This is a genomic window from Intestinimonas butyriciproducens (assembly GCF_004154955.1).
Lineage (GTDB): Bacteria > Bacillota > Clostridia > Oscillospirales > Oscillospiraceae > Intestinimonas > Intestinimonas butyriciproducens.
This window is the reverse complement of sequence record NZ_CP011524.1, coordinates 1-56,721: the sequence shown is the minus strand read 5'-3', so window position 1 is coordinate 56,721 and position 56,721 is coordinate 1. Positions and strand designations below refer to the sequence as shown.

The following is a 56,721-nucleotide window of genomic DNA, read 5'->3' as shown; positions in this document are numbered from 1 at the left end:
GCGACTTCGCCGAGAAGGAGTACCTCAGGGGGATCGAAAAGCTGATCGGCCAGAAAATCCCCGTGGTGGAGGAACACCCCTGGCCCATGGAGGTCTTTGAGGCCCCCAGGGACGCCAAGGGGCGGGCCGTGAACGCCGACGATGCGGAGGCCCGCGCCGCCGCCAAGGAGCGCCGCCGGGCCCGTGACACGGCCGCAAAGGCCGCCGCGGAGGAGGAGCAGCGCCGGGGGGCGGAGCCAGCCAAGTCGCCCGCGGCAAAGCCCCAAAAGGTCCAGGCGGTCCCCGTGTCCGCGCCAAAGGGGGAGGGCGGCAGGAAGCGCCGCGCTCCCCGCTGGCAGAAGGCGGAGGGGGAGCTCTCCCACAAGTTGGACGCCGTGCTTCCCGAACGGACCGCCGGCACGTCGGAGGCCGGATATGAGGATTTCCGCCGCCCCGATCCCCTCGGCTCCGACCGCATTATGGACGCCACCGCCCGGCTGCTGTCCCCCCGGTCCGTGCCCGCACAGAAGGGCCGTGTCCAGGCGCCTCAGGAGCGCGTCGGGAAGAAACACAGGCGGAAAAAGTCCTCCTCCGCCCAGTCCGTCTCTCCGGCACCCCGTCCCCGGGAGGAAAAAGCGTCCGCCCCAGCGCCCGCACCCAAGAAGCGCCAGGACCATGGCCGCGGTCATCGGGGCGGCCCAGCCCCCCTGCCCATGAAGAGCGGGGCGGTGAAGGACTCCACCGAGCAGCCCAGTCTGATGAAGCCCTATTATATTGAGCACGATTAAACCGCCTCAGAAATATTTGCCTTCTTGCGGGCCGGAACTGAATTCCGCCCCGGCGGATCGCCGGGGTTCTATCCCGGCTTGGAAACGGGGGAACTGTCATGGACTATCTGGCCGGCACATTTGATATCGCCGTCATCGGCGCGGGACACGCCGGGATAGAAGCCGCCCTGGCCGCCGCGCGGATGGGGCTGCGGACCGTGTGCTTCACGGTCAACCTGGACGCAGTGGGCAATATGCCCTGCAATCCCGCCATCGGCGGCACCGGCAAGGGACATCTGGTCCGGGAGCTGGACGCCCTGGGCGGCGAGATGGCCCGCTGTGCGGACCGCGCCTGCATCCAGTATCGGGTGCTCAACAAGGGAAAAGGCCCCGCCGTCTGGTCCCTCCGGGCCCAGGCGGACCGCAGGGAATATCAGAAACAGATGAAGCACACCCTGGAGCTCCAGAAAAATCTGTGGGTCAAGCAGGCGGAGGTCACCGACGTGCTGACCGAGGCGGGCCAAGTCTCCGCCGTTCGGACCTCCACAGGGGCGGTCTATGGGGTGCGGGCGGCAGTGGTCTGCACCGGCACCTACCTGGGGGGCCGCACCATTGTGGGAGACGTAACCCGGCAGTCCGGCCCGGACGGTCTGGCCGCCGCCCTCCCCCTGACGGAGAGCCTGCGGGCCCTAGGCGTCGGACTCCGCCGCTTCAAAACCGGCACGCCCCCCCGGGTGAACCGCCGCAGCGTGGACTTTTCCCGGATGGAGCTCCAGCCGGGGGACGAGACTGTGGTCCCTTTTTCTTTCGAGACAAAAACCCCTCCGGAAAACCGGGCAGTGTGCTATCTCACCTACACCAATGAGAACACCCATGCCGTCATCCGTGCCAATCTGGACCGCTCCCCCCTCTACTCCGGCGTCATCGAGGGGGTTGGCCCGCGGTACTGCCCCTCCATCGAGGACAAGGTGGTCCGGTTCGCCGACAAGCCCCGGCACCAGCTCTTTATCGAGCCCATGGGCCTGGACACCGAGGAGCTCTATATCCAGGGCTTTTCCTCCTCCCTCCCGGAGGACGTGCAGGTGGAGATGCTCCACACCATACCCGGCCTGGAGCACGCCGAGATGACCCGGTGCGCCTACGCCATCGAGTACGACTGCTGCGACCCCACCGAGCTCTATCCCACCCTGGAGCACATTCGTATCCCCGGCCTTTACGGCGCGGGACAGTTCAACGGCTCCTCCGGCTATGAGGAGGCCGCCGTCCAGGGTTTCGTGGCCGGGGTCAACGCCGCGCTGAAGCTGCTGGGCCGGCCGCCCATGATCCTCTCCCGGGACCAGGGGTATATCGGTGTGCTCATTGACGACCTGGTGACCAAGGGCACCAACGAGCCCTACCGCATCATGACCTCCCGGACGGAGTACCGGCTGCTGTGCCGGCAGGACAACGCGGACCGCCGGCTGTGTCCGGTGGGCCGCGCCGTGGGGTTGGTGTCCGAGGAGCGGTACCGGCGGGTGCTGGACAAATACGCCGCCGTGGACCGGGAGATCAAACGCCTGGAGGGGACGGGAGCCGCCCCCTCTCCGGCTCTCAACGCCATGCTGGCGGAAAGAGGAGAGACCCCGCCTCGGGACGGCGCCCGCCTGGGAGACCTGCTGCGCCGGCCCCGGGTGGGCTATGCCGATCTGGCCCCCTTTGACCCGGACCGGCCGACGCTGTGCGCCGAGGTGACGGAGCAGGTGGAGATCGCCCTCAAGTACGAGGGGTACATCGCGCGGCAGCAGCGCCAGGTGGAGGAGATGCGGAAGCTGGAGACCCGGCCGCTGCCTCCCGGTCTGGACTATATGGACATACCGGTGCTGCGCATAGAGGCCCGGCAGAAGCTGGATAAAATACGTCCCCTGAACCTGGGTCAGGCCTCCCGCATCTCCGGCGTCAGCCCGTCGGATATCGCGGCACTGATGATCTGGCTGGAAAAGGGCTGACACCTTGGAGGTAATCTATGAAGCCTAAGCTGATTTTGGGACTTTCCGGCGGAGTGGACTCCGCCGTCTCCGCCGCGCTGCTGCGGGAGAGCTATGATGTACACTGCGTCTTTTTGGACATCGGCCTGGGGGGAGGCGGGGACGCCGAGACGCTGGCGGACCGCCTGGGCCTGCCCTTCCACTCTGTGGATATCCGCGCCGAGCTGGAACATTTCGTCTGCGCCGATTTTGCCCGGGAGTATTTGGCAGGGCGCACGCCCCTGCCCTGCGCCCGCTGCAACCCTCTGGTAAAATTTCCGGCTCTGGGCAGAGTAGGGGAGCAGGTGGGTGCCGAGTTTATCGCCACCGGCCATTACGCCCGGGTGACCGCCGGGCCGGACGGCCGCATGCTCCTGCGCAAGGGCCAGCCCGCCAACGACCAGTCCTACATGCTCTCCCGCCTGACCCAGGCCCTGCTGCGGCATATTGTCTTCCCCCTGGGCGGCTATGAAAAGGTCCAGGTCCGGGCCCTTGCAGAGGAGATGGGGCTCTTTGTGGCCCACAAGCCCGACTCCATGGAGATCTGTTTTATCCCAGACGGGGATTACGCCGCCTGGCTGGACCGCAGAGGCCCTACGCCGCCGCCCGGCAACTTTATCGACGGGGAGGGCCGCGTCCTGGGACGCCACCTGGGCATCCACCACTACACCATCGGCCAGGGCCGGGGATTGGGCGTCTCCGGGCCCCACCGGTATTTCGTCTCCTCGCTGGACCCGGAACACAATACCGTCACCCTCTCCGACGGCTCGGACCTGATGGCGGACCGCGTTCTGTGCTCCCGCCCCAACTGGATCGCCATGGATGCGCTGGACGGCCCCATGGAGGTCACGGTCCGCCTGCGCCACTCCCGCACGGAGGCCCCCGGCGTCATCCGTCCCCTGGAGCGGGGCGGCGTGGACGTTCTGCTGGATACGCCCGCCCGGGCCCCTACCCCCGGGCAGCTTGCGGTCTTTTATCAGGGCGACGTGGTCATCGGCAGCGCCTGGATCGAACGAAGCCTTTCCCTGTAACCCCATTCACCCTTTCATCGCCCGGAAAGTCACAGATTTTCCGGGCGATATTTATTTTTCTAATAATTACACATATTTGTTATAACTAGTGATAAATATAAAAAATGTGACCGTAATGTAACCGCCGGGGTGTTTAATGAAGACAATGATCGAGCTCTCTTCCACAAAGGGGGATGGATGATATGGAAAAGAGACCCCATACGGCTTTGGCGCTGTTCTTCCCGCTGCTTCTGGCGCTGCTCCTGCTCCCGGGCGCCCTGGCGGCGGCGCCCGCTTCCGCCGAGCCCATCCCGGAGTCCGGAGCGGTCCTGATCCTGGAGGATACGGCAGTGCCAATGGGGGACCTGCCCGAGACCGGCACCGCCACCGCGGAGAACATGGACCCCGTGCAGCTTTTGGGAATGGCCGCGGTCTGCTTTTCTTTGGCTGCCGTCGGGCTGGCCCTGACCATCCACCACAAAAACCACCAAAAGTGACCTTTCTTTAAAAAATCCTGCAGCCGGATCAGCGGCCGCAGGATTTTTTCATCACTTATTCTGCCGGGCAGTCTCAAATGCCCCTCGCCACCTCATAGGCATCCCAGATGGCATAGTGGATATTCGCCACCTTGTTGGCGTCCCCGATCTGGAAGAGCTGGGCGTCCAGCCCCTGCAGCTCCTGGAAGAGTCTGTTTTCCGAGCGATATCCCACTGCGACGGCGATGGTATCGGCCTCCAGTTTCTGCTCACTGCCGTCACACAGGTGAAGGACCACGCCGTCCGGCTCCGTGCGCACCACCCGGGCGCCCAGCTCCTCATTTACGCCGTGGAAGGGGAGCAGCGCCTTGAGCATATCCGTGTTGGCGTCGCAGACCGGCGTCCCCACCATCAGCACATCGGGCAGCGCCTCCACCAGGGTGACCTCCCGGGTGCTGTCCTGCTTGCGCAGCCAAAGGGCCAGCTCACAGCCCACCAGGCCGCCGCCCACGACTACGACCCGCTTTCCGGGGTCCTCCCCGCCCATCAGCACATCCGCCGCCGTGCGCACCCGGTCGGGGGCGCCCAGGTCGGGCACCACGGGCCTGGATCCGGTGGCCAGGATCACGGTGTCGCTGCCGCTGGCACGGACGATCTCCGCCGTAGCCGGGGTATTCAGCTCCACCCGCACCCCCAGCTCCTGCAGCTCATGGGAATACCAGCGCACCAGAGCATGGTCGTCCTCCTTAAAGTCGGGCATCCCGCCGGGGATGAGGTTTCCCCCCAGTTGCCCGGCGGCCTCCAGGAGGGTGACATCGTGCCCCCGAAGGGCGCAGACCCGGGCGGCCTCACAGCCGGCCACGCCGCCGCCCACCACCAGCACCTTTTTCCGCTCCTGCGCCCTGCCGACGGCATAGGCCACCTCCCGGCCCACCGCAGGATTGACGGCGCAGCAGACGCTGCTGAACTTCTGGAGCCGCCCCATACATGCCTCCTGGCAGGACAGGCACGGTCGGATGCGTTCCAGTTGGTTCCGGCGCAGCTTCTCCACATAGTCGGGATCGGCCAGAAGGGGACGGGCAAGACCCACAAAGTCGATCTTGCCGCCGGCAAGAGCGGCGGAGGAGATGTCCGGATTGTCCATGCGCCCGGCGCACATCACCGGGATCTCCACCACCTTTTTGAGCTGAGAGACATAGGGCAGATACATGCCCTTCTGATGGTACATGGGCGGATGGCTCCAGTGCCATGACTCATAGGAGCCCACGTCCGCGTCTAGGAAATCATAGCCCGCATCCTGGAGCATTTTGGCCACCGTCAGTCCCTCGTCCATATCCCGGCCCAGCTCCTCAAACTCCTGCCCGGGCAGACCCCCGGCCTTTTCGTTCATATCACGGACAAAGCTCTTGGGGCTGTACCGCACGCCCACGGGGAAGTCCGCCCCGCAGACCCGCTTGATCTCCTGGACGATCTCCACCGCAAAGCGCAGCCGGTTCTCCAGACTGCCGCCGTATGCGTCGGTGCGCTTATTGAAGAGCGCCAGGGTAAACTGATCCAACAGATACCCTTCGTGTATGGCGTGGATCTCCACGCCGTCAAAGCCCGCCTTTTTGGCGTGAGCCGCCGCCTCGCCAAACTTGCGCACAAAGGTATGGATCTCCTCCACCGTCATCTCCCTGCACATCAGGCCCTTGATCCAGCGGTGTTCCACCGGGGAAGGGGCGATCACGTCCCCGCTGACGTTGCTGGCGTGGCCGACCCGGCCGAAGCCGGCGGAGAGCTGGATGAAAATCTTTGTTCCGTAAGCGTGTACCCGCTCGGTCAGGCGTTTGGCGGAGCGGATAAAGCAGGTGGGGCGCAGGGTAGGGACCACGTGGGAGGGCATGACGCACGGCTGGATCTCATTTTCCACAAAGCAGTCCCCGGTGATGATCAGTCCGACGCCACCGCGGGCCCGGACGGCATAGTACTCCACCGCCGTCTCGGTAAACGCGCCTTCCGCGTCGCACATACCGGACGGACCGATGGGGGCCATGTAAAAGCGGTTTTTAAGGGGCACCCCCGCAATCCGGCCCGGCTCAAACAATACGCGATATTTTTCCTGCATCGTTCTTCTTCCTTTCCTGTTCCATCTGCTGTGGAAGCAGCGGCGGCGCCGCAAATTTTATCTCCGTTTTAACCATACCAAACTTTTTCTTTCTGTCTATTATAAAATTTCTAATATATCCTTACCTTTCAACCTAATAAAGGAATGCACCCTGCGGCGGCTGTTTGAAAGCGGCCTCCACAGGGCGCGGCGGCTGTGGCCGCAGCAAAAAGAGCGGCGCTGTGGTACAGCGCCGCTCCCATTTATAGGTCGTTCTTATTTGTTGCCCTTCAGGGCCTTCATCCGGTCTGCGTGGCTGAGGATGCGCTTGCGCAGGCGGAGATTTTCAGGCGTGACCTCCAGCAGCTCGTCGTCGGCCAGGAATTCCAGACATTGCTCCAGCGACATCTGGCGGGGGGTGGTGAGCCGCAGGGCGTCGTCCGAACCTGCGGCCCGCATGTTGGTGAGCTGCTTTTTCTTGCAGATATTTACCGTGATGTCCTCGCTCTTGGGCGTCTCGCCCACTACCATACCGGCATATACCGGCACGCCGGCCCCGATAAAGAGGACGCCCCGCTCCTGTGCGTTGAAGAGGCCGTAGGTTACGCTCTCCCCGGTCTCAAAGGAGACCAGACTGCCGCTGCTGCGGCGGGAGACCTCTCCCTTATAGGGAGCGTAGCACTCAAAGACAGAGGCCATGATGCCCTCGCCCTTGGTGTCGGTGAGGAACTCATTGCGATAGCCGAAGAGGCCCCGGGCGGGGACCAGGAACTCCAGCTTCATGCGGCTGCCCACCGGGTTCATCTCCAGCATCTCGCCCTTGCGGGAGCCGATCTTCTCAATGACGGAGCCCACGCAGTCGGAGGGCACGTCCACCACCAGGCGCTCGATAGGCTCGCATTTCTGGCCGTCGATCTCCTGATACAGCACACGCGGGGGAGAGACCTGGAACTCATAGCCCTCCCGGCGCATGGTCTCAATGAGAATGGACAGGGACATCTCACCCCGGCCAGCCACATTGAAGGAATCGGTGGAGTCGGTCTCGGTGACCCTCAGGGACACGTCCTTCAGTGTCTCCCGGAACAGGCGCTCCCGCAGCTGACGGGAGGTGACGAACTTGCCCTCCCGCCCCGCGAAGGGGGAGTCATTCACCGAGAAGGTCATCTCAATGGTGGGGGCGGATATCTTGACAAATTCGATGGGCTCCACGGCGGAGGGATCGCAGATAGTGTCGCCAATGGTAATGTCTCCGATGCCGCTCATGGCAATGATGTTGCCGGCCGTGGCCTCGGTGACGGCCGCTTTTCCCAGCCCGTCAAACTGATAGAGAGAGACCGCCTTGGCCTTCTTGGGCACGGCGTCCGGGTCATGGAAATTGCACACTGCGATCTCCTGATTCTGCTTAACGACGCCCCGCTCGATGCGTCCGATGGCAATGCGCCCCACAAACTCGTTGTAATCAATGGAGGAGACCAGCATCTGGAAGGGGGCCTCGGTGTCCGCCTCCGGGGCGGGGATATAGTCGAGGATGGTCTCGAACAGAGGCTTGAGATCGGTGCCCTCCACCTCGGGGGAGTAGGATGCAGTGCCCTGCCGCCCGGAGCAAAACAGCATGGGGGAGTCCAGTTGTTCACTGGTAGCGTCCAGATCCAGCAGCAACTCCAGCACCTCGTCCACGACCTCGTGGATCCGCTGGTCGGGACGGTCAATCTTGTTGACCACCACAATGACCCGGTGTCCCAGCTCCAGCGCCTTGCTCAGAACAAACCGGGTCTGGGGCATAGGCCCCTCTGCGGCGTCTACCAGTAAGATGACGCCGTTGACCATCTTCAAGATGCGCTCCACCTCACCGCCGAAATCGGCATGGCCCGGGGTATCCACAATATTGATCTTCACATCGCCATACTGTACGGCGGTGTTCTTGGCCAGAATGGTGATGCCGCGCTCCCGCTCCAGGTCGTTGGAGTCCATCACGCGCTCGGCTACGGCCTGATTCTCCCGGAATGCGCCGCCCTGCTTGAGCATCTCGTCCACCAGCGTGGTCTTTCCGTGGTCGACGTGGGCGATAATGGCTACGTTTCTCAAATGGTTGTTCTGCAAGGGGGATGCACCTCAAATCTTTCTTTTTACAGATACGGTGAAAACTCAACCACGTATTATAACGTACCTGTCCTAAAAAAGCAACCTTTTTCTGGGATACCACCGTCCTTTCCCGCAAAATCCGCCGCATGGGCCCGATTTGGCGCGCCCTCTGCGCCCCGTTGACAGCGGGCGGGTTTTGGGTTACAATAAGACTCGCTTGTTTTATGCGCCCGTAGCTCAGTTGGATAGAGCGACCGCCTCCTAAGCGGTAGGCCGGAGGTTCGACTCCTCTCGGGCGTGCCATGTCGGAGCAAAGCCCGCTTTGCTCCGACATCTTTTTATTCTCTGAGCAAAAAGATGTTATTAACCCACGCCCTTGCTCCGGCTTGGCGGCTGCTCTGCGGGCGGCCTTTTCTATTTCCGGAAATCTGGGCCTTAACCGCCTCTCCCGGTTCCGAGCACCCTCTTGCGGCACGAATCCTCGCCTGGTGGCGAGGGTTTGTCGCCAAACGGGGTTATTTTTTCTTCTACCTCACCCCGGCTTTCCTCCCGCCGGGATTCCCGGGCACGATCCGCCGGGCATCCCTTTTTATCTTGTGTTGCACGTGCTCTCGTTGTAAAATGGATTTTGTAGGCGCGGCGTGGTCCGCGTTCCTCTTACTCCTATACATAGAAAGCAGGTGGAGCAGATGGATCCCAAATCCGACGACCGCGGGGAGCAGAAGGAGTTTTCCAATCCCCAGGACGTCGTCTTTGTCAATACGCAGCTCATTCTCAAAGCCATGCAGAATGTGCAGAAGGCCCAGCAGGACTTTCAGGCCATGCTGGAGCAGGCAGAGCTGGGAGATACCTCCGTACAGTACGACCTGGGCGTGCGGTACGCTGAGGGGGACGGGGTGGACAGCGACATGGTTCAGGCCGCCCACTGGTTCTCCCTGGCGGCGGAGTCCGGCGACCTCCGGGCCATAGAGGCCCTGGGCCGCTGCTATCAGATGGGCACAGGCGTGGAGGAGGACCAGGGCAGGGCTGTGGAGCTCTATACCCAGGCCGCCGACCAGGGCTATGCGGGGGCGCAATGCAGCCTGGGATTGTGCTGGGAAAACGGCTCCGGTGTGGATCAGGACCCGGTCAAGGCGGCGGAATACTATCTTCTGGCCGCCGAGCAGGGCCACGCGCCCGCCCAGTGTAATCTGGGCGTATGCTGTCTCAATGGCATCGGCGTGGACCGCGACCCGGAGGAGGCCGTCCACTGGCTGACAAAGGCGGCGGAGCAGAATTTCCCCCGGGCCCAGAGCATCCTGGGTGTGTGCTGGGAGAACGGCACCGGCGTGGACCAGGACCCGGCCCGGGCGGTGGAGCTCTATCGAAAGGCCGCCGAGCAGGGCTACGCCCCCGCCCAGTGCAACTTGGCCGTGTGCTGCCTCAATGGCATCGGCATGGAGGCGGACGCCCCCCAGGGCGTGGAGTGGCTGGAGCGGGCTGCCGCCCAGGACTTCGCCCGGGCCCAATGCATCCTGGCCGACTGCTGCAAGACCGGCTCCGGCCTGGCCCAGGACCAGCCCCGGGCCATGGCGCTCTATGAGGCGTCCGCCGGGCAGGGGTATCCCCCCGCCCAGTGCAATCTGGGCCTCTGCTGTGAAAATGGCGACGGCGTGGAGCAAGACCTGGTCCGGGCGGCGGAGCTCTATCAAAAGGCCGCCGCGCAGGACTACGCCCCGGCCCAATGCAATCTGGCCGTGTGTTTTCTCAATGGCATCGGCGTGGAAAAGGACGAAGCCCGGGCGGTGGCGTGGCTGCAAAAGGCCGTCGGGCAGGACTTCGCCCGGGCGCGGTATATCCTGGGCTGCTGTCTCCGGGACGGCGACGGTGTGGAGGCCGATCAGGCCGGAGCGGCGGCGCTTTTTCGCCAGGCGGCGGAGGACAACTATCCCCCCGCCGTGTGCGAGCTGGGTCTCTGTTATGAGATGGGGGCCGGTCTGGAGGAGGACAAGGCCCAGGCCGTGCGCTGGTACACTAGGGCAGCAGAGCTGGGCTATGCCCCCGGGCAGTGCAATCTGGGCTATTGCTACCTCACCGGCATCGGGGTGGAGGAAGACGACGTCCAGGCTGTCCGGTGGCTCACACAGGCCGCGGAGCAGGACTTTCCCCGGGCCCAGCGGCTGCTGGGCTGCTGTTGCCGGGACGGGGACGGCACGCCGGCGGATGCGCAAAAAGCGGTGGAGTGGTTCCGGAAGGCGGCCGCACAGGACTATCCCCCCGCCCTGTGTGATCTGGGGCTCTGCTACGAGATGGGCACCGGGGTAGAGGTTGACCTCAAGCGTGCCACCGACCTTTACCGCCGCTCAGGAGAGCGGGACTATGCGCCGGGCCAATGCAATCTGGCTGTGTGCTATTTAAATGGGGATGGGGTGGAGAAGGACGCCGCCCAAGCGGCGGCGTGGCTCCGGCGGGCCGCCGCGCTGGACTTTCCCCGGGCCCAGAGCATCCTGGCCGACTGCTACCGGGATGGCGACGGCGTCCCCCGGGATGACGCCGAGGCGGCACGGCTTTATCAACTGGCCGCCGATCAGGGGTATCCCCCCGCGCTGTGCGGGCTGGGTCTCTGCTATGAGCTGGGCGAGGGCGTGCCGGAGGACAAGGCCAGGGCCGTGGCCCTCTATACCCAGGCTGCCCAACGGGGGAACCTCTCTGCCCAGTGCAACCTGGGGTACTGCTGTCTCACGGGCATCGGCATGGACCCGGCCCCCGAGCAGGCCATTCCCTGGCTGGAGCGGGCTGCGGAGCAGGGTTCCGCCCGGGCCATGAGCCTGCTGGGAAGCTGCTACCGGGACGGTGACGGCGTGGAGGCGGACGCCGAAAAGGCCGTGCAGTGGTATCAGAAGGCGGCGGACCTGGAGTATCCCCCCGCCCTGTGCAGTCTGGGGCTGTGCTATGAGCGGGGCGAAGGCGTACCGGAGGACAAGGCCAGGGCCGTAGCCCTCTATACACAGGCCGCCCAGCGAGGAGATCTGGCCGCGCAGTGTAATCTGGGTTATTGCTACCTCACCGGCATTGGGACAGAGGTGGACTGCGGCCGGGCCGTGGAGTGGCTGGACCGGGCCGCCCGGAGGGGATTCCCCCGGGCACTGGATCTGCTGGGAGACTGCTATCAAAACGGCGACGGCGTGGAGGCCGATGACGCCAAGGCTGTGGAGCTCTATCGCCGGGCCGCAGAGCAGGACTACGCTCCCTCCATTGCCAGTCTGGGCCTGTGCTGTGAGCTGGGACAGGGCCTCCCCGAGGATAAGCCCAAAGCCGCCGCGCTCTACCGCAAGGCCGCGGAGATGGGCTACACCTATGCCCAGTGCAACCTGGGCTTCTGCTACCTGCGGGGCATCGGCGTAGACAGGGACCCCGCCCAGGCGGTCATATGGCTGCAAAAGGCCGCGGAAAAGGGGCAGTCTCGCGCCATGAGTCTGCTCAGCCGGTGCTGTTTTGATGGAAGCGGCATGCAGAAGGACGAGAAAAGAGGCCTGGAGCTGCTCCGCCGGGCGGCGGAGCAGGGCTATGCCCCCGCCCAGTGCAATTTGGGCCTGTGCTATGAAAACGGCTTCCACGGTCTTGCGCAGGACCTTTCAAAAGCGGCGGAGCTCTACCGCCGCTCTGCGGAGCAGGGGGATGCCGCCGCCCAGAGCAATCTGGGCAGCCTCTACTATACCGGCTCCGGTGTGGAACGGGACGATGCTCTGGCTTTTCAGTGGTTTTCCCGCTCCGCAGAGCAGGATTTTCCCGCCGGCGTCTATCATCTGGCCGACTGTTATGCGTCCGGACGTGGGACCGCCACGGACATAGCCCGGGCGGCTGAGCTCTACCAGAAGGCCGCCCGGCTGGGGGATGAGGACGCCATGTTCATCCTTGGCAAGTGGTATCGGGACGGGAAGGGCCTCCGCGCCGACCCGGAGCAAGCGCGATTCTGGCTGCGGAAGGCCGCCGACGCAGGTGTGAAAGAGGCCGCCGCCTGTCTACGGGCGCTGTCCGGCAAGGCCCCGGGAAAGGGCGGAGAAAAACGCGGGGGCTTTTTCCAAAAGCTCTTCGGCAAAGGCGACTGATCTCCGTCAAGCCATAGAAAAGAGGAATTTCCATGTCGGAAGAAAAAACCAACGTCATGCGCCTTTTGGAGCAGAAAAAAGTCCCTTATACGCCCCACCAGTACCCTCACCAGGAGGGTATGGCGGTGGACGGGGCCACAGTGGCCGCCGTGCTGGGGCGCGATCCCGCCTCCGTGTTCAAAACTCTGGTGACCCGGGGTGCCACAAAGGCAAACTATGTCTTTGTGGTGCCGGTGCTGGCCGAGCTGGACCTGAAAAAGGCGGCCAGGGCAGTGGGAGAAAAGTCCATTGAGATGATCCATGTCAAGGAACTCACCCCCCTCACCGGCTATGTGCGGGGCGGCTGTTCCCCCATCGGGATGAAAAAGCGGTTCAAAACCGTGCTGGACCAGAGCGCCGCCGACCAGGCCGCCATCCTGGTCAGCGCGGGCAAAATCGGCTGTCAGGTGGAGCTTGCCCCGGGGGATCTGGCCGGCCTGGTGGGCGCCGGCTTTGCCGATATTATAAAGGAATGACACCATGAACAAGACCGAACTGCTGGGAAAGCTCTCCGCAGACCCCGAGGAGCGCCTTCTCCTTGCCAGGGCGCTGGACAAGCTGGAGCTGTGCCGCACCCGAAACATCCCCGCTCACACGCAGTTTCTCTCCCTGGCAGAGCAGGCCGCGGCGGAGCGGCTCATCGCCGCTTCCGGCCACCCGGCACACCTCTTCTGGGGCGGCTTCGGGGACGCGGAGCGAAAGCTGTGCGTCTTTCTCCCGGATTGGATGTCTCCCGAGGACTGGCGGCTGGATACGGACTGTCCCCTCTCCGCGGTGCGCATCGCCTGCCCGCCGGGCTGCGGCCTCACCCACCGGGACTATCTGGGCTCCATTCTGGGCCTGGGTATCACCCGGGAAAAGGTGGGGGATCTGCTGGTGGGGGAGGAGGGCTGTCAGGCCGTTCTGCTCCGGGAGCTGGAGCACGTGCTCCTCTCCCAGCTGGATCAGGTGGGGCGGCAGCGGGTCAGGGTCTCTCCCATGGCCCCGGCGGATCTCACGCCGCCGGTCAGGCAGGTCAAACAGATCCGGGATACCGTGGCCACTCTGCGCCTGGACGCGGTGGCCGCCTCCGGCTTTTCCATGAGCCGCTCCAAAATGGCCGATCTCATCTCATCAAAAAAGCTGATGCTCAACGGGAGGGAGTGCGACAAGCCGGACCGTCCTGTGGGGGAGGGAGATGTACTCGTCTGCCGGGGGCTGGGCAAATGCGTGCTCAGCACGGTATCCGGCCCCTCCAAGAAGGGGCGGACCATGATCCTGATCGAACGGTATATTTGAGAAGGAGGGAACCCTATGGAACAGCACAAGATCGACCGTATCAACGAGCTCTCCCGACTCTCCCGGGAGCGGGCTCTCACCGCCGGGGAGGCTGCGGAGCGGGAAGCGCTGCGGGGCGAATACCGCGCCTCGATCCGCCAGAGCCTCCAGGCTCATCTGGACAACACCTACCTCGTCAATGAGCAGGGGGAGAAACAAAAACTCAGGAAGAAGGGGGAGTGAGCGCCGTGCGGGTAACGGTCCTGATGGAGAACACCGCCCCGGAGGGGCTCCTCTGTGAGCACGGTCTCTCCCTCGTGATTGAGCACGAGGGACACAGCATCCTGCTGGACGCCGGCTCTTCCGCCGCCCTGCTGGACAACGCCGCCCGGTTGGGCGTCGATCTGTCCCGTGTGGACGCCGCCGTCCTCTCCCACGGGCACTACGACCACTCCGGCGGCTTCTGCGCCTTTTTCCAGCGCAACCCCTCCGCGCCCCTCTATCTGCGGGAGGAGGCCGCGCAGCCCAGCTATGTCCTGCGGGGCGACGCCAGAAAATATCTGGGCGTGCCCCAGGAGCTCCTCTCCCACGGAGCGCGGCTTCACTATGTCACGGCGCGCACCGAGCTTTTTCCCGGCGTCTGGCTCCTGCCCCACAATACGCCGGGCCTGGAGAGCCGGGGAGAGCGGGTGCATATGTACCGCCAAACCGGGTCCGGGCTGAGCCCTGACGACTTTGCCCACGAGCAGAGTCTGGTCTTCGTCACCACCTCCGGCCTGATCCTTTTCAGCAGCTGTTCCCACGCCGGAGCGGATACGGTGACGGAGGAGGCCATGGCCGCCTTCCCGGGCCTCCCTGTCCGGGCCTTTCTGGGCGGCTTCCATCTGATGGGCGCCTCCGGCGCCGCCTCCCTGGGGGTGCCGCCGGAGGAGGCGGCCGCTTTGGGCCGGCGGCTCCTGGAGCTGGGAATCGGTGAGATCTGGACCGGACACTGTACCGGCACCCCCGCCTTCGAGCTGATGCGCCCCGTGCTGGGGGAGCGGCTCCACGCGCTCTCCACAGGCTCGGTGGTAGAGCTCTGAGGGGCGGCGTTCCCGCCTTTCCGGGGGCAAACAGAAAGAGGGCCGGACCCCGTTGGGGTCCGGCCCTCTTTCTGTTTGCTGCCTTTTCAGCCGGGGATCACGTTCACGGCGCGCAGGCCCCGGTTCCCACGGGGATCAGGCTCCGTGTCAAAGGTGACCTTCTGACCCTCGGCGAGCTGGCGGTAGCCATCCGTCTGAATGGCGGAAAAGTGGACGAACACGTCCTCGCCGCCATCGTCATTGGAGATGAAGCCGAAGCCCTTCTCCGCATTAAACCACTTCACAGTACCCTGATACATAATCGGATACCTCCTAAAAAGAACTTGTTTTGTGAGACAAAAAGGCGCCCTTCCCCAATCCGTATAAACGATTAGGGGAGGGCGCCAATCATTTCATACATCAAAACAGCTTCTCCATCATAACAGTTCATCTGGAGATTGTCAAGGAGAAATCTTTATCGTCCCAATTAACTTAAAATGTTGGCGGTCTAAACTTCGGCACTTTTACCAATCATTGAAACGAGCAGGGAGATATGGTAATATGATAGAAAGATAAATCGGAACTTGTGGAGGTCAAACTATGAAGAAAATAATTTCCTTAATGCTTGCTGTAGTTATGATTGTAACCCTTACTGCTTGCTCAAGCAAAACAAAGGACATAGAGGGAACAATAACAGGTTATGTACAAGTTGAGGAGTACACTAAGCCTTTAGTAGTAATTGAAAGCAACGGAAAAACTTATTATTTGGCACTTGTAGGAAATCCTATAGCCTATAATCACGATGAAGATGCAGGCCTTCTTACAGCAATTCAAAACGGAGAAATAACCGATATCAAGGTTAGTATTGATGAAGCAGAAAAGGGAAAGACGCTTGAAATAGACGGTGAAAAAGTAACTGTTTGGCAGTCTCATCAGATTTACCAAGTGGAGTAACAAATTCCAGTTTATCTGACTATGGAAAAGACTTCGCCTTGAATCGGCGAAGCCTTTTCCATTATTTTGACGAACGATTTTCCAAAGAGCGTAAACCAACACATAAAGTTAAAAGGTCTTATCATTGGTCCCAATTAAGTTAAAATGTTGGTGACGCAAACTCCGGCATTTTTACCAATTCTTGATATGGACAGAGAAGTATGGTAATATGTAAATTAGTCAACAAATCAAAATTTGTAGAGGAGGTATTGCTATGAAAAAGCGATTGTTGATTGTGGTCGGTATTATTCTGGCAGTAGTCTTGGCTTTTGGAATAGGATTTTGGAAAGAAGCTCAAGTAACAAACCAGAAGGCGGAACATATACTTGACCTTTCGCGTATATTGACCCTTGCAGAGAATAGAGGTGCAGATTGGGCCACAGATGAACTAATGATAAATGAAATCGAAACATCTAGTAAGAAGAGTCTGTATAAAAAGTGGGGAAAACCGACCGAAAGCGTGGAAAATGCAAAGGAAGATATATGGATACTGTCGGAACAATTTCGGCTTATTGTTGACTACGATGAACATGAACGGGTCGAGAGCGTGAAAGTAATTCCAAACACATAGGCAAATTCCAGTTTATCGGGCAACAGAAAGGGATTCGCTGACTTACAAGCGGATCCCTTTCTGTTATTTTGACGAACGATTTTCCAAAAGCCTAAAACCTACACATTGAGTTAAAAGGGATTCTTTATCCATCCGGTGACATCCCAGGGACCGGCTCCGCCGCCTGATCCACGAACTCCGGGTGCTCCCGTATGGCTGTGACCTCGATCCTCTGCAAAGCGCGCTCCCCCTACGTCAGTCCGGGCCCAGCCCTAAACGCGAATCTATAGAAATCCGGAAAAATCGGCGGCCCTACCCCAGCGCCAGCCAAACCAGTCCGGCCAGGTCCAGGACCGCCAGAACAGGAAATCCAAATTTGAAATACCAATGCCGCGTCTTGTGGTGGAAGCAGCGCATGCCCAAATACCCGCCCGGCGCGCCGCCCAGCAGGGCAAAGGCCCAGAGGGTGAGCTCCGGGATCCTCCAGGCATCCCGCTTCGCCTTCCACTTATCCACTCCCATGAGGGCGAAATCCACAGCGCTCAGGAAAAGCACCCAGAGCCCCACCACCGCCCAGTGGGCCGCCAACCACGCCCGCATCCCGGCTCAGCCCCCCGCCGGCGCCACGAGTCCGCCGCCCAGCTTGGTGGTCCGGAACCAGAGCCGAAAGTCCACTGTGATCTCCCGCCCGCCGTCCAAAACCGTACACAGAAGGGGACCGTCGCTGTGTTCCTCCAGGCCGATCACCGTCACCCAATGCCAGTCGTCCAGCCCTTCGGCCTCTCCGCTGTGCAGGTTGAGCCAGGCCACCGGAGAGTCCGCCTCCAGCGCGGAGCGCAGGAACGCGGCGCACTGGTCCACGGTGGGCCGGGCCAGCTTGAACCGCGGGATATCCAAAGTCCGTAGGGATATCTGCACGCCCTTCTGCGCGGCAAAGCCGACAAAGCCCTTGGTGAAGAGGTGCAGGGTGTTGACCCCCTTTTTCCCCGGCGTAACATGCGCCCACAGCTCGTCCATCAGGGCCGTCACATCCATCCGCTCCCAGCTCCCGGAGGGATAGAGCGGCCGGCAAGGGGGGCGGGTCTGCGCCAGATAGCTCACCAGCATAGCCGCCGCCGTAGGCGCGCAGCCGGCCTTTCGCTGCCACTCGTCGCCAAACCACTCCTGGTCGGCGCCCCTCCAGGTCCGCTCTCCCTCTGTAATGGTAAGAAGATCCGGATGTATGAGAGAATAGGTCCGCTCCATGTCGGTGCCTCCGTCGTTGTTGTGATGATTTTCCTTATTTTACATCACCAAGGTCGGAATAGCAAGGCTCTCACCCGTTATACAGCAGGTGTGCCCCCCATTTTCCGTTGTAAAAATGACCAAAATTCGTGTTTTCTCCTGTTTCCCCTCATTTCCGAAAAAAAGATGCTTCCATCCGGCCGGTGATTGCGTTATAATTAAATCTGTATCAATATCTGCCGGAAGGGCAGTTGGAAAAGGAGGCCCTGCGCATGAAAAAGTCCGCCGAGCCCTCGGTCTACGCTGGTACCGTGTTGATTTCTCTGCTGGGCGGCTTCTCTCTGGAGATGAATGGCGCGACCCTGACGGATGATATCAATCGCTCCCTGAAGCTGTGGAGCGTCCTGGCCTACCTTGTCCTGCATCGGAACCGTCCTGTGCCCCAGTCGGAATTTATCGAGCTCTTCTGGCCGGAGGACAACAGCTCCAATCCGGTCAATGCGCTCAAGACCCTTCTGTACCGGATCCGCGCCATGCTGGAGCCCCTCTTTGGCCCCGAGATCCAACCCATCCTGGCCCAGCGGGGGGCTTACTCCTGGAACCCTGCGGTGACCTGTGAGCTGGACGCCGACCGGTTCGAGGCCCTCTGCTTTCAGGCCTCCAACGAAGATCTGCCCGACGCCGCACGCATAGAACTCTACCGGCAGGCGGTGGCCCTTTATCAGGGCGATCTGCTGCCCAAGCTAAACCATCAGATGTGGCTGATCCCTCTCTCGGTCCATTATCATACGCTGTACCTAGAGGCCGTGAAGGCCCTGGCCGCCCTACTGGACCGCGCCGAGCTCTTCGACGAGATGCAGCTCGTCTGCCAGCGGGCCAGCAGTCTGGACAATCTGGACGAGGGCCTTCACACCCTGATCGTCCGTTCTCTCCTCCGGCAGGGCAAGGACGCCGCCGCCCTGGATCACTATGAGAAGGCCACCGACCTTCTCTACCGCAATCTGGGAGTGCGTCCCTCGGAGGAGCTGCGCGCGCTCTACACGGAGATCATGGCCACGGAAAAGACCCTTGAGACCGATCTGGGGGCCATTATGGCCGATCTGAAGGAGACCGCCGCCCGGCCCGGCGCCTTTGTCTGTGAATACGGTTTTTTCCGGGAGGCCTACCGGCTGGAGGTCCGCAGGGCCGTCCGCAGCGGCGCCTGCGTCCACCTGTGCCTGATCACCGTCTCCCTGCCGGACGGGAGCGTACCGCCCCTCAAGGTCCTCTCCTCCACCATGGAGCAGCTTCAGGACGTGCTGGTCCGCAGCCTGCGCAGGGGCGACGTGGTTTCCAAATTCAGCGGGGCTCAGTTTGTCGTCATGCTGCCCGCCGCCAACTTTGAGGACAGCAACATGGTCATGGATCGGGTGGTCAACGCATTTTACCAGCAGCATCGGCGTAACTTCCTGAAGCTGACCGTCCGCGTCCGGGAATTGGAGCTGGGCTGAGACTATGAAATTCCGTTCCAAACAGTTTTGGGTGGCCGTCCTGGTCCTATGCGCCGCGGTGTGCCTGATCGCCGCCCTGGCGCTGCTTCTGCCCCGCGGCGGCCAGCCGGTCCAGCCCGCGCCTACGCCCTCGCCCACCGCCGTCCCCCTGCCGGAGCCCGTACCGGAGGGCACGCCGGAACCGGAGCCTACCGCATCCGCCATCCCGGAGGAGGTGGACGGTCTGCCAGTAGGGAAGTGGGTCATCACGGCGGAGCGCAAGGCCTATGTGGAGGACAGCCTGACCCTGTATCTTCCGGCGATCCAAATTACCCGGGCCGTCCACGACGGCACCGACGCTGCCACCCTGAACCGGGGTGTGGGGCTCTATGAGTATGCCCAGCTGCCTGGAGAGGGCAACCGGAACGTCTCCCTGGCGGGCCACCGGAACGGCCTAGACAAAAACGGGAACATCACGGACCACGCCCCTTTTTACTATGTGGATCAGCTGGGGGAAGGAGATTATCTCTACCTCTACGACAGCCAGCACGTTTACCGCTATCTCTATGACGACACCTGGGTGGTGGAGCCCGACGACTGGGGGCCCATCGCCACCACCGGCTATTCCTGCATCACCATCACCTCCTGCACACCCATCGGCATTTCCGACCACCGCATCGTGGTACGGGGCGTGCTGGATGAAATTTTTGACTACACCAGAGACTTTGATTTCATTGCCCATGTTTCAGAGGAGGAAACCCTTTCATGAGACACAGATTTGTACACCGGGCCGGTACCCTGGCCCTGACGCTGCTGATGGTGGCCCTCTCCACCCTGATGGTGGGGGCTTCCGGGGACCGGGCCAAGGCGGAAAAGGCCTCCAGCCTCCCCGAAAAAGAGGCCGTCAAGACCGGCGTCACCATCTATTCCAACGCCAAGGCCAGCATAGACGCCTCCAATCTCTCGGAGGGCTACCTCATCGTAAAATACACCGGCGGCAAGAGCGTACGCATCAAGGTGCAGATCACCAAGTCCGGCGGCACCACCTACACCTATGACCTCAACAATGCCGGGACGACCGAGACCTTTCCGCTTACCGAGGGGGACGGCACCTATGCGGTGAAGGTCTTTGAGAACACCTCGGGCACCAAATACGCCCAGGCCTACTCCACCTCCGTGACCATGACCCTGCGCAACGATTTTCTCCCCTTCCTCTATCCCAACCAGTTTGTAAATTACACCTCCGGCTCTCAGACCGTGTCTATGGCCGCAGAACTGTGCAAGGACAAGAGCGGCGATCTGGACAAGGTGACGGCCGTTTTTGACTACGTGGTGGACCACTTCACTTATGACTATGACAAGGCCGCCACCGTGCAGAGCGGCTACCTCCCCGACGTGGACAAGGTGCTGGAGGCCAAGAAGGGCATCTGCTTTGACTACGCCGCTGTGATGTCGGCCATGCTCCGCAGCCAGAACATCCCCTGCAAGCTGGTGGTGGGCTATGCCGGGGAGATCTATCACGCCTGGATCAACGTGTACATTGAGGGCGTGGGCTGGGTGGACAAGGTGATCTATTTCGACGGGGAGAACTGGACCTTGATGGACCCCACCTTTACCTCCACCGGAAAGCGCAGCAACTCCATTATGAAATATGTCACCGACGAAAGCAACTACAGCCAGAAGTACGCCTATTAAGCAGCCGGGAGACCGGGCGGCGGCAGGCCGCCCGTTTTCCTGTCCCATATGGCAACTGTGAGGTGCGCTATGAACGAACAGAGTTCCAGGACAACCAGATCCCTCACCGCCGACGAGCTCTCCGTCCTGTGCTGGCAGCTCTCCCTGCTCAGCCGGGCGGGCGTCCCCTGGACGGAGTGCGCCGGCCTCCTGCTGGAGGACGGCCAGCCCCCCAGAGTGAAGGCGGCGCTCACCCGGCTGCAGGGGCCGCTCTCGGAAGGGGTCCCCCTCTCCAGCGCCATGGAGGCCGCCGGCACGTTTCCCCCCTATCTGCTCCGGATGGTGGAGATCGGCCAGCTCTCCGGCCGCTTGGACCAGGTGCTCTCCGCCCTCTCGGACTATTACCGGCGGGAATCCGCCACCCTGGACGCCATCCGCCGGGCGGTGACCTATCCCGCCGTCATGGCCACCCTGATCGCCCTAGTGTTCCTGGTGCTGGTCAGCCGGGTCCTGCCCGTCTTTTCCCAGGTATTTTCCCAATTGGGGGCCGGCCTTTCCCCGGTGGCCGCCGCGCTGCTGAGCTCCGGCTCCACCGGTCAGATCATCGCCTATATCCTCTCCGGCCTTCTGCTGGCGGGCGCGGTGGCGCTGCTCCTCTTTTTCCGCGGGGAGCGGGGCGTCCGCCTCTTTTCCCGGGGCGCCACGGTCGAGGCCGTGGCCCGCGGACGCTTTTCCTCCGCCATGGCCCTGATGCTCCAGAGCGGACTGCCCCTGGACGAGGCCATGGAGCGGACCTCCGAGCTGCTGGAGGGCTCCCCTCTGGCCGAACGGTTCCTGGACTGCCGCCGCCGTGTCTCGGAGGGAGCCTCTTTTCCCTGTGCGGTGGAGGACGCAGGCGTACTCACCGGTCTCCAGGCCGGGCTGCTCGCCGCCGGGTTCCGCACCGGCGTGTCTGAGGAGGCCATGGCCGAGCTGGCCCGGCGCTGCCAGGCCGAAGCCGATGAGCGCCTGAGCCGTCTGCTCTCCCGCTTTGAGTATCTTCTGGTCATCGTCCTGTGCGCGGCGGTGGGCCTGGTCCTCCTCTCCGTGATGCTCCCGCTGCTGGGGGTCCTCTCCGCCATTGGAGGCTGAGGCTATGAGACGGTTTTTTACTTGGGCCCTGCCCGTTCTCCTGCTGCTGATCTGTGTCCCCCTGGTCCTGTTCCTGCTCGCCGGGACGCTGGGCGCCCGGGCGGATCAGGAGGCGCTGGCGCTGGCGGAGGAGTCTGTCCGCCGGGCAGCAGTGCAGTGCTATGCTCTGGAGGGCGCTTACCCGCAGGATCTGTCCCATCTGGAAGAGCGTTACGGCGTCTCTGTGGATGGCGACCGCTTCCGTGTGGACTACATCTATATTGCCTCCAACCTGATGCCCGACATTACCATCGTCCCCTTAAGCGGCGTATGAGTCCCGTCCGCCCGCCGGCTCGGGCGCGCATCGCCCCATCCTTCTCCAGAAAGGAGCGCGTGATCTCATTATGAATGGTTCTCACAGCGCCCTGCGCTCCGCCGCCGTTTTTGTCCTGTGCGGCCTTTTTGCGGTGTTGGCCATGGGGCTTGCCCTCCTTTCCAGCGGCGTCTACCGCTCCACCACCGCTGAATCCGACCGGAACTTCACCCGCCGCACCGCTCTGAGCTATCTGGTGAATCAGATCCGTCAGGCGGATGGGACCGGCCGCGTGGCGGTGGGCACCTTCGGCGGTTCCGACGCGCTGGCCCTCACAGAGCATCTGGACGGTACCGACTACGTGACCATCCTCTACTGCCTGGACGGGCAGCTCCGGGAACTCTATACCGAGGCGGGCTCCGGCCTGCTGCCTGAGGACGGCATCCCTGTCCTAGATCTCCAGAGCCTGACCCTTTCCTCTGAGGACGGACTCCTCACCCTTACCGTTACGGCCCCGAACGGGGAGAGGGCCACGGTCTCACTGTCTCCCCGGTGCGGGCTCCGGGAGGAGGTGGGTGCGCTGTGAGGACAACGCCCCGTTCCCGCCTTCTGCTCATTGAACTCATCTGCGACTTTATCATTTTCTCCCTGTGCGCCGTGGTCTGCGTCACACTGCTCTCTCAGGCCCGGATCATGAGCCGGGAGAGCTCCCAGCTCACAGAGGCGGTCTATATCGCCCAGGACGCCGCCGAACGCTATCGCGCCGGACTGCCCGTCTACAGCAGCTATTTTACAGATGGCACGCCGGATACCTCCACCCTTGACCCGTTACTGAAATCCTCGGTACCCGAGTACAGCGTCTCACTTTCCGAGGAGGGCGCTCTGGTGCAGATATCTGTCTTCTCCAGCTTTCCCATGGAAGATCCTGTGCCGCTTTACACCCTGACCGTGCGGAAGGAGGAGGCTGCCTCATGAGAGAAAAAGGTTCCTCCCCCATCGGCGTGGGGGTGCTCACTGTGCTCACGGTGCTGCTGGTGCTGATCCTGGCGGTCTTTTCCGCCCTCACCTATACCTCCGCCCGGGCCGATCTGGCCCTCTCCCGGACCAACGCGGATACGGTTTCAGCCTACTATGCCGCGGACAGCGAGGCCGCGGGACTTCTCGACGCATTCCGCCGGGACACCGACCCGGAGCTGGAGGCTACGCTTCCCATGACCCAGTCCCAATCCCTTTATATCCACCTCCTCCGGGAGGAGGACGGCGCCGTCTCAATCCTGGCCTGGGAAGTCGTTCCCGCCCGGGAGGAGGGAGAGGATCTGGAGGGGGAGCATCTGCCTGTTTTCAACGGCGCCCTGCCGGGCGCGTAGAAGGAGAGTCTGCTATGTCCCTCAACGAAATCCTCCGTGAAGCCGTCCAACGCGAGGCCTCCGACGTGTTGCTGATCGCCGGTCTGCCCGTGTCCTACAAGGTGAACGGCCATATCTGCAGGGAGGGGGAGCGCCTTTTTCCCGAACATACCCGGGTCCTGGTGGAGGAGCTCTATTCTCTGGCCGCGCGCCCCATAGAACGCTTTCTGGAGACCGGAGACGACGACTTTTCCTTCGCCCTCCCCGGCCTCTCCCGCTTCCGGGTCAACGCCCTCCGCCAGCGCGGCTCCCTGGCCCTGGTCATCCGGGTGGTGTCCTTTTCCCTCCCGGACTGGAGGGCGCTGGGCATCCCTGAAAACGTGATGGCCTTCGCCAACTTTCCCCACGGTCTGGTCCTCTTTACCGGTCCGGCGGGAAGCGGCAAGAGCACCACGCTGGCCTGTCTGGTGGACACCATCAACACCACCCGGGAGGCCCATGTCATCACCATCGAGGACCCTCTGGAGTACCTGCATCAGCACAAAAAGAGCGTGGTCACACAGAGGGAGCTCTACACCGATACCCGTTCCTATGAGGCCGCTCTCCGCGCCGCCCTGCGGGAGGCTCCCGACGTCATTCTCCTGGGGGAGATGCGGGATGCCGAGACCATCAAGGCCGCCGTGACCGCCGCCGAGACGGGGCATCTGGTCATCTCCACCCTCCACACCATCGGAGCTGCCAACACGGTGGACCGCATCGTGGACACCTTTCCGCCGGAGCAGCAGCGGCAGATCCGCACACAACTTGCCCTGGCGCTGGAGGGTGTGGTCTCCCAGCAGCTTCTCGCCGCCGAGGGCGGTACGCTGATTCCCGCCTTCGAGGTCATGACTGTGACCCCGGCGGTGCGGAACATGATCCGGGAGTCCAAGGCCTTTCAGTTGGACAGCGTCATCTCCACCTCCGGGGCGCTGGGAATGATCACCATGGACCAGAGCATCCTGGAACTGGTCCGGGGGGGCCGGGTCTCCCGGGACACCGCCCTCCGCCATGCGTCCAACCCGGACTGGCTGGAAAAACGGCTGAGCAGTCTTTGACCGATCGATCGCAAGAGGGGGCACCTTTTCTCATGAAGCTGAACCATCAAAACGGCTTGATCCGCGTATGTGTGGACGACATCGCCGGAAACCGGGTCTCCGGGCGAGTTTACAGCCAGCGCCTGACCTCACCCATGGCATTTCTGGACCTGGGCGGGCTGCTCCTCCAATTGGAGGAGCTGTTGGAGACACAGAACTTTCCCCAGGCTTTCCAGCGTATCCGCACCTTCTCCCCCGACAAGCTCCCCGAGCGCAGCGACGGCGTGCTGCCTGAGGGGGCTATGTCTCCGGAGGAGGTCAGCGCCGCCTCCGGAAAGCGGGCCACCTTCATCCTCCATGTCCTCACCAGGCAGAACGCCACCTGGCAGGGCACAGTGGACTGGCTCTGCGGCGGAGAGCCCGACGCCTTTTCCAGTGATCTGGAATTTCTCAAATTGGTGGAGCGCCGCATCGCCGCGCTGTAAGAACAAAAATACCGGGCCTGTCCGTGTGGACAGGCCCGGTATTTTTGTTTGATCAGAGCTCATCGTCGTCCTTGCCGGGCTCCGGCCAGCCTGGGTCGCTCCCCTGGGGGAACGACTCCTGCTCCTGCGTTTCCCCCGCGTCCTGGCTCCCGTCAAAGATATGGATCTTTCTGGCGGGAGGCTCATCGCCCTGGGGCACGGCCCGGGTGGAAGCATAGGCGTCCTCCACCTGGGTGGGGTCCCGGCCCTCGATGATGGCCACCATCTCTCCGCCGGTGATGGTCTCCTTCTCCAGCAGATAGGCCACCACCTTGTGCATGTCCTCCAGATTGTCCCGGAGCAGCGCCACAGCGGCCCCATAACACTGGTCCAGCAGGTCCTTGACCGCCTTGTCCATGCGAGCCGCGGTCTCTTGGGCACAGTCCAGCCCATAGCCGCCGTCCAGGTACTGATTGCGGACGGAGCCCAGGGCCATCATGCCGAATTCCTCGCTCATGCCGTACATGGCCACCATGTTTCGGGCGATATTGGTGGCCTCCTGGATGTCCTGAGAGGCCCCGTTGGTCATGGTGTTCAGCACCACCTCTTCGGCGGCGCGCCCGCCCATGGAGACGGTGATCTTGGCCATCAGCTCATCCCTGGTACGCAGGTTCGTCTTATCCTCTTCGGGCATCAGCAGGGTATAACCCAGAGAGCCCTCGGTGTGGGGGACGATGGTGATCTTCTGCACCGGCTCGGCGTTCTTCTGCTTATAGGCCACCATCGCGTGGCCCACCTCATGATAGGCCACCAGCTTTTTCTCAAACTCAGTGAGCACCGAATTCTTCTTTTCACTGCCTGCGATGACGAATTCAAAGGAGGCCAGCAGATCCGCCTGGTTCACCGTCTTGCGGCCCATACGCACCGCCCGGAGGGCGGCCTCGTTCACCAGATTGGCAAGGTCTGCGCCCACAGTGCCAGCGGTGGCCAGGGCGATCTTTCGGAGGTCCACGTCCTCGGCCAGCTTGATCCTCCGGGTGTGGACCTGGAGCGTGGCCAGCCGCCCGGCCAGATTGGGCCGGTCGATGGTAATGCGCCGGTCGAAGCGCCCGGGACGCAGCAGGGCCTGGTCCAGCACCTCGGGCCGGTTGGTGGCCCCCAGGACGATGACGCCCTTGCTGGGGTCAAAGCCGTCCAGCTCCGCCAGGAGCTGGTTCAGGGTCTGCTCCCGCTCATCGTTGCCGCCCAGCCGGTTGTCCCGGGACTTGCCGATGGTGTCGATCTCATCGATAAAGATGATGCAGGGGGCCATCTTGCTGGCCTCCTTGAAGAGGTCCCGGACCCGGGAGGCGCCCACGCCCACGAACATCTCCACAAAGTCGGAGCCGGAGATGGAGAAGAAGGGGACGTTGGCCTCGCCGGCCACGGCCTTGGCCAGCAGCGTCTTGCCGGTGCCCGGGGGGCCCACCAGCAGCGCGCCCTTGGGCAGCTTGGCGCCGATCTCGGTATACTTCTGCGGGTTGTGGAGAATATCTATGATCTCCACCATGGATTCCTTGGCCTCGTCCTGACCGGCCACATCCTTAAAGGTGACGCCGGTGGATTTCTCCACGTAGACCTTGGCGTTGGCCTTGCCCACGCCGCCCAGACCGCCGCCCATCTTGGACGACATGTTCCGGAAGAGGAAGGAGAGGAGCACCATCATCAGCACCGTGGGCAGGATCCAGGTGAGCAGGAACTCGATGATGGGGGAGAGCTGCTCAATATAGGGAGCCTCATAGCCCACGCCGTGCTCGTCCAGGATGTCCAGCAGCCGGTCATCCGCGATGGGGGCGCAGTAATAAGTGTCGCCGTCCCCGCGCTCAGACCGGACGGCGCCGGCCACCTCCTCCAGATTTTCCAGCCCCGGTATCGGGGTCACCTCCGGCTGAGAGGTTTCCTGAGGCGTGGACGCCGAAGGCCTTTTTTCCCCTTTGGGATAGATGGTGTACTTGTTGCTCTCCAGCAGTACCCGCTCCACCTTGTCCTCCCGCACCATCTGGAGAAACTCGCTGTAGCTGATCTTGGTGGATTTTGAGGTCGACATAGAGGTGTACAGGAAGTTCACCATCAGAGTAATCACAAGAGCCCAGAGGATGATGGAGACAATGCCCATCATATTCTTATTGGATGAGGGGCCCTTACCGCCGCTGTTCTGATTCAAAAGGCGTGTCCTCCTTTTGGAAACAATTCGCCTGCTATCTTTTCTCATAACAAGTTTGTCTGTATCTTACCACACCACACCTTAAAAAACAAGAAAACGGGCGGTAAACTTTCTGTGAATGGGTCCGTATTCTCTCTTTTTATCGGCGACCAAATATGGTATACTGTTTGCTGATTGAATGGAAAGGCAGGACAAGCCAGCATGAGAGAACATCGGACGGGCCGGCCGGAGCCCATGGCGGAGGCCGACGGCATCATCGAAGGCCGCAACGCCGTGATCGAGGCGCTGCGGGCCGGGACCCCCATCGATAAGATCTATCTCGCCCGTGGAGAGACCGACGCGGCCTTGGGGCACATCGCCTCCACGGCAAGGGGCAAGGGCATTGTGGTGGTGGAGGCCGACCGGCGGAAGCTGGACGGCATGAGCCTCACCCACTCCCATCAGGGGGTCATCGCCATGGCCGCCGTTCGGGCGTATGCCACGGTGGATGCGATTCTCAGCGCCGCCCGTGAAAAGGGAGAACCCCCCCTGGTGGTGGTGTGCGATGAGCTCTCCGACCCCCACAACCTGGGGGCGGTCATCCGCACCGCGGAGTGCGCCGGCGCCCACGGCATCATCATCCCCAAGCGCCGCTCCGCCGGGCTCACCGCCATCGTGGCCAAGACTTCGGCGGGTGCGGTGGCCCACGTCCCGGTGGCCCGGGTGCCCAACCTGCCCGCCCTCCTCAAAGAGCTCAAGGAGGAGGGCCTGTGGGTCTTCGGCGCCGAGGCAGACGGTACCACCCGCCTCTATGACGCGGATCTGAAGGGTCCCGCCGCCATCGTCATCGGCAGCGAGGGCGCCGGAATGGGCCGTCTGGTGGCCGAGTGCTGCGATTTTAAGGTCAGTATCCCCATGCGGGGCAAGCTCAATTCCCTCAACGCCTCCGCCGCGGCCGCCATCCTGCTCTACGAGGCGGTCCGCCAGCGGCTGGGCTGATATCAAACGCAAAAGGAAGTCCGATATGTCAAAAGACCGGGACGATGAACTGAATAGCAGCCCGGAATTTTCCCTGGAGGAGATCCTGGCCGAGTTCGGCGGCGGAGGGCAGAGGGACGACGCCCCCTCCGCCGGAGGTCCCGACCTCCCCTGGCCGGAGGCCCGGCATGCGCCTCCGCCTCAGAACGTGGTGCCTTTTCCCGGCATGCGCGCCCAGGACCCGCCTGCGGAAGAGGCGCCGTCAGAGGGGGAGGAGGCTCCGGAGGAGGAGCTTCCCCCGCCTCCGCCGCCGGGGAAGCCCAAAAAGCCCCCCGTCTCCGAAAAGGTCCTGGAGTTTCCCGAGGACGAGACGCCGCCCCTTCAGGCGGGCATCGAGCATCTGAAGCGGAAAGCAGATGCATACGCCGAGAAGATGTTTGAGGATGAGGGGAAGGAGGTCTCAGAGGAGACCGTCCGCTTTGAGCGCCTCATCCCCGGCGTGGACGAGGAAGACGACGACGAGGAGGCGCCCCGTCCACGGGAGCGGAAGCCCCGAAAGGCGCCGGAGCCGCCGCCGGATCTGCCGCCCGGCCAGTTGGCCGGGCGGTACGGCAAGGGCCTGGGCCTGCTGCGGCTCCGCACGGCGCTGGTCTTTCTGCTAACCCTGCCGCTCCTCTGGATGGCGCTGGCGCCCTTCTTCCTCCTGCCCCTGCCGGGGGCGCTCCAGGGCTCCTTCCCCCTCCAGGTCTGGTGCTCGGCCGGGCTGCTGGCCGTGTCCATGGTGCTGGGGATCGACGTCCTGGCCCGCGGCCTGGTGCAGCTCTTTCTGTTTCGGCCCGGGGCGGACACCGCCGCCGCCTTCGCCTGTGTCTTTACGCTGGCGGACGCCCTCACACAGTTGGAGCAGATGCCGGAGCGGGACACCCTGCCTTACAGCGCCGCCGCGGCGCTGGCCCTCTTTTGCTGCATGTGGGGGACCTATGCCAAGCGCCAGGGCCTGCGGCTCTCCTGTCGGACGGCGGCATCCGCCTCCACCCCCTATCTGGTGACGCTGGACCCCAGGAGCTGGAACGGAAGGGACACCTATGCCAAGTGGTCCGGCCCCATTCACGGCTATGGAAGCCAGATCCAGGAGGAGGACGGCGCGCAGCGGGTCTTCCGTATCTCCGTCCCCCTGCTTCTGCTGGGCAGCTTTCTCTGCTCCCTCATTGCCTCGGTGGGGGAGGGGAGAGGGGATCACCTGCTCTGGTGCCTCTCCGCCACGCTGACGGCCTCCGCATCCTTCTCCGGGCTGCTCATTTTTGCCCGTCCCTACCGGACCCTGGCCCGGCGGCTCTCCTCCAGCGGAGCCGCCCTGGCGGGCTGGTCCGGAGCGGTTAGATCGGGCAGGGCCATCCTGCTCACCGACACCGACCTCTTTCCCCCCGGCATGGTATCCCTCAACGGCATTAAGGTCTTTGGAGACTTTTCCGTGGAAAAGGTGGTGGCCGTCTGTGCCACCCTCATCCGGGAGAGCGGCTCGGGCCTGGACAAGATCTTTCACGACCTGCTCCGGGCACAGGGTGCGGTCTACCGCCGGTGCAGCGGCTTCCAACGCCACGAGGGTGGCGGGCTGTCCGCCGATATCCGCGGCGAGCACATTCTGGTGGGCTCCGCCTCCTTTATGGCACTGATGGAGGTGTCCCTACCCCAAGGGCTCAACGTCAGAAACGCCGTCTTCTGCGCTATCGACGGGGAACTGGCCGGTATCTTTGCCCTCAACTATGTCCTCCACGGAACCATCTCACCGGCCATTTCCGCCCTGGTAGGGGCCCATGTCTCCCCGGTGCTGTGCACCAGGGATTTTAACCTCATCCCCGCCATGCTGCGGCAGAAGTTCAAGCTCCCTGTGGAAAAAATGGACTTTCCCTCTGTGGAGCGCCGCACCGAGCTCTCCGATCCGGACGCGCCGCACAGTCCCCGCATCACGGCGGTGCTGTGCCGGGAGGGGCTGGGCCCCTTTTCCGAAGCCGTGGTGGGGGCCAAGCGGCTGAAGATCGCCGTGCGCATCTCATCGGCGCTGTCTGTGTTGGGCTCTGTTATCGGGTTGCTTCTGGCCTTTTATCTCACCTTCGTCTCCGCTTGGCAGTCCATCTCCCCGGCACAGATGGTGGTCTTTCTCGCCGCATGGCTGGTCCCCACGCTCCTCATCTCCAATTGGGTGAACCGCTATTGAGCGCCTCCGGCCTCGACAGACAAACGCGCGGCGGAGCAGGGCCGAAAAACCCTGCTCCGCCGCGCGTTCTTATCTTCAGGCCGCATCCGCTTCCTGCCGGGACTCAAAATACTCCCCCCACGCCAGCCCCAAATTGCCCCGGACCTCCTCACGGAAGGCCACAAGCTGGGGATATTGGTAGAAAAAGTCCAGCTTTCGGGACCATACGTCCTCGTCTGCCCGAAAATCTCTGGGGCGAAGGACAAAAAAAGCAAAACTCTCACAGATATCCTCCGAGGGATCTGTGGAGGCATAGGGCGTAATAAAATCGTCACAGTGGCGGAGGAAAAAGTTATAGGTGTCGTCGCAGGCCAGACAGTCGTCCAGATAGCCGGTCCAAAATTCCTGGTAGAAGTTGTTCAAATAGGAGTCCGCCAGAGTTACCATACCCGGTTCATTGTAGGTATCCAGCGTCTGCTCCGACGTATAGATCACCTGGGTATCGTTGAGAGATAGGTAGTGGAAATATTCGTGGAGGACCGTCTCCACAAAGTACTCCCGATCCTCCGCGTCCGCAGGGTCCACGGCGATCTCCCAGCGCGCTCCAGCATCATCCAGCGCCCAGACATAGGCCACTGTCTCCTCCGGTCCGTCGGTAAAGACGGTGAACTGGTCAAAGCCCTCAAAGGCGCCCTCCGGCAGCAGCGTACACATCTCCTCCCACAGGCCCAGGAGCTCTGTTTCGCTCCAAGCCCCGCCCGACAGGTCATTTGCCGGGTCCGGCGTCAGCGCGCCGCCGGCCCTGATTTGGTAGACCGCCAAGGTCCGTTCCCGCGGGCTCCGGTAGCCGAACCCCTCCTCATCACCGCCCAGATATCGGATGGTATAGGCGTCATAGAGCCCGGAAAGCCGCCGCAGGAGCCGCCATTCATAGTCGCTGCGCTCGTAGTTTCCCTTTGCCTTGCGCTCTGTCTGGATGGCCCGTATCTTGCTCCAAAGATCCAGGGCCTCCCGGCGCTCCTCAGCGGTGATCTCATCCTTCAGCAGGCCCAACTGGACATCCAGCTCCGCCTGTGCCGCCGCCGTATCCGTTCGGCCCGTGCCTGACGGCAGCAGCTTCCCTCCGGTTTGTCCACATCCCGCCAGCAGAAGCACCAGCAGAACAGCGGATACCAGTCTCTTTTTTCTCATGTTTCCCCTCCGGATCGACTTGGTTTTCCACCATTATACCGGCCGATGTGGAAAAAAACAATTCTCAGCCTGAAAAATGGGGAGGTCCCGGTTGTTCTAACCGGGACCTCCCCTTCAGCAGACAAAACGGCTTTTTTATTCCAATTCGGCCCCACCGGTGTAGAGCTGGTAGTACCGGCCCTTTTGGCCGATCAGTTCCTCATGGTCGCCCCGCTCTATGATGCGGCCGCCCTCCAACACCATAATCGCGTTGGAGTTCCGAACGGTGGAGAGCCGGTGGGCGATGACAAACACGGTACGCCCCTCCATCAGGGCGTCCATGCCCTTTTGGATGATGCGCTCGGTGCGGGTATCGATGGAGGAGGTGGCCTCGTCCAGGATCATCACCGGAGGGTCGGCCACGGCGGCACGGGAGATGCCCAGGAGCTGCCGCTGGCCCTGGGAAAGGTTGGCGCCGTCGCCGGTGACCATGGTATCATAGCCCTGGGGCAGGCGGCGGATAAAGGAATCCGCTCCCGCGATGCGGGCGGCCTCCACGCACTCCTCGTCGGTGGCCTCCAGCCGCCCGTACCGGATATTTTCCATCACGGTGCCGGTAAAGAGGTGGGTATCCTGGAGCACCACGCCCAGGGAGCGGCGCAGATCATCCTTTTGGATGGCCTTGACGTCGATGCCGCCATAGGTAATGACGCCGTCCTGGATCTCATAAAAGCGGTTGACCAGATTGGTGATGGTGGTCTTGCCCGCGCCGGTGGAGCCCACAAAGGCGATCTTCTGCCCGGGGTTTGCAAAGACGGTCACATCGTGGAGGATCTGCTTGCCCGGCACATAGGAGAAGTCCACATGCTGGAAGCGCACCGCCCCGGTGAGCTGAGCCAGCACATAGCCCTCCTCCCGCTGTACATCGCCGCGGATGCGGTGGAGCCCGAAGGCGGGATCGTCCTTATTGACGTATTTCCACGCCCACAGGTGGCCGGGCACGTCCTCCCCACACTCCACCAGTTCGTCATGCGCATCCTTGCTTGCGCAGACCAGAACAAAGCGGGGATTCTCCGGCACCTTCCAGGCCCAGTCATGGACATGGGCGCCCTGGGGCGCGGGCGTCATCCGGCCCTCGCTGTCCCGGACCACGGGGACCAGGGTCACAAAGCCCTCGTCGGTCTCCGGGGTCTCGTCCATACACTCGAAGATCCGCTCGGCGCCCGCCAGTGCGGAGAGAATGGTGGTGAGCTGCTGAGAGATCTGATTCATGGGCTGGCCCACCTGCCGGCAATAATTGAGGTAGAGGGTGAAGGAGCCCAGCGGCAGACCCATGGCGATGGACAGCACTCCGCCGAAGGCGGCGGTCAGGGCATAGCCGATGTTCATGATGTTCATGGCGATGGGCATGATGGCGGTGGAGTAAAAGTTGGCCGCGGTGGCGGAGGCGCGGTAATTCTCATTGAGCCGTGCAAAGAGCGTCTTGGCCTGCTCCTCGTGGGTGAAGGCCTTGACCACCTTCAGCCCTTCAATGGTCTCCTGGATATTTCCGTTGACGGCGCCCAGGTCGGCCTGCTGCTTCTGATAATACCTCCGGCTGCGGCCGCCGAAGACCTTGAACACCACGAAGGTGCTCCCCAGAGTGACCACGGACACCAGGAAAAGCAGTGGGCTCACCACCAGCATCACCACCACGATGCCCACAAACATGAGTACGCTGGAGAGGAGGGAGACCACGCTCTGTTCCAGGGCGAGCTGCACATTGTCCGCGTCGTTGGTGAAGCGGCTCATGAGCTCTCCATGGGGGTGGCGGTCAAAGTAGGATAGGGGCAGGGTCTGCAAATGGTCGAATAGATCCTTCCGCAGGCGGTTGGTGCCCCTCTGGGCCAGTTGGACCATGATGGCCGACTGCCCGTAAGTGGCCACCCAGCCCACGGCATAGATGGAGATGAGCTTGCCCACATCGGCCGCTAAACTAGACACGCCGGTATAGCTGCCCGCGGCAATGTTGTTGATGATGACCAGGTTGATGAAGCTGGAACCCGCAATGTTGGTGACCACTGAGCCCAGCAGACACAAAAGGACGATGAGGAGCGGCCACTTCCGCCGGGCCAGATAGCTCATCAGGCGGGAGACGGTCTTTCTCAGATTTTTCGGCTTCTGGAAGCCGCCCCGGTTCTGGCCAGGGCCACCGGGACCACGCTGCTGCGCCATTATTCCTGCACTCCTTCCTGCTGAGACTGGTAGATCTCCTGATAGATTTCGTTGCGGGCCATGAGCTCGTCATGGGTCCCGATGTCGCTGATATGGCCGTCGTCCAACACCAGAATGCGGTCGGCAGACTGGACCGAGCTGATGCGCTGGGCGATGATAATAACCGTGGTGCCGGCCAGGTTTTCCTTGAAGGACTGCCGAATCTTGGCGTCCGTGGCGGTATCCACGGCAGAGGTGGAGTCGTCCAGGATAAGGATGGCCGGGTGCCGGAGCATGGCCCGTGCAATACACAGCCGCTGCTTTTGGCCGCCGGAGACATTGGTGCCGCCCTGGCTCATCTGGGTGTCGAAGCCGTCGGGCAGCGCCATGACGAAATCGTAGGCCTGGGCATTCTTGGCGGCCTGGATCATCTCCTCCTCAGTGGCGTCCGGGCGGCCCCACAGCAGATTCTCGCGGATGGTGCCCGTGAAGAGGACGTTGTTCTGAAGCACCATGCCGATGCGGGCGCGGAGCTCATCCAGGGGATAGTCACGCACGTCCACCCCGTCCACCAGGACAGCGCCGTCGGTGACGTCGTAAAACCGGGGGATCAGGTTCACCAGAGAGGACTTTCCGGTACCGGTACCGCCCACCACAGCCAGGAACTCGCCGGGGCGGACGGTGAAGTCGATGTCGGTGAGAACATTCTCCCCGGTGCCCCCGGCCTGGTACTTGAAGTCCACATGGCGGAATTCCACCTGGCCCTTGGGCGCAGGCAGCGTGTCGGCGCCGCAGGAGCCGTCCTCAATGGAGGGCTCGGTCTCCAGCACCTCGTCGATTCGGCGGGCGCAGGCAATGGCGCGGGAGAGCTGCAGCAGACTCATTCCCAGCATCATGACGCTCATCAGAATCTGGAAGATATAGGTGATAAAGGAGGAGAGGTCGCCGATGAGCATGCCGCCGGACATCACAGTGGAGCCGCCCAGGTAGAGCACGGCGGCGGTGGCGCCGTTGAGGGCGATCATCATGATGGGCATCATGGCGATGACTCGCATATCCACATTGATGGCGGCCTTGGTCAGGTCGTCGTTGGATTTTTTAAATTTGGTCTTCTCGTAGCCCGCCCGGACAAAGGCCTTCACCACCCGGACCCCCACCAGATTCTCCTGCACGGTGCCGTTCAGGGCGTCGATGCGGGTCTGAAGGACCTGGAAAAGGTGGTTGCACATACTCATGAGCACGCCGATAGCGATCACCAGCAAGGGGATGGCCACCAGCATGACCATGGCCAGCCGGGCGTTGATGCTGATGGACACGGCCAGGGCGGCCACCAGCATCACGGGGGCTCGGACCAGCATCCGCAGCGCCATGGTGACCATCATCTGGATGGCATTGACATCGTTGGTGATCCGGGTGATGAGGGAGGCGGAGGAGAAGTGGTCGATGTCCGCGAAGGAAAACTCCTGTACCTTGTTATAAATGCCCCGGCGCAGATTGGCGCCAAAGCCCTGGCCCGCCACGGCGGCCAGCTTGGCGCCGAACATGCCGCAGAGCATGCTGCCCACGGCCAGCACCAGCATGATGCCGCCCATCTTTAAAATGTAGGAGAGGTCGTTGCCCGGAATTCCCACATCCACGATGTTGGCCATAAACCGGGGCAGCGCCAGCTCACAGAGTACCTCCAGCACCATGAGAAGGGGTGTGAGCACGGCGTACTTTTTGTATTCTCCCAGATAGGGAAGAAATTTTTTCAGCATTGACAGTTCATCCTTTCCGGTGGAAGATCCCCCCGCAGATTGTGGAGCATCCGCATGAGATAGCCGCAGGCCTGCCGCGTCTCCTCGGGGCGAAAGCCCTCGAACATGCTCTGGTCCACCGCCTCAAAGACCTGGACGCACCTCTGGATGGCGGCCTCTCCCTTGGGGGTGAGCCGCACCGCCTTCCGGCGCTGGTCGGTCTCGTCGGCCAGCTTTTCCACATAGCCCTCCCGCTCCAGGGACTTGAGGGAGACGGCCACCGTGGCGGGGGAGACATGCATGGCGTCGGAGAGCTCTTTCTGGGCTGCAATCCGGCCCTCCCGCCCCTTGTCCTTGAGCAGGAACAGAATCATGGGCTGTCCTAGTGTCCCCAACCCCCTGCGTGACAATTCCGTTTGAATGGCCTGCTTCCTGGCCCGTTCTACAGATTGAAAGAGAATGCCGGGCATGTTTTCCCGCATCTCCATAGAAAAGACCCTCCTTCTTTTTTAAATAGTTAGCCTACTTATGATTAGCATGTTTACATATTGTAATACGAGTGCTCTGCAATGTCAATGAAGTTTCTGTGAACAGCATCCCCCAAATTTCTTAGAACGCTTGTTTGACTTTTTGTGTGTTGTGTGGTATGATACAAGAAATCCATACAAGGGAGGGGCCGCCATGAAGGCGCTGACGGAAAAGCAGCGGCAAATCTACGACTATATCATCTCCTTTCAGCGGGATCACGGCTATCCCCCCTCTGTCCGGGAGATCGGCGAACATGTGGGGCTCAAATCCCCCTCCACAGTCCACTTCCATCTGAAGGGGCTGGAGGCGGCGGGCCTCATCACCAAGGCGGAGGGAAAAACCCGGGCCATCACGGTGGCGGGCGGCTTTCCGCCGTCGGAGGCCGATCCCCCCGCCGACCGGGTACCAGTGGTGGGGAATGTGGCCGCCGGGTCGCCCATTCTGGCCGAACAGTGCATCGAGGACTATCTCGCCTTTGACACCGGCGGCCTGACCGGAGAGCATTTCGCCCTGCGGGTCCGCGGTGAGTCCATGCTGTACGCGGGCATTTTGCCCGGAGACTACGTCGTCGTCCACCAGCAGGAGCACTTCCGAAACGGTGAGATCGTGGTGGCCCTTTTTGAGGATGAGGCTACGGTCAAGACCCTGCGCCGGAAGGACGGACATGTCTGGCTCATGCCGGAGAATCCGGAGTACCAGCCCATTGACGGCGATGGGGCCCAGCTTTTGGGCAAGGTGGTGGCCGTAATCCGGCGGTACGACTGATATGCGTCCCCACATCGACCATGTGGAGCTCACGGTCTCCGATCTGTCCCAGGCGGAGCGGTTTTACGACGCGCTGCTGCCCCTGCTGGGTTTTGATCTGAGGCATAAGGGCCGGGGAGATTTTTCGGATTTCGATCACACGGAGATCGATTACGCCACCGCTGATTTCAGCCTGGGTCTCGTCAGTCCCCGTCCTGAGCTGGCGGGAGAGGGCGTCTGCCGCCGGAAACCAGGAGCCTTGCACCATCTGGCCTTTGCCGCCGACAGCAGGGAGGAGGTGGACCGTCTCTTTGCACAGGTCCGCGCCATTCCCGGCGTGCGGATTCGGATCCCACCCAAGTGTTACCCAGAATATACCCCGGATTACTACGCTTTCTTTTTTTATGACACCGAGGGGATCGAACTGGAAATCGTCCACTTCGCCCGGAAACGTTACTTTTTGTGAGATGTCTTGTTTTGCCCTGTGGAAAGGAGGTCGTTTCCTGTGGAGCTGCTCTCCGTCCCCAGCCGCTTGGGGACCTTTTTTCTCGGTGGAGAAGCCGGCCATATCATCCGGCTGTATCTGCCCGGTGATCCGACGCCCCGCATCGCGGAGCACGAAACGCCCGTGCTCTCAGAGGCGCGGCGGCAGCTACTGGAGTATTTGGCGGGCCGCCACACAGCCTTTTCCCTCTCCCTGGCCCCGGAGGGAGGCACGCCCTTTCAGCGGCAGGTCTGGCGTGCCCTGGAGGCCATCCCCTTTGGTGAGACCCGGACCTATGGGCAGATCGCGGCGGCTGTGGGAAGCCCAAAGGCGGTCCGGGCCGTAGGACAGGCCAACCACCGCAATCCCATCCCCATTTTTATTCCCTGCCACCGGGTGGTGGGTGCGGACGGGACCCTGACCGGCTATGCCGGCGGCCTGGAATTAAAACGTTCCCTATTGAAACTGGAGCGTGGAAAGGAGTGCCCCTGATGTTGAAAAACTGGTGTGCCGCAGGGCGGCTCATGCTCAGGGATATGGATCTGGAGGACATGGCCGCCCTGAAGGTCTGTCTCCTGGCCATGGGGACCCTTTTGGGACTAAGCGTTCCCTTTCGATGGAAAAAGCCCGCAGCCCTCTTGGGCTCCTTCCTCTTTGTGGGGACCTACCTTCCCCTGATGGTCAGACTACTGGAGTGCCTAACCAGAACGGAACGCGAGACCTGATAGAAACAAAAGCCGCCCGGAATTTACATTCGGGCGGCTTTTTCTTTCTGTCTCGGGACACAAAAACCGCCTGCTTTCGCAGGCGGTTTGTTTTGCAGAAGTTCCACTCAGGCCAGCTTGTTCAGCTTGATGGTCATGGCGCTCTTCTTGTTGGCCGCGTTGTTCTTGTGCAGCAGGCCCTTAGCAGCAGCCTTGTCGATGGCCTTGACCGTGGTCTTATAGACGCTATCGGCCTCGCTGCGGTTGCCTTCGGCCACCACGGCGTCAAACTTCTTGATCTGGGTCTTCAGCGCAGACTTGGCCGCCTTGTTCCGGGCCGCCTTGGTCTCGTTGACCAGTACGCGCTTCTTGGCAGACTTGATATTCGGCAAACCAAACACCTCCTCCGATGGTATCTCAAATTTCACGGGTCCTGCCCGTGCAGGTATCTATTTTACCAGCCCGAGCCGAAAATTGCAACCTATTTTTTCACTTTTTCTGCGATTTTTGAATATCTGTCTCCCATACGCTAAAAATAGAAGTAAATTTGCAGGATACTACTATATCTTGCGTTGAAGGGGGATGGGCTGCTATGCTGAAACGGCGGACGGACCTGGCTTTGGAGGCCAGAGAGCTGTGGAGCGAGTCGGCGGAGGCCGAGACGGAACTGGAGGGCGTGCGGGCGAGGGAGGAAGAGCGGGAGGGCTATCCGGTGACCCGGGTGGAGATCCTCAATGAAGCCGGCGTCCAGGCCTTGGGAAAACCGCAGGGGACCTATATTACGCTGGATCTTTCCGCTCTGGCCAGGCGGGAGGAGGACGCCTTTCCCCGCGCGGCCAGGGCGCTGGCCGGGGAGCTCTCCGGCCTTTTGAAGCTGCCCCAGGGTGCTCCAGCTCTGGTGGTGGGTCTGGGCAACCGGGCCATCACACCCGACGCGGTGGGGCCAGGCGCGGCGGACCACACGATGGTCACCCGCCACTTGGTGGAGCAGGTGCCGGAGCACTTCGGGGCTTTCCGCCCTGTGGCCGCCCTGGCGGCCGGGGTGCTGGGCACCACCGGCGTGGAGAGCGGTGAACTGGTAAGGGCGGTGACGGAACGGATCCATCCCGCCTGTGTGATCGCGGTGGACGCCCTTGCCTCCCGCAGCCTCAAGCGGGTCTGCACCACCGTACAGCTTGCCGACACGGGTATCGTCCCCGGCTCCGGCGTGGGCAATCACAGGGCGGCGCTGAACCGGGAGACCCTGGGCGTTCCGGTCATCGCCATCGGCGTCCCCACCGTGGTGGACGGGGCCACCCTGGCCGCCGATATTCTGGAGGAGGCCGGAAAGGGAGAGCTGGACCCCGCCGCGCTGGCGGGGGAGGGCGGCAGCCTTATGGTAACGCCCCGGGATATCGATCAGAGGGTCTCCGACATGGCCAAGGTCATCGGATTCGGGATCAATCTAGCCCTGCAAAGCGGCCTTACTGTGGAGGATGTGGAGCTCTTCCTCAGCTGAGCCCGGTGCAGTCCACAAACACTGCGCCGCCGGAGCTCTGCCAGCCATAGCCGTTTATCCCTCCAAAGTCGTTTTCTCCGAAATGGCAGCGGTCAAACACCACGTTTTGACTCCCGTAAGTACTCTCTACCAGAGTACCGGCGGAGTTTCCCTCAATAGCGTAGCACTCCCACAGACGGACATCGGAGGTATTACAGACCTCCAGCAGGTGGAAACACCCGGTACAGTCGCGGATGCGGCAGTTCAAAAGCTCTATGTCCTTGGAATCCCACAGACTGACCGCTCCATAAGTGCAGTTCTGGATGACGCTGCTGTACAGGCCCACATTCCGGCAGTTAATGGCGCACAGGCCATAGGCCCCACTCCCATCCAGCGTGAGTTCGAGGAGGTTGACATCCCGGCAGTTCTCCAGCTCCACACAGTTGCCCGCACAAAAGCCCGGCTCCACGTCGTGGACGGCGATTCCCGACACCAGCTCTATCCGACGGCAGTTTTCAAACCGCCACACATCCGCGTAGGCCCACGGGGTAGAGATCCGGGTCGGCGTCGGGTAATTCCCGGTGGTGATCGTCAGGTCCCGGACATTTTGGATGACCACCTGATAGACCGCCCCGGTATTGTATTCCCCTGTGGCGGTATCAAATACGTCGTAATCCACCAGGACATAAGGATTGTGGATCGCCTCCACATCCATGTCCGCGAAGGAGTACTCCCCCTGTGCCAGCGCGATCTCGGTATCGGGAGCCACTGCGTTGAACAGCTCCTCCAAACTCTCGGCATATACCTGTCGCTTGGGATAGGAGAGCTCCACCACGCCAGTCCACTCCACCGTGAGCCCCAGCGCCTCCGCCAGGGGGCGCAGAGGGGCATAGAGCACTCCGTCCCGGAACGCGGCACCCTCTTTTCCCGGCGTGAGGATCACTGTCCGGTCATACCATTCCACCGTGAGCACACCGGAGCCGTCCTCGGCCCAACGGTACAGGATGCCGCCGGGCAGGGGAGAGCTGTCCCAGGAGGCGGTCTGGACATCTCCCCCCAGGCTCCGGCAAAATTCTTCCACCGGGACCATCGTGCTCCCCTTCCACGCCAAAATGGGGTGCTCCAACTCTATCTCAAATCCGTTCAGAGTGACCTCCACCTCCGTCTCCTCCGCCGCCAGGGCGGAGGAACCCCAGGCAAGGGCCCACGTAAGGAGCAGCCCCATGGCCATCAGCCGTCGTTTCATCTGGATACCTCCCGTTTCTGTTTTTTTCAGTATAGCACTGGCCCCGCCTCCAGTTGTTACATTTGGATGACAAAGCGGAAAGAAAGTGTAACGGCCTTGACGGAGTGGAAAAAAGATGATAAAATACCCCAGAACATTGGCAATGACCGGGAAGAGTAGGCGCGATCTCCAGCAGAAGAGAGGGGCCGGAAGGTGTGAGGCCCCCTGGGACGCGCCCAAGGCGCCCATGAGCCGCGGGGCGGAAATGCCCTGCCGGACCCCGCCGTTACCGGGGCAAGAGCGCGGAGCCTCTCCAGGCCCCGAATTCAGGTGGCACCACGGACAGAAGTTCGCCCTGAGCCTTCATGGCTCAGGGCGTTTTTTGGTTTTCGTCCATACTATCTAAGGTGAAATGAGGAGTGTCTTATGATGAAAAACACAGAGAAGACCATGGAAAAGATCGTCGCTCTCTGCAAGGGCCGGGGCTTCGTCTATCCCGGAAGCGAGATCTATGGCGGCCTTGCCAACTCTTGGGACTACGGTCCCCTGGGCGTGGAACTCAAGAACAATGTAAAGCGGGCCTGGTGGAAAAAATTTGTGCAGGAAAATCCCTATAACGTGGGCCTGGATGCCGCCATCCTGATGAACCCGGAAGTCTGGGTGGCCTCCGGACATGTGACCACCTTCAACGATCCCCTCATCGACTGCAAGGCCTGCAAAATGCGCCACCGGGCCGACAAGCTCATTGAGACCTGGTGCGGGGAGCAGGGCCGGACGGACGTCAATGTGGAGGCCATGACCAACGAGGATCTGGTATCCTTTATCCGGGACAACAACGTGACCTGTCCCGGCTGCGGAAAGTCCGACTTCACCGATATCCGCAAGTTCAACCTGATGTTCAAGACCCATCAGGGCGTCACCGAGGACTCCTCCACCGAGGTCTACCTCCGGCCTGAGACCGCTCAGGGCATCTTTGTGAACTTCCCCGCTATCCAGCGCACCACCCGGAAAAAGCTTCCCTTCGGTGTGTGCCAGGTAGGCAAAAGCTTTCGCAACGAGATCACACCCGGTAACTTCATCTTCCGCATCCGGGAATTTGAGCAGATGGAACTGGAGTTCTTCTGCCAGCCCGGCACCGATCTGGAGTGGTTCCAGTACTGGCGCAACTTCTGCCACGACTGGCTGCTGAGCCTTCACATTAAGGATGAGAATCTGCGCCTCCGGGATCACGAGCCGGAGGAGCTCGCCTTCTACTCCAAGGCCACCACGGACTTTGAGTTTATGTTCCCCTTCGGCTGGGGCGAGCTCTGGGGCGTGGCCGACCGCACCGATTATGACCTCAAGCAGCATCAGGAGCACTCCGGCAAGGACCTCACCTATTTCGACCAGGAAAAGAACGAGCACTATATCCCCTATGTCATCGAACCCTCCCTGGGCGCCGACCGTGTCACGCTGGCTTTCCTGGTGGAGGCCTACGACGAGGAGGTGGTGGACGCCGAAAAGAACGACACCCGTGTGGTCATGCACTTCCACCCCGCCCTTGCCCCCTTCAAGTGCGCTGTGCTGCCTCTCTCCAAAAAGCTTGGGCCCGCCGCCCAGGATATCTATGCACAGCTCTCCAAGGACTTTATGGTGGACTACGACGAGGCCGGCTCTATCGGTAAGCGCTATCGCCGCCAGGACGAGATCGGCACGCCCTTCTGTATCACGGTGGATTTCCAGACCGTGGGTGATGAAAAAACCCCCGCCGACCACTGTGTGACGGTCCGGGATCGTGATTCCATGGAGCAGATCCGTCTGCCCATCAGCGAACTGAAGGATTATATCGCCCGGGGCGTGGCGTTCTGACACGACCACCCTGCACAGAAGCTCCGTCTTTGAGCGGACATGAGCGGCGGCCCTTGCTCTGGGCCGCCGCTCCATGTCCTTTTTCTCTCTACGAATGTAAAGAAATGGTAAATACTATGAAAAAAATTGTACTTTTTCAGCCATGTCCCCCCTCTCACTGGCCTGTGTGGAAAAAGCTCCTGTTCTGGTTTTGGAACATAGGGCTTGTCTTCTGCAGCTTCTTGGGCATCGGCGGGCTCTCACTTCTGTTTGCCGCTGTCGTCAACCGCAAGGCCATGCTTCTGAGTTATTTTCAGCACCCCCTCATCGCCTTTTTGAATCTGGCGCCAGTGCTGCTGCTGGGGTTGATGCTCTACTTTCTTCTGGGCCGGGCCGGCCTCAGCTACGGCATCACCGCTGTCATCGTACTGGGCCTTACCATAGCAAGCTGGTTCAAGCTTCAGTTCCGCAATGATCCTTTGATGTTTGAGGACCTGCTTCTCCTCAAGGAGGCGGGCAACATGGCGGGGAAATACCAGCTCTTTCTGACCAAGACCATGGCGGCCGCCCTCCTCCTGGTGGTGCTGGGCTGGGCGGCGCTCCACTTCTGTGCCCGGTGGCGGCCCCGCGGCAGGTTGCGGTATCTGGGCTTTACCCTGGCCCTGGTGTTGTGCTTTCCCCTCTCTGCGCTCATACAGAGCGACGATATCTACAATAACCGCACGGAAAATTACGCTCTCATCAACCGCTGGTCGGCCACCCAGGTCTATACCTCCAAGGGCTTCGTCTACCCCTTTCTTTACAGTGTGAAGTCCGCCTCCGATGCGCCTCCCGACGGCTATGATGAAAAACGGGCCCAGTCCATCCTCTCCGCCTATGAGGACGCGGATATTCCGGAAGAGCAAAAGGTATCAGTCCTCTCCATCATGCTGGAATCCTACGACGACTTTACCAAATACGGCGTACCAGAGCTGGATCCCAAGGTGTACGAGGACTACCACGCCCTGGAGGCTGAAAGTGTCACGGGAAACCTCATCACCAATATCTTTGCCGGGGGCACCGTGGACTCCGAGCGCTGTTTTCTCACCGGGTTCTCCCGCCTGGGTTCCTTCCGCAGTCTCAGCAACTCCTATCCCTGGTATTTCAGGAGCCAGGGGTACACCGTCACCGGGGCCCATCCCTGCTATGCCTGGTTCTACAACCGGGAAAACATCAACCGGAACCTGGGCTTTGAGGACTACAAGTTTGTGGAAAACTATTTTTCGCCGATGACAGGCGGAGACGTGGGGTATGACGATCTCTTCTTCCCGGAGCTCATCCAGCTATGGGAGGCGAACAAGGCCCTGGGCAAGCCGGTTTTCACCTATGACCTCACCTATCAGGGCCACGGCCCATACAGCGACGACACACTCTGGTGGGAGGACGGCTATGATTATGTGCTGGGCGGGGATTACACCGATGCGGAACGAAATATCCTGAACAATTACTTTGGGTCAATCTATAATACCAACCAGAATCTGAAAGCCTTCTTCGATTATTTCCGCGGGGAGAGCGAAGCGGTGGTCATCGTGGTCTTTGGGGACCACAACCCCTGGCTGGGAGACGGCAACGCGGTATATAAGGCCATAGGGTTGGATCTGGACTTCTCCACAGAGGAGGGGTTTTACAACTACTACTCCACCCGCTACCTCATCTGGGCCAATGATGCCGCCAAAGAGGCGCTGGACCGGGATTTTACCGGACAGGGCCCCACCATCAGCCCCAACTTTTTGATGAACGAGGTCTTTCGCCAGTGCGGCTGGGATGGGAACGCCTTTATGCAGGCCACCCAGCAGGTGATGGACCAGGTGCCGGTCATCAACACCCCCACCGGTCTCTACGTGGAGGACGGCAGGCTCACCGCCGCCTTGACGCCGGAGGGCCAGGCTCTGGTGGACGACTATCACATGCTGCAGTATTACTGGCGCAGGCACTTCGCCTATGACAGCATATCCTGAGCAAAACCGCGGGATGCGGCGCAAAATGAGACAAGGCCGCCGTGGGACGATAGGATCCTCCGGCGGCCCTTTTGAAGGAGGCAGCCGCCATGGCACAGTCTGAACCTATACACACAAAATTTCCACAGCCTGTTGATGATTTTCCGGCCCTTGCCCGCAGGGCACGGGAGGAGGACGAGGAGCTCTCCGGCCTCTTGATCCGGGATCTCCAGCTGGAGAGGGAGGACCTCAGCGGCCTTGTTTTGCAGGATGTGGTCTTTGACCACTGCCGGCTTCCGGACTGCGACTGGTTTGGAACTTCTTTTTCCGACGTTACTTTCCACACCTGTGACCTCTCCGGTGGAAATTTTGAAAACAGTTATTGGCTGCGGTTCGCCTGCCATGAGACAAAAGCCCTGGGCGTCCGGCTTCAGAACTGCCGGATGCGGCGCGGTCTTTTGGAGCAGGGACGCTTCTCCGCCGCCAACTGGAACCAGAGCCGGCTGCGGGAAGTACGCTTTTCCAGTTCCGCTCTCACCGGTTCCTTTTTCAGCCGCTGTACTTTTACCGGTGTGGAATTTCAGCAGTGTGATCTGAATCAGGTGAACTTTTTCCACACTCCGCTGGAACATGTGGATTTGACCACCTGCACCATTGACGCGCTTGTCCTCTCCGAACATTGCGATGAACTCAAAGGCGCCGTGGTGGATCTCTATCAGGCCGCTGAGCTCTCCCGCCGGATGGGACTTGTGGTAAAGCTGTAGACCGATCCCCGGCCATCTGTCCAATCCCGGCAGCACGGCCTCATCCTCATCTCCTGTCAAAGTCCAAGAAAGGTGGCGCCTCCCCTTGGAACATCTGATTTTCTGCCTCAACGCCACAGTCCCCATCTTCCTCATGATGGCGGTCGGCTTTTTCTTCCGGCGCATTGGTCTTGTGGACAAAGTCTTTGCCGATAAGATGAATGCCTTTGTATTCAAGGCGGCGCTGCCGGCGCTGGTTTTCAAAGACCTGGCGGGGGCGGACTTCTTCGCCGTCTGGGACGGCCCCTTCGTCCTCTTCTGCCTCTTCACCACCGGTGTGAGCATCCTGTCCGTGCTCCTGGTCTCCCGGCTGTTCTCGGCGGAGATCCGGGGGGAGTTTGTCCAGGCCTCCTATCGCAGCAGCGTAGCTCTTCTGGGCGTGGCCTTTATTGAGACTATTTACGGGACCGCGGGAGCCGCCCCTCTGATGATCATTGGGGCCGTGCCCCTTTACAACATCGCGGCGGTGCTGGTGCTCACGCTGATGCGGCCAGGCCGCGGGCGGCTGGAAAGAGCGCTCCTCAAAAAGACGTTTTGGGATGTGGCCTCCAATCCCATCCTGATCGGGATTCTGGTCGGGATTCTCTGGTCGCTGCTGCGGATCCCGCAGCCCGTTATCTTTCAAAAGACGCTCTCCAACTTTGCGGGGGTCGCTACCCCTATGGGCCTCATTGGTTTGGGCGCATCGGTGGACGCGGCCAGGGCCAGGGAGGAACTGCCCCCGGCCATGGTCTGCTGCTTTTTCAAGCTCATCGCTTTCGTGGCCCTCTTTCTTCCCGTGGCGGTCCTTCTGGGGTACCGTACCGACAAGCTGGTGACCGTGCTTATCATGCTTGGCTCCGCTACCACCTCCAGCAGCTTTGTTATGGCCCGGAATCTGGGCTATGAGGGTGCCCTCACCGCCAATACCGTCATGCTCACCACTTGTCTGAGCGCCTTTACTCTGACGGGATGGCTCTACCTTCTTCGTTCTCTCGGAATGGTGTAAAAAAGTGGGGTCCGAACCAAGCTCGGACCCCACTTTTTTATTCCTTATACTTTCGACTCTCCATGACCGCCAGCTCATCGCACCTGTTGTTGTAGGGGTTGGACGCATGGCCCTTGACCCAGTGGAGGTGGACTTTGTGATAATCGCACAGGTCCAGCAGCCGGCCCCACAGGTCGGGATTAAGGGCGGGCTTTTTGTCCGCCTTGACCCAGCCCTTGGCCCGCCAGCCTTTGGCCCAGCCCTTTTCCAGGGCGTCGATGACATATTTGGAGTCGGACCAAAGCTCCACGATACAGGGCTCTCGGAGCGCCTCCAAAGCGGCAATGACGCCCGTGAGCTCCATACGGTTGTTGGTGGTATGGGCCTCGCCGCCGGAGAGCTCCTTTTTGAACGATCCATACATCAAGATCGCTCCCCAGCCACCGGGACCGGGATTGCCGGAGCAGGCCCCGTCGGTATAGATGGTCACCGTTTTCATCGCAGTCGTATGCAAAGCTCCTTTCACGCTGTCCGGGCGCTTTTACTGCTCCGGTTCCGTCCGGCCCCCCTGGTCGCTCCCCGCTTTGGGAATCTCGTCTTCCACGGGCTCCTCGATCTCCTCCCCCTCATGGTCGGTCCGGGCGATGGAGATGACCTTCACACCCTCCTGGAGACGCATCAGAATCACGCCCTGGGCGGTACGGCTGTAGCTGTTGATATCCTTTACCGGCATCCGGATGATCACGCCGTCGTCTGAGATGATGAGGATATCCTCTTCGCCGGAGACCACCTTGACCCCGGCGATAGGGCCGGTCTTTTCCGTGACCTGATAGCCCTTAAGGCCATAACCGCCCCGGTTCTGCGGTCCGTCCGCCCGGAAATACTCGTCCATGGGGGTGCGCTTTCCATAGCCGTTCTCCGTTACCATCAGTACCTGGTGATCGTACTTGGCCCGGGCGGCGCCCACCACATAGTCGCCCTCCCGCAGCTTGATGCCCCGGACGCCGGTGGCGTCCCGGCCCATGCAGCGCACGTCCGTCTCCAGGAAGGCAATGGCCATACCGTCGTGTGTGACAATGAGGATCGCCTGCTTGCCGTCCGTCTCCCGGACCGAGATGAGCTCATCCCCCTCGTCCAGAGTGATGCAGCGGATACCGGCCTTCCGGGCCGTATTGATCACAGGCAGAGAAATGCGCTTTACCGTGCCGTTCCGGGTCACCATCACCAGATAGCGGTCCTCGGCATACTCCCGCAGGTGGATCATGGCCGTGACCTTCTCCCCCTGCTCGATGGGGAGGACGTTGACGATGTTGGTACCCTTGGCCGTCCGGCCCGCTTCGGCGATCTGATATCCCTTTTTCCGATGGACCCGGCCCATGCTGGTAAAGAACAGGATATAGTCATGGGTGGAGGCGGTGAACACGGTCTCCACACAGTCCTCCTCCTTTAGTGTCTGCGCGCTGACGCCCTTTCCGCCCCGCTTTTGGGCCCGATAGGCCGAGGCCGGCGTCCGCTTGATGTAGCCCGCGCGGGTGAGGGTAAAGACGCACTCCTCCTCCTCAATCAGGTCCTCGATATCCAGCTCATCCTCCACATCCTGGATCTCTGTCTTGCGGTCGTCGCCGTACTTGTCCCGGATGGCGGTGAGCTCCTCCTTGAGCACTCCCTTGAGCATCTCCTCGTCGGAGAGGAGCTTGTTGAAGTAGGCGATGCGCTCCTCCAACTCCTTGTACTCGTTCTCCAGCTTTTCCCGGTTCAGGCCCTGAAGGGCAATGAGGCGCATATCGCAGATTGCCTGGGCCTGGACATCGTCCAGATGGAAACGGGACATCAGATTCTCCTTGGCGTTATCATAGCTGGTACGGATGATCTTGATGACCTCGTCAATGTTGTCCTGGGCGATGAGCAGGCCCTCCAGCAGATGGGCCCGCTCCTGTGCCTTGCGGAGGTCATACTTGGTCCTCCGGATGATGATCTCCTCCTGGAAGGCCAGGTATTCGTCCAAGATGTGCCGCAAGGACAAAATCTTGGGTTGGGACTGGTTGTTGACCAGCGCCAGCATATTGATGGCAAAGGTGGTCTGAAGCTGGGTCTGGGCAAAGAGACGGTTGAGGACCACCTGGGGATTGGCATCCTTCTTCAGCTCGATGACGATGCGCATACCGTTCCGGTCGGTCTCGTCCCGGATGTCGGAGATCCCTTCCAGGCGCTTGTCCTCCACCTGGTCGGCCATATTTTTGATGAGCATCCTCTTGTTGACCTGATAGGGGATCTCGGTGACGATGATACGGGTGCGGTCCTTGCCGAACTCCTCAAATTCCGTGCGGGCCCGAACCATCAGTCGTCCCCGTCCGGTGGCATAGGCGGCCCGGATGCCGGAACGTCCCATGATGATGCCTTTAGTGGGGAAGTCCGGCCCTTTGACATGCTCCATCAGGTCGGGCAGAGTGGCCTCGGGGTTATCCAGTACACAGATGCAGGCATTGATGACCTCCCGCAGATTGTGGGGAGGGATATTGGTGGCCATGCCCACGGCAATGCCGGAGGAGCCGTTCACCAGCAGGTTGGGGAAGCGGGAGGGGAGGACCCTAGGCTCCCTTCTGGACTCGTCAAAGTTGGGGTCCCAGTCCACGGTTTCTTTGTCGATATCCCGGAGCATTTCCTCGGAAATACGGGCCAGCCGGGCCTCCGTATAACGGTAGGCGGCCGGGGGATCTCCGTCCACGGAACCAAAGTTGCCGTGGCCGTCCACCAGCATATAGCGCATGGAAAAATCCTGTGCCAGACGAACCAGGGCGTCATATACGCTCTGGTCTCCGTGGGGATGGTACCGGCCCAGTACGTCGCCCACGCAGGTGGCGGACTTTTTAAATGGCCGGTCATGGGTCAGATTGTCCTCATACATGGCGTAGAGGATACGGCGGTGGACCGGCTTAAGTCCGTCGCGGACGTCGGGCAGGGCCCGGCCCACGATGACGCTCATGGCGTATTCGATGTAGGACTGCTCCATCTCCGGCACCAGGGGGGATGTCACGATGACTTGGTCCGGATACCGGATCTCCTCAGGATCGTACTGCGGTTTTTTACTCATTCAAAAACAGCCTTTCTTTTTCAAAAGCGCGTTGCTCTCTTTGCATCAGATCAGCCTGCTGTCAGCAGACTTTGAATATTTTCCGCCGTCAAGGGCAGATATTCCGGCAAAATTTCTTGTCCGTCCCGCACATAGGGGTAGCGCCATGCCTCATAGATGGAGACGTCCAAAGGGTCCTCCCAGGTCATAGACCCATTGGTCTCGATATAGTAGACGAAGCCGCTGCCACTCTTGTCCGCCTGGCTGGGATAATCTTCAATACCCAGGCTCTCGTCCCAGGCGTCTACCGAACCCACATCCACATAGACGTCCAAAAAGGAATCGTAGCGGTAAAGGTCATAGGGCCAGAAGGTGTTTCCCTTCCCCTGATTGTGGGACCATCCGCCCTCCACCGCACCGCTCTTATAGAAGGTGAAAAGGGGATAGGACTCCAGCTGAATCCCCAACTTGCCTGTCTCCTCCTCACAGGAGAAAATAAAACCCCGTTGTGCAGCGGTAATGGCGGTGGTATAGAGAAGAATCAGCTCCTCCACCCCATCTCCGTCCACATCACAGACCGAAAATCGGTTCTTCGCCATGCGTTCCCGGTCCTCGATGCTTCCGGTGTAATCATCGGATGGTTTATCGCCGTTCGGCAGAATGTTGGTGTCCAGCAGAGTGTTCAATGCGGCAGCATAAGCCGTCCGGGCGGGCGTATTTTCCTCGGTCAGGGGAGAGACTGGAAGTGTCTCCGGCTCCGGAGTGGACGACAGGTCAATCGTTCCGGAAGGGCTGGGCCCTAGCGTCTGTACGGCGGCGGCAGGAGACGGTACCGGCGTCTCTGTGGCGGGCGGCTTTCCGCAGGCGGTCAGTGCGGCGCAGAGAAAAATACAGATCGTGATATATCCCGTCTTTTTCATATTTAGTAATCCAAATTGACGGCGTATCTGGCGTTCTTTTCAATGAATTCCTTGCGGGGCTCCACCTTCTCGCCCATGAGTACGGTGAAGGTCTCGTCCGCGCGGACGGCGTCGTCCAGCTCAATCCGCTTGAGCGTGCGCTTTTCTGGGTCCATGGTGGTCTCCCACAGTTCATGGGGGTCCATCTCACCCAGGCCCTTATAGCGGCTGATGTCCACCTTGGCGTTGGGATTGTCGCCCCGCAGCTCAGCGGAGACCTTGTCCCGCTCTTCATCGGAGAAGGCCACCCGTGTGAGCTTGCCCCTGGTCAGCTTGTAAAGGGGGGGCACGGCGGCATATACATAGCCCTGCTCAATCAGCGGGCGCATAAAGCGGAAGAAGAAGGTGAGCAGCAGGGTACGGATATGGGCGCCGTCCACATCGGCATCGGCCATGATGATGACCTTGTGATAGCGGAGCTTATTGGGGTCGAACTCGTCCCCGATCCCGGCCCCCAGAGCCGTGATGACCGGTTGGAGCTTGTCGTTGCCGTACACCTTGTCGGCGCGGGCTTTCTCCACATTGAGCATCTTGCCCCACAGGGGGAGAATGGCCTGGAAGCGGGAATCCCGGCCCTGGGTAGCCGAGCCGCCGGCGGAGTCGCCCTCGACGATATAGAGTTCGGTGAGCTCGGGATTCACCTCATTGCAGTCCCGCAGCTTGTCGGGCATGGCCGCGCCGCCCAAAGCGGTTTTGCGCCGGATGGACTCCCGGGCCTTTCGGGCCGCCTCCCGGGCCCGGGAGGCGGTGAGGGCCTTGTCCAGGATGGCCCTGCCTACCGCCGGATTTTCCTCCAAAAACTCTTCCAGCTTTTCCGATACGATGGCGCTCACCAGGGTACGCACCTCGGAATTTCCCAGCTTGGCCTTGGTCTGTCCCTCAAACTGGGCGTCGGTAAGCTTCACGGAGATGATGCAGGTGAGCCCCTCCCGGTAGTCCTCGCCCTTGATCTCATCGCCATCCTTGAGCAGATTCATCCTTTTCCCATAGGCATTGAGGGTGGAAGTCAGCGCCTGTTTGAACCCGGTCTCGTGCATGCCGCCCTCGGGGGTATGCACGTTGTTGGCAAAGGAGAGGATACTCTCACTGTAGCTGTCGGTGTATTGGAAGGCCAACTCGGCGATGGAATCCCCCTTCTGCCCCGCCATATAGATGACGCCATCGTGAATGGGATTCTTGGCCCGGTTGAGCCAAGTGACAAACTCCCGGATCCCGCCGGCATAGCACATGTCATCATGCTGCTCCCTGCCCGCGCGCTGATCGATGGTGTGGATACGCAGTCCGGCATTGAGGAAAGCCTCTTCCCGCATACGGGTATGGAGGATATCGTAATCGTATACGGTGGTGTCGGTGAACATCTCCGGATCCGGCTGAAAGGTGACCACAGTGCCGTGCTTATCGGTATCCCCCACCACGGTGATGGGCTGGGTGACCTTCCCTCTGGCAAACTTCATCTCATAGATCTTGCCGTCCTTGTAGACCTGGACCTCCAGCCACTCAGACAGGGCGTTTACCACGCTGGCGCCCACGCCGTGCAGGCCGCCGGAGACCTTGTAGCCCCCGCCGCCAAACTTACCGCCCGCGTGGAGGATGGTAAACACGACCTCCAGCGCGGGAAGTCCGGTCTGGGGCTGTATGTCCACAGGGATGCCGCGGCCGTTGTCGGTGACGGTAATGACGTTGCCCTCTTTGATGATCACATTGATCTCATCGCAGTAACCGGCCAGAGCCTCGTCGATGGCATTGTCTACGATCTCATACACCAGATGATGGAGACCGGAGGAAGAGGTGGAGCCGATATACATGCCGGGCCGCTTGCGGACGGCCTCCAGTCCCTCCAGCACCTGAATCTCAGAACCGCCGTACTCATGTGATACCTGTTCCGGCTGGCTGATCTCGCTGTTTTCCAGTTCTTCAGACATTTTAAAACCTCCTGGGTTCCGTGTTTACACGCGAACGGCGGCCCTGTTTCTTTTATGTTCAAACAGAACCTGTCTGCGTGCTTTTTCATTCAAATAGATTGTTCTCCACCCGCTTGAGCAGGGTGGCCGTGGAGAGTTGGGAGAGATAGACCACCGGCGCTCCATCCCCGGCCCTGCACAGGGCGAAGGACTTGGGCAGATCGCCGGACACATCCACCACACGGCCCTCCCGCTCCGCCCGCTCTAAAAATTTGCGGGTGAGATGAGAAGAGGTGGTATTGTCCATATCGAATACACCGATGACATCCCGAAAGGGCACCACCACGGATTGTCCCAGATGCAGATACATAGATCGCTCCTCTTCCGGTTCAGAGGACGGCTATACCAGCCGTCCGTTGTGGATGTGAAACGTACTTCCTTCTCCAAGTCCCTCCAGGCGGTCGTCCTCGCAGCAGGTAATGAAGACCTGTCCGCCGGCAATGCGGTTGAGAACGAACTCCTGCCGCCGGTGGTCCAACTCGCTAAGCACGTCGTCCAGCAGAAGGACAGGCCATTCCCCGGTATCATGAAAAAAAATCTCACGGCACCCTAGTTTCAGGGAGAGGGCCGCCGTACGGGTCTGCCCTTGGGATGCGTATGTCTTGGCGGATACGCCATCCAAATCCACAGCCAGGTCGTCCTTATGGGGCCCGGACAGGCACTGTCTGGATTCCAGCTCCGCCTGCCGGTGGGATTCCTGGTGCTCCAGCAGCTGGGAAAGGATATCCCGCATCGGCGCTTCCGGGTCAGTCACGGTCTTAACCGTCTCGTAGCGGAGGTCCAGGCGCTCCCTTCCGCCGGAAAAGTCGCTGTGGATGGGGGGGACCACCTCTTGGAGCCGCCGTATAAAGTGGGCCCGGTAGTGGATGAGCACCGCTCCGGTCTGAGCCATACGGAGAGAAAACTCATCCAGGGCGTCCAGGAGGGAGGGTTTTTCCGTCCAGTCCCGGAGAATGCGGATCTTATGTTCATAAAGCTTTTTATATTCCGCCAGGGCCATGGCATACCGGGGGCGGAGCTGGCAGATGCACTCGTCCAGAAAGCGCCGCCGCGCCGCCGCACCGTCACGAATGAGGGACAGATCCTCCGGACAGAAGAGAACAGTATTCAGAACACCGGAGAGCTCTCCGGCTGATTTCAGCCGCACACCGTTGGAGGAGAGCTGCCGCCGTGTCCCCCGGGAGAGGCGGGCCTCCAGGGTAAACTCCCGCTCACGGGCAAAGACTTCCGCCTGGATCCAGGCGGAGTCCACCCCAAGCTGAATGAGTTCCCGGTCATATCGGGCCCGGTGGGAGGAGGCGGTGGACAAATAGGCGACGGCCTCCAGCAGATTGGTCTTTCCTTGGGCGTTCTCCCCATAGATCACGTTAGTAGCGGGGGAAAAGGCACACTCAAGATGGAGGTAGTTGCGGAAAAAATCCAGTGTGATGCGCTTGACGATCATTGTACGGTCAGCCGGACGCCGCTGAGCTCCACCACGTCGCCTGGACGGAGCTTTTTGCCCCGCATGGTGCATACCTCACCGTTGACTCGGACTTCACCGCCCTGAATGGCCTCTTTGGCCTCTCCTCCGGTCTCCATGACCCCGGAAAACTTTAAAAGAGCGTCCAGTTTGATGAATTCAGTTGTAATTTTCACTTGGCTTGTCTGCATATCTGCTCCTTCTCCGCCAAAGCCTCAAACTGCCGGTACAGCTCCGGCAGAATTCGTTTGAGGGGGTTGATTTTTCCTTGCGCAGGCAGGGTCTTGGTTCCATCATTCTCCCGCCTTCAGCCGCACGGGGAGGACCATGTAGAGGAAGTTCTCCTCTCCTTCCGCCGGGAGAATGACGCAGGGCGCCACACCGGAGGAAAGCTCCAGCCGGACCCGGTCCGCGGGAGCGGCCTTCAGCGCGTCCATCAGATAGCGGTTATTGAAGCCGATCTCCAGTCCGCCGCCGTCGCCGGAGATGGGACATTGGTCGGAGGCGTCCCCGATCCCGGTCTTGGTGGTGATCTTGAGCACATTGTCGTCAAAGACACAGCGGAGGGGGGACTTGAGCTTATCGCTGATGATGAGGGAGACACGGTCAATCGAGGTGAGCAGAGCCCTGGTATCCCCCTCCACTTTGATGCCGTTGTTGCGGGGAATCGCCTGCCGATAGGCCAGAAATTCACCCTCCAGACGGCGGGAGACCAGCATGGTATCCCCTATACGGAACATGACGTGCCGCTCTCCCTGCGTGACCGTAGCCTCCTCCTCACCGTCGCTGCAGATCTTCTCCACCTCTGAGAGAGCGGAGCCGGGCACGACGAAGGAGAAGGAGAGGGCACCGTCACGCTCCGTAATGGGCTCGTGCCGCAGAGCCAGCCGGTAGCCGTCCACAGAGACCACGGTAAGGCCCGTATCGTCGATCTCGAAGAGGGAACCGGTATGGATGGGCCGGGATTCGTTGTCGCTGACGGCAAAGATGGTCTGGCGGATCATAGAGCCCAGTTTGCCCCTGGGAATGGTGAAACCGTTTTTGTCCTCCACTGTGGGCAACTCGGGAAAGTCATCGGGATCGGTGGCCAGAATATTGAACTGGCTCATACCGCAGGTGATGTTGACCATATAGCCATCGGCCTGAAAGGAGACGATATCGTCGGGCAGCTTCCGGATGATCTCGCCGAAGAGCCGGGCGGAGAGTACCAGGCTTCCCTCCTGATCAATCTGGGCGGGCACCACGGTACGGATCCCGGTTTCCAGATTATAGCCGGTCAGGCGCAGGTCGGTCCTGGCTTCCAGGAGGATACCCTCTAAGGCGGGAATGGAGCTTTTTGGGGAGACAGCCCGGGCCGTAACGGCAATTGCTGACTGCAAAAGGGCTTTTTCGCAGGAGAACTTCATGGAGACTTCCTTCCTTTCGTTTCCGCTCTTTTTGAGGAGAGGAGAGGATTAAAGATAGCAATAGTACTCGTAGTATAAAATTTTGTGGAAAAGACCCTGAAACGGTTGGAGGGCTAAGGGTTGTGCTTCCACAGGGGGTGTGCAGAAAAGAGAAGGGTTTCCACACAGGGGAAAAAGGGGAGAAACTTGTCCACATACAGTTGTCCACATTTCCACAAAATGTGGTGGAAAGCGATAAGCTGTATGGATTGGAAAAATGGAAATCGATATGAATAAGAATTCGAGAAGCTATTCGTATCGTGCGTTGATGTTGGAGCGGATATCCTTGATGACCTCGGTGATTTCCGGGGTGCTTTTTTTCAGCTTCTCTACCCGCTCAATGGAGTGGAGAACCGTGGTATGATCCCGATTTTCAAATTCACGGCCAATCTCTTTGAGGGAGAGATTGGTCATTTCGCGGATCAGGTACATGGCCACCTGGCGGGCGAGGGCCGTATCCTTGGTCCGCCCCTGTCCCCGCAGAGCGCTGTTGTCGATGTTGTAGAAGTTGCACACCTCTTCGATGATGACGTCGGAGGTGGGCATGATGTCGGAGGGGTCTTTGAACATATCCCGTACCGCACGGGTGACAGTGGCGGCGTCGATATTGCTTCCCTCCAGATCCCGCAGGGCCATGATCTTGTTGACGGTCCCTTCGATCTGTCTGACATTGGCGGTGATGTTCTCAGCCACATACTGCAAGACCGCCTCGGGTAGCTCCACCCCCATACGGATGGCTTTGTTTTTGATGATGGCCATGCGCGTTTCATAGTCGGGGGGCTGGATGTCGGCAATGAGACCCCATTCGAATCTGGTCTTCAGCCGGTCCTCCAGTTTGAGCATCTCCTTGGGAGGGCGGTCGGCGGTAAAGACGATCTGTTTTCGGGTCTCGTATAGGGTATTGAAGGTATGGAACATCTCCTCCATAGTGGAGTCCTTGCCGGCAATGAACTGTACGTCGTCCATCAAAAAGACGTCTGCCGACCGGAATTTCTCCCGGAACTCCTGATTTCGGCCTTCCCGAATGGCCTGAATGAGCTCGTTGGTGAAGGCGTCGCCCTTGATGTAGACGATGCGGTAGTCCGGATGGTCTGCGTGGATCTTGTGGGCGATGGCGTAAAGCAGATGGGTCTTTCCCAGGCCGGATTCTCCGTAGATGAAGAGGGGATTGTAGTTGAGGGCCGGGTGGTCCGCCACTGCGCGGGCGGCGGCGTGGGCGAATTTGTTGGAAGAGCCCACCACGAAGCGCTCGAAGGTATACTCCTCGGTACCGGGTAGAAAGCCGTCTTCCTTCGGACGGCGGCTGTTCTGATACTTTTCCAGCTCCTCTGCGCCCAGTACTACCACCTGGAAGTCGGCGGAGAAGAGTTCGTGCAGGGCCTTTTGAATGGGGGGCAGATAGCGGGAGAGGATAATATCCCGCTTGAAGTCTGAGGGTGTGTGGAGAATAAACTTGTCCTCATCCAGGGACAAGGCCACCGTGTCGTCAAACCAGGTGTGAATGGTGGTGGCGGTCATGTCCGCTTCCATGAGGGAGAGCACTTTGGACCAGATATCCGCGGCGGAATTCAT

At 61.0% G+C, this 56,721-nt stretch carries 53 protein-coding genes, 1 tRNA gene and 1 other annotated feature (1 of these 55 only partly in view); of the genes, 33 read left to right on the top strand and 21 right to left on the bottom strand.

Annotation, left to right across the window (positions count from 1 at the left end; all coding sequences use genetic code 11):
- From SRB521_RS00270 to SRB521_RS00255, 4 genes are all read left to right on the top strand, one after another.
- A protein-coding gene (locus SRB521_RS00270) for a DEAD/DEAH box helicase (RefSeq protein WP_116721595.1) crosses the window boundary here: on the top strand, positions 1-767 show its end. Its footprint begins 1,039 nt before the window's first position; the window shows 767 of its 1,806 coding nt (coding positions 1,040-1,806); its start codon lies off the left edge, out of view; it ends in the stop codon at positions 765-767.
- A gap of 98 nt (positions 768-865) precedes the next feature.
- Complete coding sequence (gene mnmG / locus SRB521_RS00265; RefSeq protein ID WP_116721596.1) at positions 866-2,731, top strand: tRNA uridine-5-carboxymethylaminomethyl(34) synthesis enzyme MnmG; 1,866 nt, start codon at positions 866-868, stop codon at positions 2,729-2,731.
- Positions 2,732-2,748: 17 nt separating this feature from the next.
- The gene (gene mnmA, locus SRB521_RS00260; RefSeq protein ID WP_075704924.1) at positions 2,749-3,780 is read left to right on the top strand and encodes a tRNA 2-thiouridine(34) synthase MnmA; all 1,032 of its coding nucleotides are present in this window, start codon (positions 2,749-2,751) and stop codon (positions 3,778-3,780) included.
- 182 nt (positions 3,781-3,962) lie between these two features.
- Positions 3,963-4,256: a hypothetical protein gene (locus SRB521_RS00255; RefSeq protein WP_075704923.1), complete on the top strand. Its 294-nt coding sequence runs from the start codon at positions 3,963-3,965 to the stop codon at positions 4,254-4,256.
- Positions 4,257-4,329: 73 nt separating this feature from the next.
- On the opposite strand, the gene SRB521_RS00250 is transcribed toward SRB521_RS00255, so the two are convergent.
- Together SRB521_RS00250 and typA are read right to left on the bottom strand one after the other, a co-directional pair.
- On the bottom strand, positions 4,330-6,342 hold the full coding sequence (locus SRB521_RS00250; RefSeq protein ID WP_116721597.1) for an oxidoreductase: 2,013 nt from the start codon (positions 6,340-6,342) through the stop codon (positions 4,330-4,332).
- Between the two features lie 255 nt (positions 6,343-6,597).
- Entirely contained in the window at positions 6,598-8,421 is a 1,824-nt protein-coding gene (gene typA, locus SRB521_RS00245; RefSeq protein WP_116721598.1) for a translational GTPase TypA, read from the bottom strand.
- 208 nt (positions 8,422-8,629) lie between these two features.
- Between typA and SRB521_RS00240 the strand changes: the two genes are divergently transcribed.
- From SRB521_RS00240 to SRB521_RS00215, 6 genes are all read left to right on the top strand, one after another.
- Positions 8,630-8,706, top strand: a tRNA-Arg gene (locus SRB521_RS00240).
- 386 nt (positions 8,707-9,092) lie between these two features.
- The gene (locus SRB521_RS00235) at positions 9,093-12,491 is read left to right on the top strand and encodes an SEL1-like repeat protein (protein ID WP_116721599.1); all 3,399 of its coding nucleotides are present in this window, start codon (positions 9,093-9,095) and stop codon (positions 12,489-12,491) included.
- A gap of 32 nt (positions 12,492-12,523) precedes the next feature.
- A complete protein-coding gene (gene ybaK, locus SRB521_RS00230) occupies positions 12,524-13,006 on the top strand; it encodes a Cys-tRNA(Pro) deacylase (protein ID WP_033117656.1) in 483 nt (160 codons plus the stop codon).
- Between the two features lie 4 nt (positions 13,007-13,010).
- Positions 13,011-13,808 (top strand): YlmH family RNA-binding protein, encoded by a 798-nt coding sequence (locus SRB521_RS00225; RefSeq protein WP_116721600.1) that lies wholly within the window; start codon positions 13,011-13,013, stop codon positions 13,806-13,808.
- Positions 13,809-13,823: 15 nt separating this feature from the next.
- Positions 13,824-14,030, top strand: coding sequence for a DUF896 domain-containing protein (locus tag SRB521_RS00220; protein ID WP_075704919.1), 207 nt, complete (start codon positions 13,824-13,826; stop codon positions 14,028-14,030).
- Positions 14,031-14,035: 5 nt separating this feature from the next.
- Entirely contained in the window at positions 14,036-14,869 is an 834-nt protein-coding gene (locus SRB521_RS00215) for an MBL fold metallo-hydrolase (RefSeq protein WP_075705628.1), read from the top strand.
- Positions 14,870-14,955: 86 nt separating this feature from the next.
- Here SRB521_RS00215 and SRB521_RS00210 read toward each other — a convergent pair whose 3' ends face one another.
- A complete protein-coding gene (locus SRB521_RS00210) occupies positions 14,956-15,168 on the bottom strand; it encodes a cold-shock protein (RefSeq protein WP_033117653.1) in 213 nt (70 codons plus the stop codon).
- A 280-nt stretch (positions 15,169-15,448) separates the two neighbouring features.
- Between SRB521_RS00210 and SRB521_RS00205 the strand changes: the two genes are divergently transcribed.
- Together SRB521_RS00205 and SRB521_RS00200 are read left to right on the top strand one after the other, a co-directional pair.
- The gene (locus SRB521_RS00205) at positions 15,449-15,802 is read left to right on the top strand and encodes an LptM family lipoprotein (RefSeq protein ID WP_116721601.1); all 354 of its coding nucleotides are present in this window, start codon (positions 15,449-15,451) and stop codon (positions 15,800-15,802) included.
- 253 nt (positions 15,803-16,055) lie between these two features.
- Positions 16,056-16,412 carry a hypothetical protein gene (locus tag SRB521_RS00200; RefSeq protein WP_116721602.1) on the top strand — a complete coding sequence of 119 codons (357 nt, stop codon included), beginning with the start codon at positions 16,056-16,058 and terminating at the stop codon, positions 16,410-16,412.
- Between the two features lie 291 nt (positions 16,413-16,703).
- On the opposite strand, the gene SRB521_RS00195 is transcribed toward SRB521_RS00200, so the two are convergent.
- Positions 16,704-16,991: a DUF1294 domain-containing protein gene (locus SRB521_RS00195; protein ID WP_075704918.1), complete on the bottom strand. Its 288-nt coding sequence runs from the start codon at positions 16,989-16,991 to the stop codon at positions 16,704-16,706.
- A 6-nt stretch (positions 16,992-16,997) separates the two neighbouring features.
- Positions 16,998-17,636, bottom strand: a complete 639-nt coding sequence (locus tag SRB521_RS00190; protein ID WP_075704917.1) for a hypothetical protein — start codon at positions 17,634-17,636, stop codon at positions 16,998-17,000.
- A gap of 251 nt (positions 17,637-17,887) precedes the next feature.
- Between SRB521_RS00190 and SRB521_RS00185 the strand changes: the two genes are divergently transcribed.
- The 10 genes from SRB521_RS00185 to SRB521_RS00140 all read left to right on the top strand — a co-directional run bounded on the left by SRB521_RS00185 (position 17,888) and on the right by SRB521_RS00140 (position 25,085).
- Entirely contained in the window at positions 17,888-19,105 is a 1,218-nt protein-coding gene (locus SRB521_RS00185) for an AfsR/SARP family transcriptional regulator (protein WP_058116710.1), read from the top strand.
- Between the two features lie 4 nt (positions 19,106-19,109).
- Positions 19,110-19,853, top strand: a complete 744-nt coding sequence (locus tag SRB521_RS00180) for a sortase (RefSeq protein WP_075704915.1) — start codon at positions 19,110-19,112, stop codon at positions 19,851-19,853.
- Complete coding sequence (locus SRB521_RS00175; protein WP_242976507.1) at positions 19,850-20,779, top strand: transglutaminase-like domain-containing protein; 930 nt, start codon at positions 19,850-19,852, stop codon at positions 20,777-20,779. Before SRB521_RS00180 ends, SRB521_RS00175 begins: the two co-directional genes overlap by 4 nt.
- Positions 20,780-20,848: 69 nt before the next feature.
- A complete protein-coding gene (locus tag SRB521_RS00170; protein WP_075704914.1) occupies positions 20,849-21,889 on the top strand; it encodes a type II secretion system F family protein in 1,041 nt (346 codons plus the stop codon).
- Positions 21,890-21,893: 4 nt separating this feature from the next.
- Positions 21,894-22,202 carry a hypothetical protein gene (locus tag SRB521_RS00165; RefSeq protein WP_075704913.1) on the top strand — a complete coding sequence of 103 codons (309 nt, stop codon included), beginning with the start codon at positions 21,894-21,896 and terminating at the stop codon, positions 22,200-22,202.
- Between the two features lie 70 nt (positions 22,203-22,272).
- Positions 22,273-22,767 (top strand): DUF4860 domain-containing protein, encoded by a 495-nt coding sequence (locus SRB521_RS00160; protein WP_058116706.1) that lies wholly within the window; start codon positions 22,273-22,275, stop codon positions 22,765-22,767.
- Positions 22,764-23,156, top strand: coding sequence for a type IV pilus modification PilV family protein (locus SRB521_RS00155; protein ID WP_058116705.1), 393 nt, complete (start codon positions 22,764-22,766; stop codon positions 23,154-23,156). Before SRB521_RS00160 ends, SRB521_RS00155 begins: the two co-directional genes overlap by 4 nt.
- Positions 23,153-23,548 (top strand): hypothetical protein, encoded by a 396-nt coding sequence (locus tag SRB521_RS00150; RefSeq protein WP_033117645.1) that lies wholly within the window; start codon positions 23,153-23,155, stop codon positions 23,546-23,548. Before SRB521_RS00155 ends, SRB521_RS00150 begins: the two co-directional genes overlap by 4 nt.
- 14 nt (positions 23,549-23,562) lie before the next feature.
- Positions 23,563-24,621 (top strand): type IV pilus twitching motility protein PilT, encoded by a 1,059-nt coding sequence (locus SRB521_RS00145; RefSeq protein ID WP_033117644.1) that lies wholly within the window; start codon positions 23,563-23,565, stop codon positions 24,619-24,621.
- 32 nt (positions 24,622-24,653) lie between these two features.
- Entirely contained in the window at positions 24,654-25,085 is a 432-nt protein-coding gene (locus SRB521_RS00140; RefSeq protein ID WP_058116704.1) for a hypothetical protein, read from the top strand.
- 52 nt (positions 25,086-25,137) lie between these two features.
- On the opposite strand, the gene ftsH is transcribed toward SRB521_RS00140, so the two are convergent.
- Complete coding sequence (ftsH, locus tag SRB521_RS00135; protein WP_371824763.1) at positions 25,138-27,267, bottom strand: ATP-dependent zinc metalloprotease FtsH; 2,130 nt, start codon at positions 27,265-27,267, stop codon at positions 25,138-25,140.
- A 201-nt stretch (positions 27,268-27,468) separates the two neighbouring features.
- On the opposite strand from ftsH, the gene rlmB reads away from it, so the two are divergent.
- Together rlmB and SRB521_RS00125 are read left to right on the top strand one after the other, a co-directional pair.
- Positions 27,469-28,245 carry a 23S rRNA (guanosine(2251)-2'-O)-methyltransferase RlmB gene (rlmB, locus tag SRB521_RS00130; RefSeq protein ID WP_058116703.1) on the top strand — a complete coding sequence of 259 codons (777 nt, stop codon included), beginning with the start codon at positions 27,469-27,471 and terminating at the stop codon, positions 28,243-28,245.
- 25 nt (positions 28,246-28,270) lie between these two features.
- Positions 28,271-30,439 carry an HAD family hydrolase gene (locus SRB521_RS00125; protein ID WP_116721603.1) on the top strand — a complete coding sequence of 723 codons (2,169 nt, stop codon included), beginning with the start codon at positions 28,271-28,273 and terminating at the stop codon, positions 30,437-30,439.
- A 75-nt stretch (positions 30,440-30,514) separates the two neighbouring features.
- Here the strand turns inward: SRB521_RS00125 and SRB521_RS00120 are convergent, their stop codons facing one another.
- The 4 genes from SRB521_RS00120 to SRB521_RS00105 all read right to left on the bottom strand — a co-directional run bounded on the left by SRB521_RS00120 (position 30,515) and on the right by SRB521_RS00105 (position 36,005).
- Complete coding sequence (locus tag SRB521_RS00120; protein WP_116721604.1) at positions 30,515-31,609, bottom strand: hypothetical protein; 1,095 nt, start codon at positions 31,607-31,609, stop codon at positions 30,515-30,517.
- A 135-nt stretch (positions 31,610-31,744) separates the two neighbouring features.
- Complete coding sequence (locus SRB521_RS00115) at positions 31,745-33,802, bottom strand: ABC transporter ATP-binding protein (RefSeq protein WP_075704909.1); 2,058 nt, start codon at positions 33,800-33,802, stop codon at positions 31,745-31,747.
- Entirely contained in the window at positions 33,802-35,538 is a 1,737-nt protein-coding gene (locus SRB521_RS00110) for an ABC transporter ATP-binding protein (protein WP_116721605.1), read from the bottom strand. Before SRB521_RS00110 ends, SRB521_RS00115 begins: the two co-directional genes overlap by 1 nt.
- Positions 35,532-36,005 (bottom strand): MarR family winged helix-turn-helix transcriptional regulator, encoded by a 474-nt coding sequence (locus tag SRB521_RS00105; protein ID WP_052082653.1) that lies wholly within the window; start codon positions 36,003-36,005, stop codon positions 35,532-35,534. The genes SRB521_RS00110 and SRB521_RS00105 overlap by 7 nt, the downstream gene beginning before the upstream one ends.
- A gap of 193 nt (positions 36,006-36,198) precedes the next feature.
- Between SRB521_RS00105 and lexA the strand changes: the two genes are divergently transcribed.
- From lexA to SRB521_RS00085, 4 genes are read left to right on the top strand one after another with little or no spacing between them, the layout of a single operon-like run.
- Complete coding sequence (lexA, locus tag SRB521_RS00100; protein ID WP_033117638.1) at positions 36,199-36,810, top strand: transcriptional repressor LexA; 612 nt, start codon at positions 36,199-36,201, stop codon at positions 36,808-36,810.
- Between the two features lies 1 nt (position 36,811).
- Positions 36,812-37,255 (top strand): VOC family protein, encoded by a 444-nt coding sequence (locus SRB521_RS00095; RefSeq protein WP_116721606.1) that lies wholly within the window; start codon positions 36,812-36,814, stop codon positions 37,253-37,255.
- Between the two features lie 39 nt (positions 37,256-37,294).
- Positions 37,295-37,765: a methylated-DNA--[protein]-cysteine S-methyltransferase gene (locus tag SRB521_RS00090; protein WP_075704905.1), complete on the top strand. Its 471-nt coding sequence runs from the start codon at positions 37,295-37,297 to the stop codon at positions 37,763-37,765.
- Complete coding sequence (locus tag SRB521_RS00085; RefSeq protein ID WP_058116698.1) at positions 37,765-37,998, top strand: hypothetical protein; 234 nt, start codon at positions 37,765-37,767, stop codon at positions 37,996-37,998. The genes SRB521_RS00090 and SRB521_RS00085 overlap by 1 nt, the downstream gene beginning before the upstream one ends.
- Positions 37,999-38,105: 107 nt before the next feature.
- On the opposite strand, the gene rpsT is transcribed toward SRB521_RS00085, so the two are convergent.
- Positions 38,106-38,369 (bottom strand): 30S ribosomal protein S20, encoded by a 264-nt coding sequence (gene rpsT, locus SRB521_RS00080; RefSeq protein ID WP_033117636.1) that lies wholly within the window; start codon positions 38,367-38,369, stop codon positions 38,106-38,108.
- A 200-nt stretch (positions 38,370-38,569) separates the two neighbouring features.
- On the opposite strand from rpsT, the gene gpr reads away from it, so the two are divergent.
- Entirely contained in the window at positions 38,570-39,475 is a 906-nt protein-coding gene (gpr, locus tag SRB521_RS00075; RefSeq protein ID WP_075704863.1) for a GPR endopeptidase, read from the top strand.
- Here the strand turns inward: gpr and SRB521_RS00070 are convergent.
- On the bottom strand, positions 39,468-40,700 hold the full coding sequence (locus SRB521_RS00070) for a right-handed parallel beta-helix repeat-containing protein (RefSeq protein ID WP_033117634.1): 1,233 nt from the start codon (positions 40,698-40,700) through the stop codon (positions 39,468-39,470). The genes gpr and SRB521_RS00070 overlap by 8 nt on opposite strands.
- Positions 40,701-40,833: 133 nt before the next feature.
- Positions 40,834-41,040, top strand: a binding site (T-box leader).
- A 68-nt stretch (positions 41,041-41,108) separates the two neighbouring features.
- Here SRB521_RS00070 and SRB521_RS00065 point away from each other — a divergent pair.
- The 4 genes from SRB521_RS00065 to SRB521_RS00050 all read left to right on the top strand — a co-directional run bounded on the left by SRB521_RS00065 (position 41,109) and on the right by SRB521_RS00050 (position 46,273).
- Positions 41,109-42,527 (top strand): glycine--tRNA ligase, encoded by a 1,419-nt coding sequence (locus SRB521_RS00065; RefSeq protein WP_075704861.1) that lies wholly within the window; start codon positions 41,109-41,111, stop codon positions 42,525-42,527.
- A 116-nt stretch (positions 42,528-42,643) separates the two neighbouring features.
- On the top strand, positions 42,644-44,503 hold the full coding sequence (locus tag SRB521_RS00060) for an LTA synthase family protein (RefSeq protein WP_165366514.1): 1,860 nt from the start codon (positions 42,644-42,646) through the stop codon (positions 44,501-44,503).
- A gap of 89 nt (positions 44,504-44,592) precedes the next feature.
- The gene (locus SRB521_RS00055) at positions 44,593-45,246 is read left to right on the top strand and encodes a pentapeptide repeat-containing protein (RefSeq protein ID WP_075704859.1); all 654 of its coding nucleotides are present in this window, start codon (positions 44,593-44,595) and stop codon (positions 45,244-45,246) included.
- A gap of 85 nt (positions 45,247-45,331) precedes the next feature.
- Positions 45,332-46,273 (top strand): AEC family transporter, encoded by a 942-nt coding sequence (locus tag SRB521_RS00050; RefSeq protein ID WP_116721609.1) that lies wholly within the window; start codon positions 45,332-45,334, stop codon positions 46,271-46,273.
- 37 nt (positions 46,274-46,310) lie between these two features.
- Here SRB521_RS00050 and rnhA read toward each other — a convergent pair whose 3' ends face one another.
- From rnhA to dnaA, 9 genes are all read right to left on the bottom strand, one after another.
- Positions 46,311-46,751, bottom strand: coding sequence for a ribonuclease HI (gene rnhA, locus SRB521_RS00045; RefSeq protein ID WP_033117628.1), 441 nt, complete (start codon positions 46,749-46,751; stop codon positions 46,311-46,313).
- A 42-nt stretch (positions 46,752-46,793) separates the two neighbouring features.
- Positions 46,794-49,343 (bottom strand): DNA gyrase subunit A, encoded by a 2,550-nt coding sequence (gene gyrA, locus SRB521_RS00040; protein WP_075704857.1) that lies wholly within the window; start codon positions 49,341-49,343, stop codon positions 46,794-46,796.
- Positions 49,344-49,393: 50 nt separating this feature from the next.
- A complete protein-coding gene (locus SRB521_RS00035) occupies positions 49,394-50,242 on the bottom strand; it encodes a hypothetical protein (RefSeq protein ID WP_075704856.1) in 849 nt (282 codons plus the stop codon).
- 2 nt (positions 50,243-50,244) lie between these two features.
- Positions 50,245-52,203 carry a DNA topoisomerase (ATP-hydrolyzing) subunit B gene (gene gyrB / locus SRB521_RS00030; protein ID WP_075704855.1) on the bottom strand — a complete coding sequence of 653 codons (1,959 nt, stop codon included), beginning with the start codon at positions 52,201-52,203 and terminating at the stop codon, positions 50,245-50,247.
- Positions 52,204-52,288: 85 nt separating this feature from the next.
- Complete coding sequence (gene remB / locus SRB521_RS00025) at positions 52,289-52,552, bottom strand: extracellular matrix regulator RemB (protein WP_058116691.1); 264 nt, start codon at positions 52,550-52,552, stop codon at positions 52,289-52,291.
- 30 nt (positions 52,553-52,582) lie between these two features.
- Positions 52,583-53,686: a DNA replication/repair protein RecF gene (recF, locus tag SRB521_RS00020; RefSeq protein WP_116721610.1), complete on the bottom strand. Its 1,104-nt coding sequence runs from the start codon at positions 53,684-53,686 to the stop codon at positions 52,583-52,585.
- Entirely contained in the window at positions 53,683-53,895 is a 213-nt protein-coding gene (locus tag SRB521_RS00015; RefSeq protein WP_075704852.1) for an RNA-binding S4 domain-containing protein, read from the bottom strand. Before SRB521_RS00015 ends, recF begins: the two co-directional genes overlap by 4 nt.
- 102 nt (positions 53,896-53,997) lie before the next feature.
- Positions 53,998-55,110, bottom strand: coding sequence for a DNA polymerase III subunit beta (gene dnaN, locus SRB521_RS00010; protein WP_116721611.1), 1,113 nt, complete (start codon positions 55,108-55,110; stop codon positions 53,998-54,000).
- Positions 55,111-55,398: 288 nt separating this feature from the next.
- On the bottom strand, positions 55,399-56,721 hold the full coding sequence (gene dnaA, locus SRB521_RS00005; protein WP_033117620.1) for a chromosomal replication initiator protein DnaA: 1,323 nt from the start codon (positions 56,719-56,721) through the stop codon (positions 55,399-55,401).

Excerpts from the sequence above, each read along its gene's own strand:
- mnmG (WP_116721596.1), top strand. The coding sequence starts at position 866 with ATGGACTATCTGGCCGGCACATTTGATATCGCCGTCATCGGCGCGGGA.
- mnmA (WP_075704924.1), top strand. The coding sequence starts at position 2,749 with ATGAAGCCTAAGCTGATTTTGGGACTTTCCGGCGGAGTGGACTCCGCC.
- SRB521_RS00255 (WP_075704923.1), top strand. The coding sequence starts at position 3,963 with ATGGAAAAGAGACCCCATACGGCTTTGGCGCTGTTCTTCCCGCTGCTT.
- SRB521_RS00250 (WP_116721597.1), bottom strand. The coding sequence starts at position 6,342 with ATGCAGGAAAAATATCGCGTATTGTTTGAGCCGGGCCGGATTGCGGGG.
- SRB521_RS00235 (WP_116721599.1), top strand. The coding sequence starts at position 9,093 with ATGGATCCCAAATCCGACGACCGCGGGGAGCAGAAGGAGTTTTCCAAT.
- ybaK (WP_033117656.1), top strand. The coding sequence starts at position 12,524 with ATGTCGGAAGAAAAAACCAACGTCATGCGCCTTTTGGAGCAGAAAAAA.
- SRB521_RS00225 (WP_116721600.1), top strand. The coding sequence starts at position 13,011 with ATGAACAAGACCGAACTGCTGGGAAAGCTCTCCGCAGACCCCGAGGAG.
- SRB521_RS00220 (WP_075704919.1), top strand. The coding sequence starts at position 13,824 with ATGGAACAGCACAAGATCGACCGTATCAACGAGCTCTCCCGACTCTCC.
- SRB521_RS00210 (WP_033117653.1), bottom strand. The coding sequence starts at position 15,168 with ATGTATCAGGGTACTGTGAAGTGGTTTAATGCGGAGAAGGGCTTCGGC.
- SRB521_RS00205 (WP_116721601.1), top strand. The coding sequence starts at position 15,449 with ATGAAGAAAATAATTTCCTTAATGCTTGCTGTAGTTATGATTGTAACC.
- SRB521_RS00200 (WP_116721602.1), top strand. The coding sequence starts at position 16,056 with ATGAAAAAGCGATTGTTGATTGTGGTCGGTATTATTCTGGCAGTAGTC.
- SRB521_RS00195 (WP_075704918.1), bottom strand. The coding sequence starts at position 16,991 with ATGCGGGCGTGGTTGGCGGCCCACTGGGCGGTGGTGGGGCTCTGGGTG.
- SRB521_RS00190 (WP_075704917.1), bottom strand. The coding sequence starts at position 17,636 with ATGGAGCGGACCTATTCTCTCATACATCCGGATCTTCTTACCATTACA.
- SRB521_RS00185 (WP_058116710.1), top strand. The coding sequence starts at position 17,888 with ATGAAAAAGTCCGCCGAGCCCTCGGTCTACGCTGGTACCGTGTTGATT.
- SRB521_RS00180 (WP_075704915.1), top strand. The coding sequence starts at position 19,110 with ATGAAATTCCGTTCCAAACAGTTTTGGGTGGCCGTCCTGGTCCTATGC.
- SRB521_RS00175 (WP_242976507.1), top strand. The coding sequence starts at position 19,850 with ATGAGACACAGATTTGTACACCGGGCCGGTACCCTGGCCCTGACGCTG.
- SRB521_RS00170 (WP_075704914.1), top strand. The coding sequence starts at position 20,849 with ATGAACGAACAGAGTTCCAGGACAACCAGATCCCTCACCGCCGACGAG.
- SRB521_RS00165 (WP_075704913.1), top strand. The coding sequence starts at position 21,894 with ATGAGACGGTTTTTTACTTGGGCCCTGCCCGTTCTCCTGCTGCTGATC.
- SRB521_RS00160 (WP_058116706.1), top strand. The coding sequence starts at position 22,273 with ATGAATGGTTCTCACAGCGCCCTGCGCTCCGCCGCCGTTTTTGTCCTG.
- SRB521_RS00150 (WP_033117645.1), top strand. The coding sequence starts at position 23,153 with ATGAGAGAAAAAGGTTCCTCCCCCATCGGCGTGGGGGTGCTCACTGTG.
- SRB521_RS00145 (WP_033117644.1), top strand. The coding sequence starts at position 23,563 with ATGTCCCTCAACGAAATCCTCCGTGAAGCCGTCCAACGCGAGGCCTCC.
- SRB521_RS00140 (WP_058116704.1), top strand. The coding sequence starts at position 24,654 with ATGAAGCTGAACCATCAAAACGGCTTGATCCGCGTATGTGTGGACGAC.
- rlmB (WP_058116703.1), top strand. The coding sequence starts at position 27,469 with ATGAGAGAACATCGGACGGGCCGGCCGGAGCCCATGGCGGAGGCCGAC.
- SRB521_RS00125 (WP_116721603.1), top strand. The coding sequence starts at position 28,271 with ATGTCAAAAGACCGGGACGATGAACTGAATAGCAGCCCGGAATTTTCC.
- SRB521_RS00120 (WP_116721604.1), bottom strand. The coding sequence starts at position 31,609 with ATGAGAAAAAAGAGACTGGTATCCGCTGTTCTGCTGGTGCTTCTGCTG.
- SRB521_RS00115 (WP_075704909.1), bottom strand. The coding sequence starts at position 33,802 with ATGGCGCAGCAGCGTGGTCCCGGTGGCCCTGGCCAGAACCGGGGCGGC.
- SRB521_RS00110 (WP_116721605.1), bottom strand. The coding sequence starts at position 35,538 with ATGCTGAAAAAATTTCTTCCCTATCTGGGAGAATACAAAAAGTACGCC.
- SRB521_RS00105 (WP_052082653.1), bottom strand. The coding sequence starts at position 36,005 with ATGGAGATGCGGGAAAACATGCCCGGCATTCTCTTTCAATCTGTAGAA.
- lexA (WP_033117638.1), top strand. The coding sequence starts at position 36,199 with ATGAAGGCGCTGACGGAAAAGCAGCGGCAAATCTACGACTATATCATC.
- SRB521_RS00095 (WP_116721606.1), top strand. The coding sequence starts at position 36,812 with ATGCGTCCCCACATCGACCATGTGGAGCTCACGGTCTCCGATCTGTCC.
- SRB521_RS00085 (WP_058116698.1), top strand. The coding sequence starts at position 37,765 with ATGTTGAAAAACTGGTGTGCCGCAGGGCGGCTCATGCTCAGGGATATG.
- gpr (WP_075704863.1), top strand. The coding sequence starts at position 38,570 with ATGCTGAAACGGCGGACGGACCTGGCTTTGGAGGCCAGAGAGCTGTGG.
- SRB521_RS00070 (WP_033117634.1), bottom strand. The coding sequence starts at position 40,700 with ATGAAACGACGGCTGATGGCCATGGGGCTGCTCCTTACGTGGGCCCTT.
- SRB521_RS00065 (WP_075704861.1), top strand. The coding sequence starts at position 41,109 with ATGAAAAACACAGAGAAGACCATGGAAAAGATCGTCGCTCTCTGCAAG.
- SRB521_RS00060 (WP_165366514.1), top strand. The coding sequence starts at position 42,644 with ATGAAAAAAATTGTACTTTTTCAGCCATGTCCCCCCTCTCACTGGCCT.
- SRB521_RS00055 (WP_075704859.1), top strand. The coding sequence starts at position 44,593 with ATGGCACAGTCTGAACCTATACACACAAAATTTCCACAGCCTGTTGAT.
- rnhA (WP_033117628.1), bottom strand. The coding sequence starts at position 46,751 with ATGAAAACGGTGACCATCTATACCGACGGGGCCTGCTCCGGCAATCCC.
- gyrA (WP_075704857.1), bottom strand. The coding sequence starts at position 49,343 with ATGAGTAAAAAACCGCAGTACGATCCTGAGGAGATCCGGTATCCGGAC.
- SRB521_RS00035 (WP_075704856.1), bottom strand. The coding sequence starts at position 50,242 with ATGAAAAAGACGGGATATATCACGATCTGTATTTTTCTCTGCGCCGCA.
- gyrB (WP_075704855.1), bottom strand. The coding sequence starts at position 52,203 with ATGTCTGAAGAACTGGAAAACAGCGAGATCAGCCAGCCGGAACAGGTA.
- remB (WP_058116691.1), bottom strand. The coding sequence starts at position 52,552 with ATGTATCTGCATCTGGGACAATCCGTGGTGGTGCCCTTTCGGGATGTC.
- recF (WP_116721610.1), bottom strand. The coding sequence starts at position 53,686 with ATGATCGTCAAGCGCATCACACTGGATTTTTTCCGCAACTACCTCCAT.
- SRB521_RS00015 (WP_075704852.1), bottom strand. The coding sequence starts at position 53,895 with ATGCAGACAAGCCAAGTGAAAATTACAACTGAATTCATCAAACTGGAC.
- dnaN (WP_116721611.1), bottom strand. The coding sequence starts at position 55,110 with ATGAAGTTCTCCTGCGAAAAAGCCCTTTTGCAGTCAGCAATTGCCGTT.
- dnaA (WP_033117620.1), bottom strand. The coding sequence starts at position 56,721 with ATGAATTCCGCCGCGGATATCTGGTCCAAAGTGCTCTCCCTCATGGAA.